Genomic DNA, 45,378 nt, shown 5'->3' with positions numbered 1-45,378 from the left:
ACATCGTCGACGACCCGATCTGCCGCGCGCTCATGGACAAGATGATGAGCGAGCGCCCCGAGTTGTGGGCCGAGGACATCGGGGAAGAAGCATGAGTGCCCCCACCTCGGAGGTCGCCGGCACCGAGCCGGTCGTCGACCCCGACTACCCGGTGACGCCGGTCCCCCGGCACGCCCGCAAGTCGTTCGCCTCCCTGGCGATCGTGCTGCTCGGCTTCACCGTCTTCACCCCGACGATGATCGCCGGCGCCCAGCTCGGCGCGGCCTTCGCCCTCGGCGACCTGCTCCGCGTCATCCTGCTCGGCTCGCTGGTCCTCGGCACGTACGTCGCCCTGCTCGGCTGGATCGGCGCCAACACCGGCCTGACCACCGTCGTCATGGCCCGCTACGTCCTCGGCAACCGCGGCAGCAAGCTCGGCTCGATCCTCCTCGGCGGCACCCAGATCGGCTGGTACGGCGTCGTCATCGGCACCATCGGCGACCTCACCGCCCAGGCCTTCGAGTGGGACTCGAGCGCCGCCAAGGCCGCGGTCATGATCGCGACGAGCGTCCTCATGTGCCTCACCGCCTGCTACGGCTACCGCGGCATGTACTGGGTCTCGGCCATCTCCACCCCACTCATCCTGATCCTCGCCTTCTGGGTGCTCTTCCGCTCCCTCGACGAGGTCGGCGGCTGGTCCGGCCTCGCCGACGTCCAGCCGAACGCCACCATGACGACCGCCGTCGCCATCACCACCGTCGTCGGCACCTTCGTCTCCGCCGGCACCCAGGCCCCCAACTGGACCCGCTTCGCCCGCTCGGGCAACCAGGCCCTGCTCGCCTGCGTGATCGGCTTCCTGGTCGGCAACGGCCTGATGATCTTCTTCGGCGCCACCGGCGCGATGACCTTCGGCCAGGGCGACTTCGTCCTCGTGCTCTACGACCTCGGCCTGGTCACCTGGGGCCTGGTGCTGCTCTTCGGCAACCTGTGGAAGTCGAACGCCGACACGGCGTACGCCTTCGGGGTGGCGGGCGCCGAGCTCTTCGAGAAGCCCAAGAAGACGCCCTTCGTCATCTACGGCTCGATCATCGGCACGGTGCTCGCACTGGTCGGCGTACAGAACCACCTGGTGGACTACCTGGTCCTCCTCGGCGTCTTCATCCCGCCGCTCGGCGGCGTCATCATCGGCGACTACTACGCCCGCTGGCGCCGTGGCGGCATGCCCGAGGGCGAGCGCCTGCCCGCTCTCAACATCCCGAACCTCGCGGTCTACGCGTTCGCCAGCGGCGTCGCCTGGATCGCGAAGGAGGCCGAGTTCGGCGTGCCTCCTGTCATCGGCGTCGTACTGGCCGCACTGGGCTCGTACGCCGTCGGCCGCGCCGGACTCAACCGCCGGCTCTCCTGACGGAGCCGCCGGCACCCACTCGGCCCCGGGCCCGCGCATCCTCCGCGCTGGCTCGGGGCCGAGTCGCGTCCGAGGCCGCCGCGAAGTGCGCCGGTTGCTGGTGCGAAGTGCGGGAATTGCTCGTGCGAGAGCGGATCTCGGTGCAGCAACCGGCGTACTTCGGACCAGCAACCGGCTGACTTCGTGCCAGGGGCAGGGTCAGGCGAAGGTGCGCTCGACGAGCGAGGTGAAGAAGCCGAGCCCGTCGAGCCCACTCCCGGTGAGCTCCTCGACCGCGTGCTCCGGGTGCGGCATCAGACCCACCACGTTGCCCCGCGCGTTGCTCACCCCGGCGATGTCGTTGAGCGAGCCGTTGGGGTTGACCTCGAGGTAGCGGGCGACGACCTGGCCCTCGCCCTCGATCCGCTCCAGGGTGGCGGCGTCGGCGACGAAGCCGCCCTCGCCGTTCTTGAGCACGATCCGGATCTCCTGGCCCTGGGCGTAGGCGGAGGTCCAGGGCGTCGAGCTGTTCTCGATGCGCAGCAGCTGGTCGCGGCAGACGAACTTGCGGTGGTCGTTGCGGATCAGGGCACCGGGCAGGAGGTGCGACTCGCAGAGGATCTGGAAGCCGTTGCAGATGCCCAGGACGGGCATGCCGGCGTTCGCGGCCTCGACGACCTTGTCCATCACCGGGGCGAACCGGGAGATGGCGCCGCAGCGCAGGTAGTCGCCGTACGAGAAGCCGCCGGGGAGGACGATCGCGTCCACGCCCTTGAGGTCGGCGTCGCCGTGCCAGAGGGCGACGGCCTCGTTCCCCCCGATCCGTACGGCGCGCTGGGCGTCGACGTCGTCGAGGGAGCCGGGGAAGGTGACGACTCCGACCTTCACTGCTCCACGCTCACGGTGTAGTTCTCGATCACCGGGTTGGAGAGCAGGGTCTCGGCCATCTTCTCGACCTCGGCGAGCACCGCGTCGGTGACCTCGCCCTCGAGCTCGATCTCGAAGCGCTTGCCCTGACGGACGTCGGTGACCCCGGTGAAGCCCAGCCGGGGCAGTGCGCCCTGGACGGCCTTCCCCTGGGGGTCGAGGATCTCGGGCTTCGGCATGACAGCTACGACGACTCGGGCCACGGCCCGCAGTCTAGTGGGCCGCGGGCACCCCACCGATTCGAGGTGGTCCCTCGATCCCCACCGGGGCAGACTGGACTCATGAGCACCCCCACACCCGGCGGTCCGGCCCGTTCCCTGCTGACGCTCGACTTCCCCCAGTCCCTCGCGGTGTACGACGACTACGCCACCGCGCAGCGCACCGTCGACTTCCTCTCCGACCAGGACTTCCCGGTGCAGAACTGCATGATCGTCGGCACCGACCTCAAGCAGGTCGAGCGGATCACCGGTCGGCTCACCTACGGCCGGGTCGCCGCGGGCGGCGCGATGAGCGGGCTGTGGTTCGGCCTGTTCGTCGGGATCCTGCTCAGCTTCTTCGGTACCGGCAGCACGCTCGCGATCATCCTGTCCACCGGACTCATGGGCGTCGCCTTCGGACTGGTCTTCGCGCTGGCCGGCTACGCGCTCACCCGCGGGCAGCGCGACTTCTCGTCGGTCAGCTCGGTGGTCGCGACCCGGTACGAGGTGCTGGTCGAGCACAAGGTGGCCGGTCAGGCGCGCGAGCTGCTGGCCCAGCTGCCGGGCGCGCTGCCCAACCCGTTCGCCTGAGCCGGACCCGCCTGAGCCCGACGCGCCTCAGCCGAGGTTCACGATGTCGGAGCAGAGCTGGTGCTGCACCATCCAGGCCTCGTTGCCGTGGGCGACGGTCGTCGTACCGTCGCGCCGATCGAGCCCCAGCGCCGGCGGGTACGGCGGCGCGATCACGCCGAGGCAGTAGGTCACCTCGCGCGGCTTCTCCGGGAGCGTGACCGGTCCGTCGCCGAGGTCCGCGCCGAAGGGGTGCGCCCGTACGAAGGGCTCCGGGACGGTCAGGTCGCGGCGCAGCTCCTCGCCGGCGGCGAGCCGGGTCACCTCGACCCGGGGCGCCTGGGCCCAGCCGACGCCCTCGGCGTCCGGCCACGGGAACACCCGCTGGGAGAGCAGGACGCCGTCGCCGCGCCCGGTGACATAGGCCTGCTCGGGGCTGCCGACGACCAGGAGCTCGTCAGAGCCGTCGTTGCGCAGCGTCGCGCGCACCCGCACCCCGCCGCCGTCGGGCACCACTTCGACGTCGACGTCGAAGGTCGTCGGCGGTGCCGGCGCTCCCCCGGCCGGCTCGGGCGGCTCGGGTACGCCGGCGCTCGGCCCCGGCTCGGGATCGTCCTTGCGCCCGCCGTCGTCCCCGCACCCGGCCAGGCCCAGGACCAGCGCCAGCGCCAGGACCAGCCCTAGCCCCAGCCCGGCCGCCGCCGCGACCCCGACCGGCCGGCGGCCCCGGCCCCGACCCGGGGAGGCGTCAGTAGTGGTCACGGTGCGGCGCCCCCATCTCCTCGCGCAGCCCGTTCTCGGTCAGCTCGTAGGGATGGTCCGGGTCGATGATCTCGGGAGTGCCGGGGTCGCCGTCGTGGTCGATCGGCAGGCCGGCGGCCTCGCGCTCGCGGTTCGGCGTCCCCTGGTTGTCCGGGTCGTCACCGTGGTAGTCGCCGGGCGCCAGGGTGTCGTTGGCGTAGTCGTAGACGTGCGCGAACTCGTGGTAGAGCACCGCGATCGGCGGCCCGTCGACACCGCCCCCGCCGGTGCGCAGGTGGTCGAGCGCGACGTTGTAGTTGATGACGTAGTTGCCGTGCCCGTCGTGGCTGGCGGTGCTGTTGTCGGGATCCGCGGGGTTGCGGTACTCGCGGATGGTCAGCGTGTCCTTGTTGAAGCCGAGGAAGCCCGAGTCGTCGATGTTGTGGGCGAGGTTGTCGAGCATCCGCTGCCCGGCCGGGGACGACGCGAGCAGCTCGAGGTCGGCGCGCACGCGTGCCTGGAACTCCGGTGATCCCTCGACCCGGATCTCGCTCGGCACGTCCTTGAGCTCGACGGTGACCCGGTTCTCCCCGCCGCGTACGACGTCGCCCGCCTCGGCGTAGGTCCGGTCGGTGCCGGTGCCGGCGTGGACGGTGTCCGCACCCTTGCCCGTGTAGGTCGTGTCGTCCCCCGCGCCGCCGAAGATCGTGTCGTCGCCGGTGCCGCCCGAGAGCGTGTCACCGCCGGAGCCGCCGTCGAGACGGTCCTCGCCCGCCCCGCCCTCGAGGTAGTCCCAGCCCTCGCCGCCGCTGATCCGGTCGTCGCCGTCGAGCCCGTAGACGGTGTCGTCGCCGGTGCCGCCGGAGAGTCGGTCGTCGCCGGCCTGGCCGTCGACGTAGTCGCGACCGGATCCGCCGGAGATCCGGTCGTCGCCGGCGCCGCCCTCGACGTTGTCGTCGCCGGCGCCGCCGAGCACGGTGTCGCGGCCGCCGCCGGCCTGGATCCGGTCGTCGCCGTCGCTGCCGAGGATCGTGACGTCGACCCGGGTGCCCGGCGGGACGGTCACGGTGTCGTTGCCCTCGCCCACCCGGACGACGACGTGCTGGCCCGCGGGCACCCGGTAGGCCTGTCCGTTGATGGTCACGACCTGCTCACCGGTCGCGGGGTCGACGGTGATGGTGACGGTGTCGTCTCCCGCGCCGGTGTTGAAGATCGTGCGGTCGCCGACGGTGATCGCGCCGACGCCGTCGGCGTCGGGCGGGAGGTCGAACGGGTCGGCGCCGTGGGCGACGCCGTACCAGCGGGCGGAGAGGGCCTCCCACTTCGCGACGGTGTCGGCGATGGCGGCGCGGTCCTCATCGAGCGCGGTGTCGAGGGCGGTACGGATCTCGCCGGCCCGGTCGATCGCGTCGTTGACCGCCTTCTGCTCGGCCTCGTCGCGCGGGAGCCAGGTCATCTCGCCGCCCGGCCCGTAGTGCAGGGGCACCGTGACGATGCTCGCCCACTGCTCGTCGAGCCGGCCCTGCGCCACCCGGACCGAGCCCGCGGCGAGGGTCAGGTGCCGGGCGACGAGACCGGCGAGGTCGCCGCCGGCGTCGAGGTCGGTCACCAGGGCCCGGCGGTGCTCGTCGAACGAGTCGCGCGTCTCGCCCTCCCAGCCGGCGTCCAGCACCGACTGCGCGCCGGAGGTGACGTCGTCGCCGGCACCCCCGAGCGCCGTACCGACGGCGGCCCACTGGGTGGCCGCGCCGTCCAGCTCGTCGACCTGGTCGTGCAGATCGAAGATCCCGGCCGCCATCACGCCACCCGCGCCCGGGTCGACGTCGGCGGCGGGGTCGGCGCCGGCCCGGGCTCGGGCGACGGGGTGCGCTCGGGCGTGGGTACGGGCTTCTTCTCCTCCAGCCCGCGCGCCACCACCTCGTCGGTGGTCGCGAAGTCGAAGGCGCACAGGTAGACCGCGTCGACGTCCGCCTCGAGGACGGCGACCAGCCGGCCGATCCCGGTCGCGGCGGCATTGCTCGCCGCGACGTGGGCGGACAGCACGGAGCCGCCGGCAACGGTGTTGCCGGCGGCTCCGGACGGGACCTGGATCTCGGTCAGCGCGTCGGACCAGGCGTCGGCGACGTCCTGGGACGCGGTCAGGCAGGTGCTCGCCAGCTCGGCGAGACGGGTGGGGACCTCCACGAGCGGCCTCCTAGGGGGATGGGTCGGAGACCGACCCCTACCCGCCCACCTGCCTCACCTAACGCGAGCGCCGCGCGCCCGGGGTGTCCTAGGACAGCTCGCGCTTGAGGATCTTGCCGGTGGCGGTCATCGGCAGGCCCTCGACGATCTCGACGACGCGGGGGTACTTGTAGGCCGCCATCCGCTCCTTGCCCCACGCGACGATCTCGTCGGCGGCGGCCACCGCACCCGGCTTGAGGATGACGAACGCCTTGATCTCCTCGCCGTGGCTCTCGTGCGGGACGCCGATCACAGCGGCGAGCGAGACGGCCGGGTGGGTGAGGAGGACCTCCTCGATCTCGCGCGGGTAGACGTTGTAGCCACCGCGGATGATCATGTCCTTGGACCGGTCGACGATGTAGTACCAGCCGTCGGCGTCCTTCTTGCCGAGGTCACCGGAGCGGAACCAGCCCTCGGCGTCGATCGCCTCGGCCGTGGCGTCGGCCCGCTTGTAGTAGCCCTTCATGATGTTGTGGCCCTTGATGGCGATCTCGCCGATGCCGTCGGGGTCGGTGATCTCGGCCCAGCTGTCGGGGTCGATGAGCTTCATCTCGACGCCGGGGATCGGCGTACCGATGGAGCCGACGCGGACCGGCTCGCCCAGGCGCGAGAAGCTCGCGACCGGCGAGGTCTCGGAGAGGCCGTAGCCCTCGAGGATGGTGACGCCGAAGCGCTCCTCGAACTGGTGGTGCACCTCGACCGGCAGCGCGGCGCCACCGGCCACCGCGACGCGGAGGTTCTCGGCGAGCGTCTTGACGTCGACGGTGTCGTCGAGCGCGCCGAGCAGGCCCCAGTACATCGTGGGGACGCCGGCGAAGAAGGAGACCTTCTCCTTGAGCATCAGGCCCAGCGCGGGCGCCGCCTCGAAGCGCGGCAGCATCACGACGGTGCCACCGAAGGCGAAGGCGCCGTTCTGGATGACGGTCTGGCCGAACGAGTGGAACAGCGGCAGCACGCAGAGGTAGGTGTCCGGGTGGTCCGGGTCGGCGCCGAACAGGTCGGTGCCGGCGAGCGCGTTGTCGCGCATGTTGCGGTGCCGCAGCTCGGCGCCCTTGGGCTGGCCGGTGGTGCCCGAGGTGTAGAGGATGACGGCGGTGTCGTCGTCGTCGACGGCGACCGTGTCGAAGGTCGGCGCCTGGCCGGCCAGGCCCTGGCCGAGCGTCTCGGTGCCCTCGATCGGCGACGGCGCGGTCGGGTCGGCGGTGATCACGAAGAAGTGCTCGCAGCCGTCGGCGGCCTGGAAGCCGTCGTACGCCTCGGCGCCGATGGGCAGGTCCGGCGTGCCCTGGAAGGCGAAGTAGGCCTTCGCGTCGGAGTCACCGAGGTGGTAGGCGACCTCGCGGCCCTTGAGCAGCACGTTGAGCGGGACGACGGTCGCGCCGGCCTTGAGGATGCCGTAGTAGACGATCGTGAAGTACGGCAGGTTGGGGCAGCTCAGCGCCACCTTGTCACCGGGCTTGATCCCCCGCGAGACCAGCAGGTTGGCGACCTGGTTGGCCGCCCCGTTGACCTGGGGGTAGCTCAGGCGCGTGTCCCCGAAGACGATCGCGGTGCGGTCGGGGAACTTCTGGGCGCTGTTCTCGAGGAACTCGGCGAGGTTCGTCATGCGCACAAACTACTGGCCGGTCGTGAGCACGGTCACTGTGCGCAGGACCAGAGCCGCTCGTTCGCCCCTGTGCCCGGGACCAAGGAGTGATGAGTTCCGGCGGCCCCCGCCGTCCTACGTCCGAGAGGACACCCGAACGACGGAGAGGCAGACGTGATGAGCGTGGAGATGCAGGGCAAGGTGCTCCCCATGAGCGAGATCGACGAGGCGGCGTTCACGCGGCTGGCGGAGCGGCACCGGCGCGAGCTGCACGTGCACTGCTACCGGATGCTCGGCTCGTTCCAGGACGCCGAGGACACCGTGCAGGAGACCTTCCTGCGGGCCTGGCGGCGGCGCGAGACCTACGAGGGACGCGCGACCTTCCGGGCCTGGCTCTACCGGATCGCGACCAACGCCTGCCTGGACCTGCTGGCCCAGCGCCGTCCCGAGCCCGCGTCGGGCGGCGAGGTGACCTGGCTGCAGCCCTACCCGGACCGGCTCCTCGACGAGCTCTCCGCGGACGACGCGGACGAGCCCGAGGCCGTCGCGCTCGCCCGCGAGACCGTCGAGCTGGCCTACCTGGCCGCCGTCCAGCACCTCGCGCCGCGGCCCCGGGCGGTGCTGATCCTGCGTGACGTGCTCGGCTGGCCGGCCAAGGACGTCGGCGCGTTCCTCGGCGACTCGGTCAACTCGGTCAACAGCGCCCTGCAGCGCGCCCGGGCCGGGCTGCGCGAGCACCTGCCCGCCGAGCGGCAGGACTGGTCGGGCGGCACGGGCGGGAAGGGCGGGACGGGCGGCACCAGCGCGGACGACGTACGGACGCGTGAGCTGGTCCGCCGCTACACCGACGCCAGCGTCGCCACCGACGTCGACACCCTGGCCGCGATGCTGCGCGACGACGTCCGCTGCTCGATGCCGCCCACCTCGGGCGTGCAGGTCGGCCGCGACGCGGTGGTGGCCGACTGGGTCTCGGGCGGGTTCGTCGGGATGACCGGGCTGCGCGGCATCCCCACGGGGGTGAACCGGCAGCCCGCCGTCGCCTTCTACCTGTGGCAGGAGGACGCGGGCGCCTACCTGCCGCTGACCATCGACGTCCTGCGGATCACGGGCGGGGCGATCACCGAGATCACCACCTTCGACCACGAGCAGTTCCCGCGGCTCGGGCTGCCCGCGCGGCTGGAGGCCGAGCCCGGCGACGCGTCATGAGCGGGCCGGCCGGGACCGGCGCCGTAGCGGTGGTCGCGGTGGTCGCGGCGGCGGCGCTCAGCACGTCGGCGGCCGCGCTCGCCCGCGCGGCCGGCGTCGGCCTCGAGGTCCCCGACGGCGGCGAGACGATCCCACTGGCCGGGATCGCGGCGGTGACGGCCGCCTGCTCGGCCGTCGGCGTCGCGCTCGCCGCGGCCCTGGGCCGGTGGAGCGCTCAGCCCACCCGGTGGTTCGTGCGGGTCACGGTCGCGCTGACCGCGATCTCGCTGGCACCGCCGTTCCTGGTGGACGCGAGCGCCGGCACCAGCCTCACCCTCGCGGGGCTGCACGTCCTCGCGGCGGCGGTGGTGATCCCCGCGCTGGCCCGGAGCCTCCGGCTCAGAAGCGCTCGCCGGTGAGCAGCTCGTAGGCCTCGAGGTAGCGCGAGCGGGTCCGCTCGACGACCTCGGGCGGCAGCGGCGGCGGGGCCTCACCGGACGACTTGACCCAGCCGCTCTCGGGCGAGAGGGCCCAGTTGCGCACGATCTGCTTGTCGTACGACGGCTGCGCGCGCCCGGGCTGCCACTCGTCGGCCGGCCAGTAGCGCGAGGAGTCGGGCGTGAGGACCTCGTCGGCGAGCACGATCGTGCCGTCGCCGCCGGGGGCGACGCCGAACTCGAACTTGGTGTCGGCGAGCAGGATGCCCTTGCTGCGGGCGATCTCCTCGGCGCGGCCGTAGACCCGGAGGGTCAGGTCGCGCAGGGCTGCGGCGGTGTCGGCGCCGACGGTGGCCACGACGGCGTCGTACGAGACGTTCTCGTCGTGGTCGCCGAGGTCGGCCTTGGTGGCGGGGGTGAAGATCGGCGTCTCCAGGCGGCTGCCGTCGTCGAGGCCGGCGGGCAGGGCGATGCCGCAGACCTCGCCGGTGGCGCGGTAGTCGAGCAGGCCGGAGCCGGTGAGGTAGCCGCGGGCGACGCACTCGACGGGGAACATGTCGAGGCGCTCGCAGATGACGGCGCGGCCGCGGACGGCCTCGGGGACGTCGGTGGAGATGACGTGGTTCGGGACGAGGTCGGCGAGCTGGTCGAACCACCACAGCGACATCCGGGTGAGGATCTCGCCCTTGTCGGGGATCGTCGTCTCGAGCACGAAGTCGAAGATCGAGAGCCGGTCGCTGGCGACCATGAGGAGCTTGCCGGTGTGCGGTCCCTCGGTCAGCTCGTAGAGGTCGCGCACCTTGCCGGAGTGCAGGTGGCGGGCGCCGGGCAGCTCAGGTGCGGGCGGGATGTTCGCGAGCGTCACGGACCACAGCCTATTGATCCGTCGCCGCGGGCCCGCCGCCGCGGTCCGGCATCGTTGCGCGCTCTCATGTTGTTTAACTACACTGACTTACCAGACATTGTGAGCGAGGGGGACCTCCATGACCCGAGAGCCGCGGCCGGACTTCCTGCTCGTCGGTGCGCCCAAGGCCGGCACGAGCGCGCTCCACCTCGCGCTCGCCGCGCACCCCGACGTCTTCGTGACCACCCCCAAGGAACCGAAGTTCTGGCTCTGCGAGGACGCCCCGCCGCCGCACTGGCGCGGGCCCGGCGACCGGCACTCGCAGCAGGAGTGGATCTGGCACCCCGACCGGTACGCCGACCTCTTCCGCCCCGCTCCCCCGGACGCGCTCCGGGGCGAGAGCACGCCCTTCTACCTCTGGCACCGCGGGGCCCAGCGCCGGATCGCCGAGGCGCTGCCCGGCGTGCGGATCGTCGCGGTGGTGCGCGACCCGATCGACCGCGCCTACAGCAATTGGATGCACCTGTGGTCCGACGGCCTCGAGCCGGAGGCGGACTTCGAGACCGCGTTCGCCCTCCAGGACGAGCGGGTCGCGGCCGGCCACGCGCCCTTCTGGCACTACCGCGACCTCGGCCTGTACGGCGAGCAGCTGCGCGACCTGCTCAAGCTGGTCGAGCCTGCGCGGGTGCTCGTCGTCCGCTACCGCGACATCGTCGACCACCCGGCCGCCACGATCGACCGGACCTGCCGCTTCCTCGGCATCCGCGAGGGCCAGGTGACGTCGATCCCCCGCGACAACTCGCGCCCGTACGTCGCCCCGGGCTGGCGTCCGCGCCTGCTCGGCCCGGTCGTGCGCGCCGGCGCCGCGGCCGGGCAGTTCGCGCCGCCCGAGGTCTGGCGGCGGGCGAGCGTGCCGCTGGTCGCGCGCCTGCAGGCCCGCGACGCCCACCGGCCCTCGCTGAGCCCGGCCCAGCGGGAGCGGCTGCTGCCCGCGTTCGCCGACGACATCGGGCTGCTCGGCGAGCTGACCGGCGAGGACTTCTCCGACTGGCTCTCGACCCGCGACCGCGGCTCGTTCGCGCAGCGGAGCGGCGCCGCCGGGCCGGGGCTCAGCGCACCAGCGTGACCAGGTCGTGGGCGCCGTCGGGGCGCGCGGCCTCGACGTAGAAGCGGGTCCGGCCGTCCGGCAACGGCACCGCGCTGGCATAGCGCCACGCCCCGTCGCCGTGGGGCGAGGTGATCGGCGGGCCGTCCACCGCGACGAGCCGGCGGCCGTCCCAGGTGGCCACGCCGGTGGTCTCGAACCAGTTGGACGCGGCGTCGGGGCGGCCGTCGTACAGGACGGTGAGGGAGTCACCCTCGGCCCGCGGCAGGACGGCGGTGACCCGGGCGCCGCGGGCGTCCCACTCCCCCGGGCGGCCGGCGAGCACCACGCCGCGGTCGGTCCAGGTCAGGCCGTCGGGGCTGGTGAGCCGGCGGGTGGTCATCCGGTCCTCGTGGCCGGGCTCGTCGAGGGGGTGGCAGCACAGCCACATCTCCCAGCCGTCCGGGCCGTGGGTGACGACGGGGTCCTTGACCGCGACCAGGTCGTCGCCGGGCAGCACCACCTGGCGCCGGCCGTGCGGCAGCTCCTCGGGCGTGGCGGCGGTGAGGCTGTCGACCCACCAGTGCTTCGAGCCGGGCGTCGCGCACGAGAGGTAGAGGCGCCAGCCCCCGCCCGGCACGGGCACGAGCACCGGGCGCTCGAACGACTCGCAGCCGAAGGCGTCGCGGTGCACCTCGGCGACCGGCGCGAACCGCTCGCCGTCGTCGGAGCGGGCGACCACGACCGTGACGCCGCGCCCCTCGCTCAGCGGGCGGCGCACCCGGTAGGTCAGCCAGTAGACGCCGTCGACGAGGACCGCGCTCGCCGCACCGGCCCAGTTGCCGGCCCCCGCGGCGGGAGCGGGGACGACGACCCGCGGGTCGTCGTACGTCGGGACGGTCACGGCACCGAGGCTCATGTCCGCGATCATACTTCACAAGATCGATCGACTTTGATGGGAGAGCGGGGGCGGCGACGAGCGCGCCGAGCACGAGTGGCAGCATGACGCCATGACGGAGCCCGCGCAGCCGCTCACCGACAGCACGTCCTTCGCCCCCGACCAGGTGGTCTGGGAGGACGAGATCTGGGTCCTCGCCCGCCACGACGCCGGCGACCGGCTCGGGCTGACCCTCCACCACCGCGACCCCGAGGCGTTCGGCCAGCTCTCCGACGAGCACGCCTCGCAGCTCGGCCGGATCGGCAACCGCCTGATCCGGATCATCGAGAACCTCCCCGACGCCGGCAAGGTCACCCTCGGCCGGACGACGGGCGAGTACGTCCAGCTCGCGTTCGAGGCCCCGGGCGTCGGCGCCGAGCGGCTCCACGACATCGCGGTCAAGCTCGCCAACTGGGGCGGGGACGCCCGCGCCTGATTCCGCTCCCGAGCGGCGCTCGGGGCACTAGAGTCCCCTCGGAAAGGGGGCGACTCTGATGACGGCGATGGGGCCCGTCCTGCTCACCCGTCCCCGGCTGCACGCCCGCCTGGACCCTGACGAGCCGCGGATCGCCGTCCTGTCGGCGCCGAGCGGCTCGGGCAAGACCAGCCTGGTCCGCTGCTGGGTCGCCTCGCGCGCGCCCGGGACCGTCGTGTGGGCGACCCTCGAGACCGACCACGTCCGCCGCGCGAGCTTCTGGCAGACCGTCCTCACCAACGCCGGTCGGCTCGGGGTCCTGCCCGTCGCCGAGGCCGCCGGCCTGATCGGCGAGGTCGAGCGCACCCACGACCTGCCCGCGGTCGTCGCCGGCGCGCTGTCCGGACGCGGCCCGCTGGTGCTGGTGGTCGACGCCCACGAGCGGCTGCGCGACGACACCGGCGCCGTCGACGCCGACCTGACCCGCCTGGTCCAGCTGTGCCCCGAGCTCAAGGTGGTCGTCACCACCCGGACTACCACCGGATTGGCCGCGCCGGGGCGCACGCTGCGCGGGGACGTCGAGCTGCTCGGCGCCGCCGACCTCGCCTTCACCGAGGCCGAGACCCGCGACCTGCTCACCGCCTTCGGCGAGCCCGGGGTCGCCGCGAGCGCCGCCGAGCTGCACGCGGTCACCGACGGCTTCCCGCTCGCCGTGCGCGCGGGCATGCTCTCGCTGAGCCGCGCCGGCGCCGGACCCGAGGCACCCGACTGGCAGTCGCTGGTCGCCGACGACCTGCGGCTCCAGCTCGGCGCCGGGGCGACCTACGACTTCGTGCTGGCGACCTGCGTGCCGCCGTACTTCGACACCGACCTCGCGCTCGACCTCACCGGGAGCACCGACGTCAAGGAGACGCTCGCCGAGCTCGAGTGGAACGGCTTCGGCCGCTGGATCCCGTTCGCCCCCGGCCGCCAGGTCTTCCAGTACGTCGAGTCGCTGCGGACCGCCATGCTCGCCGACGCCGCCCGCCTCTCTGCCGCCCAGCAGGCGCGGGCTGCCCTGCTCGCCGCGACCTGGCTGCACCGCAACGGCAACTTCGAGACCGCCTTCGAGGTCGCCGTCGCCGCCCGCCAGTACGACTTCGCGGGCCGGGTCTACGCCGCGCTGGTCGCCAGCGATCCCGACACGATCACCACCGGCCGCTTCGACCGGCACCTCGCGTCGGTGCCGCGCAGCGCGCTCACCCAGTACCCCGCACTGGCCCTCGGTCGCGGCCTCGCGTGCCACCGCAACCCCGCCCTGCTGGGGGCCGCGGCGGAGTTCTTCCGCATCCCCGCCGCCTGGACCGGGCCGCGGCTGCCCGAGATGGGCCCCGGCGAGGTGCTCATGGGCCACACCGCCAAGGTCGCGAGCCTGCGGGTGCTCGGCCGCTTCGACGAGTCCGCCCGCGCGGCCCACCAGGCGCTCGCCTACTTCGACACGATCCCCGACGGGGAGCAGCACCACGTCGCCGACCTCGGCGCCACGCTGCTGCGGCACCTGGCGTACTCGCTGTTCCAGGACGGGCAGGTCGACGCGGCCCGCACGTCCGCCCTGCGCGCCATCGCGATGAGCACCCGGCCCGAGTCGCTCAACCACACGGCCGTCTACGTCGTCGGGTTCAACGCGCTCGACGGGCGTTCCGCGGACGCCCGCGCCGCGCGCGGCCACGTCGACCCGGAGGCCTGGCGCCCCGGCCAGACCCGGACCTACAGCAACGCGCTGGGCCGGATCGGGCAGGCGGCGCTGCTGCTCGACGACTTCGAGCTGGAGGCCTCCGTCGCCGAGTACGACGGCTGCGCGTTCGCGACGACCTCCGAGTTCTGGCCCTTCGTGACCTGGACGCTGATGCACGCCCGGCTCGGGCTGGGCCACGCGGCCACCGAGGCGCACCGGGTCGAGGCCGCGCTCGCCCGCACCCCGGCGCCGCCCGGGATGACCGACAGCATGGGCGCGGCCGCCGTACGGGGGGCGCTCGCGGTGCTCTGGCTGGCTGCCGGCAACCGGACCAAGGCCGGGCCGCTGCTCCGGCTCCGCTCCCGCTACAGCGGCCAGGTCGCGCCCGCGGTGACGCTCGCCCGGCTGCTCGCCGGGGAGCCGGCCGAGGCGCTGGCCGCACTGCCCCGGCTCGAGACCCGACCCGGTCACACGACCCGCTCGCTCGCGGCGACGCTCACCATCGGTGCCGCCGCGGCGCTGCGCACCGGCCTGCCCGACACCGCCGCGGCGCTGCTCGACCGGGTGCTCGCCCTGGTCGGCCCGGGCGGCGCGCGGGCCCACCTGATGTACCTGCCCGCGAGCGACCTGGACGCGCTGCGCGCCCTCGCCGCCGAGCGCGGCGACGCGGGGCTGCGCGACTACCTGGCTGGTCCGGTGCCGGACGCCATCACCAGCGAGACCCTCGCCGCCTCGCTGACCCCGCAGGAGCGCGTGGTGATCACGGCACTGGCCCACCACCCGACCCGGGCCGCGGCCGCCGCCGCGCTGCACGTCACCGAGAACACGGTGAAGACCCACCTGCAGCGGATCTACCGCAAGCTCGGCGTCAACTCCCGCGACGCGGTCATCGAGAAGGCGATCGAGCTGGACCTGCTGGCTCCGCGCTGAGCGTCGCGGTCTCGCTGCGGCGTGCCGTCAGCGCGAGGACCAGCGCCGCGAGCAGGCCGGAGACCGCGCAGATCGTCCACACGGCGTAGTAGCCGCCGAGGCTGCCGCCGCTCACCTTGAGCGAGCCCGTGCTCGCCAGGCAGATCGCGAAGACGGACGACGCGATGCCGCCGCCGATCGTCTTGCTGGCGTTGGTGAGCCCGGTCGCCGAGCCGACCCGGCCGGGCGGCGCGACCGCGGCCGCCGCGGCGGGGATCGCCGCGACCAGGCCGCCGGTGCCGAGGCCGATCACCGCCATCACGCCCCACGCCGCGCCGGGGTCGGCGTGCAGGGGCAGCCAGGCGGCGTACCCGGCGGCGTAGACGAGGCAGCCCGCGACCATCGCGCGCCGGGCACCGAGCCAGCGGCTGATCGGCCCCAGCGTCAGCGCGCCGATCGCCAGGCAGGCGACGTAGAACGCGACCCGGGCCGAGCCCTGCGCCGCGGTGAGGCCGAAGCCGTAGCCGTGCACCGCCGGGTCGCTGCGGAAGTACGTCGACAGCGGCACCTGCGCGCCGAGCAGCGACATGCCGACGAGGAACGCCGTCGCCTGGACGCTCCACTGCGCGGGATGGGTGAGCAGCCGGACGTCGACCATCGGGTCGGCATGACCGGCCTCGTAGCGCCACCAGGGCACCAGCAGCGCGAGACCGAGCGCGACCAGCAGCCACGCCGGCACCGAGGTCACGCCGTCGAGGCGGATGAGCACGAGGCCGCCCAGGACGGCCAGGACGGCGAGCGCCATGAGACCGAGCCCGCCCCAGTCGAAGCGGCCGCCGCCGGGCAGGCCCGGGACGTCCTCCAGCAGCAGGAGCAGCGGGAGGCACAGCGTCACCACGACCGCCGGCAGCACCAGCATGGTGGTGAGCGAGACCCGCTCGGCCAGCTGCCCGGCGAGCAGCGCGGCCACGATCACCGACAGCTCCAGCGTGGCCACCAGGATCGCCGCCACCCGGCGGGTGACCCGGCCCTGGTCGGGACGGCCTGCCGTGCGCCGGTGGATCACCGCGACCTCGATCGGCAGCCACACGACGTAGGTGCCCTGGAGGGTCCAGGCGACCAGCATCACCGGGAAGCTCGGCGCGAGCGCGATCCCCCAGGTCGCCACCGCCACGACGGCGGTCGCGCCGACGAGCACCCGCCGGTGCCCGACCAGGTCGCCCAGCCGGGCCAGCGGGGGCACGACCAGCGCCGAGAAGATCAGCTGGGCGGCCTCGAGCCAGTTCAGGTCGGCGTACCGGACGTCGAGGTCGTGGGCGATGTCGACCAGTACCGGGCCGTAGTAGCCCTGGATCACGCCGCTCGCCACCTCGACCGCGGCGAGCAGCGCGATGACGGCGAGGAACGGGTGACGCGGCGGGCGACATCCGCGACGGAGCATTGTCACAGCACTCATGGTGGGGGTTCGCTGAATCCGCCGGTGCATGTCGTCCGGCCCTCGGAACGAAAGATGCTCCCTTGCGCGCTCCCCGCACCCCTTCCCTCGTCCGTCGCGCCCTCGTGACGGCACCGCTCGCCCTCGCCCTCACCCTCACCGGGACGACGGTCGTGGCCACCGCCGGCGCGAGCCCCGCCCGCGCCGCGGCGGCGCCGGGGCCGGTGCAGCCGTGCGGCCCGACGCCGTCGTCCGGGTTCGCGCAGAGCGAGGTCGTCACCGGCCTCGACGAGCCGACCGTCCTCGACGTCGACGGCGCCGGCAACGTCTTCGTCGTCGAGAGCGGCACCGGCCGCCCGCTCAAGCTCGTCCCGCTGGCCTCCGGCTACGCGACCGTCGTGCTTCCCGACAACATCAACCAGGGCCACGGCATCGCCGTGGGGGCCGACGGCGACGTGTGGTTCTCGGCCGGCGGCAACAACGTCGTGTCCCGGCTGATCCCGTCGGGCTCCAGCTATGTCCTTGAGCACGCCGTGGCCTGGGGCATGGCGTACCCGGCCGCCCTGGCGATCGCCGGCCCGGCGCAGGTCTACGTGACGGCGGCCAACGGCGGGAAGGTGCTGGCCCTGACGCCCGGCAACCCCGACTGGGTCCAGACCGAGGTGCGGTCGACCCCGCCGGGCTACCAGCCGTTCGGGCTGGCGCTCGACGACGACGGCGCGCTCTACTCCACCGCCTTCAGCAACGCCACCACGAGCCAGGTCGTCCGGTCCACGCCGTCGGGCGGCGGCTGGACGCACACCGAGATCCCGGTGACCGGCCTGAGCAGCCCCCGCGGCATCGCGGTCGGCCCCGACGGCACGCTCTACGTCGCCGACACCGGCAACGACCGGATCGTGACGCTCACCCCGGCCGGGGCCGGCTGGACCCAGGCGGTGCTGTCGGTCACCGGCCTCGCCGCGCCCCGCGACGTCGCCCTCGACGACGACGGGAACCTGTACGTCACCGACACCGGCAACGACCGCGTCGTCAAGCTGACCCCGCGCACCGTGCAGGCCGTCGCCGACACCGCCACCACCACGGACGGCGCCCCGGTGACCACCGACGTCCGGGCCAACGACAACGGCGGCGGTGCGGCCCTCGCCGTACCGACCGTGGCGGCGCACCCCGCGCACGGCACGGTCGCCGTCACCCCGAACGGCGCGATCACCTACACGCCGGACGCCGGCTTCTCCGGCACCGACACCTACACATACGCCGTCCGCAACGCCGGCGGCACCGTGTGCGACACCGCCCAGGTCACCGTGACCGTGGGCCAGGACAACTCCTGCGGTCCGGTCGGGACCACCGGCGGCACCGGTCGCACCGTCATCCCGTCGGGCATCGAGTACCCCGGCCAGCTGGCGATCGACGGCGACGGCCGCCTCTTCGTCACCGACACCGATCGCGGCGAGGTCGTGCGGCTCACCCCGTCGGGTTCCGGCTTCACGCGCTCGGTGGTCGCGACCGGCGTCGCCGGCGCGGCCGGCATCGCCGTCGACGACGACGGGAACCTGTTCGTCACCTCCTGGAACGCCGGCACCGTCACCCGGCTGGCCCCGTCGGGCGGCGGCTACACCAGCGCGGTGATCGCCTCCGGCCCGCTCCTCGGCCAGCTCCACGGGATCGCGGTCGCCCCGAACGGCGACCTCTACGTCTCCGCCAACACCAACCAGCTCAACCAGGGCCGGGTGCTGCGCCTGATCGCCGCCTCGGGCTACGCCACCGAGGTCGTCGCCTCCGGTCTGACGTTCCCGCACGCCGTCGCCGTCGACCCGGCCGGCACCGCCTACGTCGTCACCGCGTCCACCGTGGTCCGGATCCGGACCACCGTCACCGGATCCACCCAGGACGTCGTGGCGACCGGGCTCCAGGACGCCTACGGTCTCGCGGCCGACGCCGACGGCAACCTCTTCGTCGGCGACACCTACCACCAGCGGATCCTCCGGCTCACCCCGTCGGGCGGCGGCTTCACCTCCTCGGTCGTCCCGGGCTGGGGCGACACCGGCCCGCAGGGCATCGCGGTGCGCGGCGACGGCGTCCTCTTCGTGGCCGACGGCGGGACCAACCAGCTCGTCATGCTCGGTCCCGCACGGCTCGAGGCCGGGGACGACACCACCGCCGTCACGGGCGGCGGCTCGGTGATCACCGACGTCCGGGCGAACGACACGACCAACGCGCCGCTGGCCGCGCCGACCGTCGTCGGCGCTCCGGCGCACGGCACGGCCGCGGTCAACCCCGACGGCACCATCACCTACACGCCCGCGGTGGGCTGGTCCGGCACCGACCACTACACCTACGAGGTCCGCGACACCGCCGCACCCGCCCAGGTCTGCGACGTCGCCACGGTGACGATCGAGGTCGCCGCGGACGACGGCTGCGCGCCCCTCTCCTCGACGGCGTACGCCGGCCGCTTCGTCGCGACCCACGACCTGGTCGAGCCGACCGGCATCGCGGTCGACGCGCGGCGGATCGTCTTCATCTCCGACCCTGGCGGCCAGGCGGTGATCGGCTGGGGCCCCGGCAGCGGTCCCTCGACGATCGACTCCCGGCCGGGCCTGGACCCGCAGGGCATCGCGGTCGACTCCGACGGCAACGTCTTCTACGCCGACGAGGACGACCACGAGATCGTGCGGCTGGACTGGTCCGAGGCCGACCACGACTACGGCACGCGCACGGTGCTCGCCGGCGACCTGCAGCGTCCCTCCGGCGTCGCCGTGGACGCCGACGGCAACGTCTACTTCACCGAGCGGGGCAGCGGCCACGTCGAGAAGCTGACGCCGTCCGGAGCGACGTACACGCGCCGGACCATCGCCGAGGGCCTCGACCGCCCGTACGGCATCGCCGTGGACGCCGACGGCAACCTGTTCGTCGCGGACCGCGGCCACGACCGGGTCGTGCGGCTGACGCCGTCCGGCGCCGACTACACGCCATCGGTGGTGTCGACGAGTGTCGACGGCCCGACCGGCGTCGCGATCACCCCCGAGGGGGACCTGGTCATCGGCGACACCGGCAACAAGCGGGTGCTCCGGCTCGTCCCCACGGGCTCGGGCTACCGCCAGGAGACGATCCAGGCCTGGGGCGACCACGCCCCCACCTGGGTGGCGGCCTTCGACGGCGCGATCATCGTCGTCGACGCCGACGACACCGAGGTCGTCGTCCTCCCGTCGGTGCGCATCGACGCCGAGGACGACACCGCGAGCACCGATGCTCCGGACCCGGTGACCACCGACGTCCGGGCCAACGACACGTCCGCACCCGAGGGCGTCCCGCTCGGCACACCGCGGATCACCACCGCACCGGCCGGCGGTACGGCGACGGTCGACGGCGACGGCTCGGTCACCTACACGCCGGCGGAGGGCTTCTCCGGCGAGGACACCTACGTCTACGCGGTGTCCGAGGACCAGGAGGCGACGGTCGCCTGCTCCGGCGCCACGGTGACCGTGACCGTCCGCAACGTGTTCACGCCGGGCTCCGGGGTGAGCACGCCGCAGAACGTCGCCCACCAGTCGGCGCTCACCGAGCTCGCGACCACCTCGGGCAAGCCCCTGGCGGCGACCGGCGTCACCCAGGTGCGCGCACCCGGGCACGGCGCCATCGAGATCCTCCCGAGCGGCGCCGTCACCTACACCCCGGCCGCGGGCTACAGCGGCCCGGACAGCTACGTGATCGAGGTCTGCGACACCTCCGTGCCCCAGCAGTGCGCGGAGATCACCGTCCCGGTCACCGTCGGGACCAACACCGTGACGGCGACCGACGACGTGGCGAGCACCACCGTGGGCACCGCGGTCGACACCGACGTCACGGACAACGACCTCTCGGAGACCGGGCAGGACCTGGCCGAGCCCACGCTCACGACCGCGGCGGCGTACGGCACGGTGGTCGCGGCGGACGGCGGGTTCCGCTACACCCCGGGCGCCGGCTTCTCGGGCGCCGACTCCTACGAGTACCAGGTCTGCGACACCTCGACCGAGGTGCCGTTCTGCGACACCGCGACGGTGCGGGTGACCGTGGCCAACGTGTTCACGACCGGGGCCGCGGTCTCGACCGCGCAGGACGTCCCCGTGGTCACCGACCTGGCCGACATCGCAAGCACCACGGGCAAGCCGCTGGACCCGGCGGCCGTCACCGTGGTGACCCCGCCGGAGCACGGCTCGGTCGTCGTCGACGAGGCCACCGGCGCGGTGACCTACCGGCCGGCGTCCGGCTTCCACGGCGACGACGGCTACACCGTCCGGGTCTGCGACACCTCCGCGCCGGTCCAGTGCCACGACGCCGAGGTGCGGCTCACCGTGACCGAGGACGACGAGGCTCCCGCCGCGCCGGTGATCACCACGACGACCCGCGCCCGGGTGGCGATCCCGGTCGACCGCTCCGGCGCCCCGCGCGCGGTCCGGCTCACCGACCAGGTCCGGATCTCCGGCTTCCGCCCCGGCGGTACGGCGTCCGGCCGGGCCACGCTGTACGGACCGGTCACACGCCCGTCGGCGTCCATGTGCACCCGCGCCAACGCGGTCGGGACGGTCTTCTTCACGCCGCGCGACGGCACCCTCACCACGCCCTCGATCACCGTGCGCGAGCCCGGCTACTACACGTGGGTCGTCTCGACCACGGCCGACGAGCACAACGCGGCCGCGAGCCACTCCTGCGGCCAGGTCGCGGAGACCACCCTCGTGCACCGGCCCGCGGTCGGGAAGGTGCGCGTCGAGGCGGGCTTCTCGGGAACCCGCTCCCCGGTGGCCGGTCGCCGGCTGCGCCCGGTCCAGGTCTCCGTGCCCGCGCTCGGCATGAGCGCCCGGGTCGACACCGTCGGCGCCCGCCGCGGCACCCTGCAGCTGCCCGGCACCACCCGGCGCGGCGGCTGGCTCGCCGGCTCCGCCGCTCCCGGCGAGGCCGTCGGTGCCACCGTGATCGCCGGCCACGTCTCCGACCGCCGCGACCGGCCGGGGGCCTTCGGCAAGCTGCGCCAGGCCCGCAAGGGCCAGCTCGTCAAGGTCCGCGGGGCCGACGGGGTCGTCCGGACCTACCGGATCGCCTCGGTCACCACCCAGCCGCGCGGCCGCGGCCTGAGCGGCGCCTCGGTCGCGACCACGGGCGAGCACCGGCTCACCCTGGTCACCTGCACCGGCCGGGTGACCTACCGCAACGGACGCTTCCACTACACGAAGAACCTCGTGGTGACGGCGGTGCCGGTGGGCTGAGACCCCGGTGCGGGTGACATGGCGGGCGACATCCCGCCCCCACCCTTGCCCCCGCCCACCCTGGCGGCCTTCGCTTGACCTGCCGACGTACGTCGCCCGCTCCCGGGCAGACGCCGCGGCACCCGGCACCGCGTGTGGGGCGACGGTGCCGGCAGGCCGGTGCGGCCCGGACGGACCAACCCAACCCCCCCCAGGTCTGTCCGGGCCGCACCTCCTCCCGCGGCCCCCGCGGCGTGCGCGATGATGGGCCCTCGAGACGGCGCCCCGGGGCGGCCCGGGACGTCTCGGGTCGACTCGGGTCGACTCAGGCCGAGGAGGGAGCCATGGCCGGCGGAGGTCCCGTGCTGCTCCCGCGCGCCCGGCTGCACCACACGCTCGACCACCCCGAGGCCCGGCTGAGCGTCGTCGCGGCCCCGAGCGGCTACGGCAAGACCAGCCTGGCCCGGGCCTGGGTCGAGACGCTCACCGCGACCGACGTCGTCTGGGTGACGCTCGAGAACGACCTCGAGTCCCGGTCGGCCTTCTGGCAGACCGTGCTCGCCGCCACCGGCCGGGTCGGCATGACGGGCGGGCCGGCCGCGCCGCCCGCCCTGCTCACCGAGATCGAGTCCAGCCCCGATCCCGCCGCGGTGATCGCCCGCGGTCTCGCGAGCAGCACCCGGCCGCTGCTCGTGCTCGACGCCTACGAGAAGGTCCGCGCCGCGGCCGGACAGGTCGACGACGACCTGCTGCGCCTGGTCCGCCTGGTCCCCCGGCTGCAGGTGGTCGTCACCACCCGCACCCCCGGCACGCTGGCCGGCCCCGCCCGGCGCCTGCGCGGCGAGGTGCAGCTGCTGACCGAGGACGACCTCGCCTTCACCCTCGACGAGACCCGCGACCTGCTGGCCGCCTTCGGCAGCCCCGGCGCGAGCGACACCGCGCCGGACCTGCACGCGGCCACCCACGGCTACCCGCTGGCGCTGCGGGCCGCGATGCTCGCCCGCCCCCACGACCGGGCGCGGACCACCCCGGGCCAGCACGACCCCGCCTGGCAGGCGCTGGTGGCCGAGGACCTGCGCGCCCAGCTCGAGCGCGGTGCGGCGTACGCCTTCGTGCTCGCGACCAGCGTGCCGCCGTACTTCGACGCGGAGCTGGCCGTCGGCCTGGCCGCGGGAACGACCGGCGCCGCCGGTCCGGCCGAGGTCGAGGAGATCCTCGACGAGCTGGAGTGGAACGGGTTCGGCCGCCGGATCCCGTTCGCGCCGGGCCACCAGGTCTTCCAGTACGTCGAGTCGCTGCGCGACGCCGTCCTGGCCGAGGCCCGGCAGCGCCCGGTGGCCGACCAGCAGCGGGCGGCCGAGCACAGCGCGGCGTGGCTGCACCGGCACGGCAGCTACGAGGCCGCCCTCGAGATGGCCGTCGGCGCGGGCCTGTTCGGCATCGCCGCCCGGGTCTACGCCGCCGTCGTCGTCACCACCCAGGACGCCCAGTCCACCGGCCTGGTCGACCGTCACCTCGCCTCGGTCCCGAGCCGCGCGCTCACCCAGTTCCCCGCGCTCGCGTTCGGGCGCGGGCTCGCCTGCTTCCGCGACCCGTCGCTGCGCGGCGCCGCCGCCGACTACTTCCGGATCTCCGCCCGCTGGGACGGCCCGCGCTTCCCGAACCCGACCACCGGCGAGTACCTCCTCGGCCACGTCGCGAAGGTCGTCAGCCTGCGCCTGCTCGGGCGGGTCCAGGAGTCCGGCCGGGCCGCCGCCGAGGCCCTCGACTTCCTCGCGCGGATGCCCGCGGGCGAGCGCGAGGGGCTCAGCTTCCTCGGCCCGATGGCGCTGCGCCACCTCGCCTACTCCCAGTTCCTCGCCGGCGACGTCGCCGGCGCCCGGGACTCCACGACCCGCGCGGTCGCGATGGCGACCGACCCGGTGGTGCGCAACCACACCGCGGTGTACGCCGTCGGGCTGGGCGCGTTCGAGGGCCAGACCGTCCCGGCCCGCGCGGCCCGCTCGCTGCTCAGTGCGCCGGCCTGGCGCCCGGGCGAGGACCGCTCCTACGCCAACGCCCTGGGCCGGATCGGGGAGGCTGTCCTCCGGCTCGACGACGCCGACTTCGCCGGCGCCCTCGCCACCTTCGACGACACCACCTTCCGCGACACCACCGAGCACTGGCCGTTGCTGACCTGGACCCTCCTGCACGCCCACATCGGCCTCGGCTCCGCCGCCGCCGAGGCACGCCGGGTCGAGGAGCAGCTGCGCCGGACGCCGGCGCCGCCGGTGATGGGCGACAGCGTCGGCGCGGCCGCGGTCCGTGGTGCCCTCGCCGTCGCCTGGCTCGCGGCCGGCAACCACCCCCGCTCGACGGCGCTGCTGCGCTCCCGGACCGGCTACGGCGGGCAGCTCGCGCCCGCGGCGGCCCTCTCCCGCCTGCTGGCCGGCGACGCCACCGGTCTGCTCACCGCGCTGCCCGCGCTGGAGAGCCGCCCCGGGCACACGATCCGCTCGCTCGCCGCCGTCCTGGTCCTCGGCGCCGCGGCCGCCACCCGTACCGGGCACGACGACGCCGCCGCGGCCCTGCTCGAGCGCGTCCTCGCCCAGGTCGGCCCCGACGGCGCCCGCCTGCACCTGATCTACCTGCCGCCCGACGACGTCGCCGCGCTGCGCCGGATCGCGGCGAGCCGGGGCAGCCTCGCCGTCCAGGAGCACCTGGCCGCGCCGGTCCCGGCCTGCTTCGACGCCGCGCCCACCATCGTCGCGCTGACCCGCCAGGAGCGGACCGTGCTCGCCGCCCTCGCCCAGCACCCCCACCGGGGCGACCTGGCCGCCGCCCTGCACCTGTCGGAGAACACCGTCAAGACCCACCTGCAGCGGATCTACCGCAAGCTCGGCGCCGGCTCGCGCACCGCCGTGCTGGAACGGGCGATCGAGCTCGACCTGCTCTAGCTGGGTGACTTTCGGGGCGACTTGTCCCCCGGAGGCGTTGCCCGGCATCGGGTCAGGGGGTTCGGTAGAGCCGCCGCGGCCTGCTCGGCCCGCGGCATCCCCCGATCGGAGCCTTCCTCATGTCCTCACGTCGCGGCCCGGCCGCCGTCCTCGCCCTCGGCGCGGCCACCCTGGTGCTGCTCGCCGGCATCACGCCGGCGATGGCCGACGACCCGACCCCGGACCCGGCTGCCCCGGCTTCCCCGGCGCCGACCGCCGCGGTCGAGACGCCGACGCCCGAGACGCCGACGCCCGAGCCGACGCCGTCCCCGGAGGCCGATCCGACCCCGACCCCGACGCCGTCCCCGGAGGCCGAGCCGGCCCCGGAGAAGGCGCCCGCGCCCGCCACGGCCCGGCCGGCCGGCATCACCCTCACCCCCGAGACGGCCTCGACCGTCGCTGGTGAGCCGGCGTCCTTCGCCGTGTGGAGCGTCGACGCCGACGGGACGCGGCTGCGCGAGGTCACCGCCGAGGCCGACTACGAGGTCGTCGGCGGCGGGTCCTGCACCGCCGGGTCCTGCACCACGACGCGGGCCGGCGTCGCCGTGGTCAAGGCGCGGTGGGACCGCTTCTCCGCCGTCGCCGGCCTCCAGGTCACCCCGGGACCGACCGCCGGGATCACGCTGAAGCCCAGCGCCGCCAGTATCGGCATCGGCGACGCCCAGGTCTTCAGCGCGCTGCGCGTCGACCGGTACGGGAACCGGACCGAGCTGGCGTACACCGTCGACTACACCGCCAGCGGTGGGCTCGCGTGCCTCGCCAGCGGGCACAGCGCGCGCTGCGAGCCGACCACCCCCGGCACCTACACCGTCACGGTCACCGATCCGAGCGACCCCGCGGTGACCGCGTCGGCCACCTTGACCGTCGGCGGCCACGTGCTCAACGGCCTCTCCGTGACCGGTCCGCCGGGCCCCGTGACCGCCGGTACGCCGTTCGCGGTGACCGCCGCCGGCCGCACCCCCCTCGGGAACACGCTCGACGTCACCGACCGCGCCGCCTTCCGGGTCGCGCCCGTCGACGACCACGGCGTCACCGACCTCGGGGCCTCGGTCCCCTGCCCGGCCGCCACCTGCACCCTCGACCGGGCCGGGCGGTACTCCGTCGTCGCCCTCCTGGACGACCCGACCCTGAGCGCCACGACCGAGGTCGAGGTCGCGCCCGGCGCACCGACCGGTCTCGTCGTGAGCCCGGCTGAGGCCGCCGTCACCGCCGGCGCGAGCCAGGACTTCCGGGCCGCGCTCGTGGACTCCTTCGGCAACCGCACGCCGGCGCCCGGGGCGACGTACACGATCGGTGCGCCGGGCATCTGCACCGACAACGCCTGCACGGCCGCCACCGCGGGGACCTACACCGTCACCGCCACCGAGGGCGGCCGGACCGCGACCGCGACCCTCCGGGTGCACCCGGACGAGCGGCCCACCGCGGGGATCGCCCGGATCGAGGTGGCCCCCACCGCCGCGAGCACGCCCGCGGGCACGCCCGGGACCTTCGTGGTCCGGGCCTACGCCGCGGACGGCCGGCCGCTGGGCACCGTCACCGACGACGCCCGGCTCGAGATCGAGGGCGCGGGCACCCTGCGGACGCCGTTCGGCGAGCGCTCCCTCGGCTGCACCGGCGCCACCTGCACCTCCACCGCCGCGGGCCGGCACACCGTGACCGCCCACCTCGGCGACCTCACCGCGACGACCACCTTCGTGGTCGTGTCCGACGGCAACCGGGTCGCGACCGGCCTGGCTCCCTCCGCGGCCGTGATCCGGGCCGGCGAGACCCAGGCGTTCGCGCCCGGGATCCTCGACACCTACGGCAACCTGGCCGAGGGGTCCACGGGCATCGACGCCCTGGAGCTCCAGGCGAGCGCCGGCGCGAGCTGCACCGGCACGGTCTGCGGGTCGACACGAGCGGGCGTCTACGTCATCCGGATCGGCGGGTTGAACGGCCAGCCGGTCAACGAGGAGTTCCAGTGGCTCTACACGGCCCTCCTCATCGTCGTCCCGGGCCCCACCGACCGCATCGGGCTCGATCCGGCGACGGCGACCGTCCCCGCCGGCGAGGCCGTGGACCTCACCGCGACGGCGTACGACGCCTACGACAACGTGATCGACGACGTCACCGACCGGACCACCTTCGCCCCCGGTCCGGGCGCGACCTGCGTCGCCCAGCGGTGCTCCAGCACGGTCGCCGCGACCTACCCGGTCACCGGCACCCTGGACGGCAAGAGCGCCGAGGCACGCCTGACCGTCGTGGCGGGTCCGGTCGACCGGATCACGCTGAGCCCCGGCCGGGCCACCATCGAGGCCGGTCGCACCCGGGCCTTCACCGCCGCGGGCTTCGACGCCTACGGCAACGAGACCGGTGACCTCACCGGCGCCACCACGTTCACCAGCACCGCGCCCGGCACCTGCTCGGCCAACGCCTGCGGGGCGACCTCGGCTGGCGAGCTCACCGTGACCGGCTCGTACGTCGTCCCGGCGCCGGCCGCACCGGAGCGCCTGGCGTCCGGCCGGTTCGGGGCCCTGCTCGCCGCGCCGGGCGACACGGTGACCGGGACCGCCACGCTCACCGTCACGCCCCGGGACCCCGGCACCCCGGGCACGCCGGGCACCCCCGGGGGACCCGGTGACGGCGCCGGCAACGGCAACGGCGGTCACGGCGGCAACGGCGGTCACGGCGGCGGGGACCCGGCCGACGCCGGCGCCCTGCCCGCCACCGGCTCCGCGGTCGGCTGGAGGCACGGCCTGCTCGCCGTCCTGCTCCTGGCGGCCGGGGCCGTGTGCCTGCGCCGGGCCCGGCGCGCCTAGGGTCGAGACATGTCCGTCGTGAAGATCAACGCCATCCAGGTCCCCGAGGGCGCCGGCCCCGAGCTCGAGAAGCGCTTCGCCGCCCGCGCGGGCGCGGTCGAGGGGTCGCCGGGCTTCCTGGGCTTCCAGCTGCTCCGCCCGACCGCGGGCGAGGACCGCTACTTCGTCGTCACCCAGTGGGCCGACGAGGAGTCGTTCGCCGCCTGGCGCGACGGCCAGGGCCGCGCCGCGCACGCCGAGAAGCCGGGCGAGGCGCCCCGCAAGCCGGTCGCGACCGGCGCCGACCTGCTGGAGTTCGAGGTCGTCCTCGACGTCAAGGGCGGCTGAGCAGCCGCGCCGCACGGCGCAGGTCGGCCGCCACGGCCGCCCTGCTCCCCCACGTCACCAGGCCGCCCACCCGGAGGCCGCGGACCGCGAAGTCCGCGGTCACCCGGCAGCCGGCGGCGTCCTCGTCGAAGCGCAGCTCCAGGCGTGCCCGGAACGGGCCGCACTCGCCCTCCTCGACCCACCGGTACGGCGGCTCGCTGAGCGTCGTGCGCATCCGGGGCCGGATGCCGGGGACCACGGTCACGTCGGTCCACGCGCTGTCGTCGTCCCGCACCCCGGCGACCGCCCGCAGCGAGGACTGCCAGGCCGGCCGGTTGCGCGGGTCGGCGAGGTAGTCGAACGCCCGCTCCCGCGGGACCGGGAAGGCGACGACGATCCGGGTCACCCCACGATCGTGCCAGCCCGCTCCTCAGCCGGGGCGGCCGCAGTGCCGCGGACCCGGCGGCGCGGCGCCGCGGTGTGCACGATCAGCGCGAAGGCGACCAGGATCGGCGTCACCGGCGCGAGCATCTGGCCGGCCAGGAACCCGTCGACCAGCCCGTACGACGGCGTCGCGGCCACCACGACCAGCGCCGTCACCGGCGTGGCCAGCGCGGCCCCCCAGGCCAGCCACCGCCAGCGCTGCTCACCGATCCCCTGACCGGCCCGGCCGGCCCGGACCGCGCCGGCGAGGCAGATCGCGAGCAGCCCCCAGGCGGGGAGCAGGTGCCCGGCCCAGACCATCGCGCCCGGCGCCTCGGCGGGCAGCCGGCCGAAGCGGTCGAGCAGCCACAGCGAGCCGAGCGCCGAGACGACGACCGCGGCGACGTACTGGAGGCGGGCGTTCGGCGCGACGTCCGCGCGCCGGGTCGCCCGCTGGGTCAGCAGGAAGGCGATCGCGCCGCCGCCGGGCGCCACGATCGCGAGCGTGGAGGCGCCGGAGTCGAGGCTCGCCATGAGCTCGAGCCCCTCGTCGATCCGGCCGAGCCCGACCCACAGCACCCGCAGCAGCGGCGCGGTGAGCATGAACGCGATGTTCATCGTCATCCAGGCGCGGTGGGTGACGACGTCGCGCCGCCGGATCGCCCACAGGGCGTAGGCCGCCGAACCCAACGTACCCGTGGCCAGGCCCCAGAGCTGGAGGTCGAACGCCGAGCCGCCGAAGTAGTCGATGGCCGGGCTGCCGAGCAGGAAGGCGTAGGCCGCGAGCATGCTCGTCGCCATGAGCGCGAGGTAGACCCGACCGACGTACCGGTGCACGGCGGGACGCCGGGCGCGCAGCCGCGGCGAGAACTGCAGCATCGCCAGGGCCAGCGCGAGCGCCCCGGTGCTCGTGTGCACGAGCATCACGACCCGGTGCTCGCGGTAGTCCTCGGCCCGCAGCTGGACCACCGACCCGTGCCCGAACGCGAAGTCGTGGCTGACGACCGCACCCTGGAGGTGGTCCTGGAGCCGCGGTGCGTCGGCGGCGAAGAAGTGCCACCCGTAGGTGAAGGCCAGCGGGAAGTAGCCGATCGCCACGACCGCCACCACCCAGAAGGCCACCCGGGGCAGCGTCCACGCCGAGGGTCCCGGCGTCGTGCCCGAGGTCAGAGGATCGCGCCGGGCGTGTAGGCCGCCGCGGCCGGGTGCGCCTCGACGACCGCGGCGACCTGCCGGCAGACCTCCTGGGTCTGGGCGACCGCGGCACCGGTGAAGGTGATCGGCTCGGCGACCAGCGTCGCGAGCTGCTCGGCGGTCAGGCCGAGCCGCTCGTCGGCGGCGAGCTTGGCGAACACGTCGTTCTCGGCCTGGCCCTGGCGCATCGCGAGGGCGGTCCCGACCGCGGCCTCCTTGATCGCCTCGTGCGCGACCTCGCGGCCCACGCCGTTGCGGACCGCGGCCATGAGCACCTTGGTGGTCGCCAGGAACGGCAGGTAGCGGTCGAGCTCGCGCTGGATCACCGCCGGGAAGGCACCGAACTCGTCGAGCACGGTCAGGAACGTCTGGAAGAGGCCGTCGACCGCGAAGAAGGCGTCGGGCAGCGCGACCCGTCGTACGACGGAGCAGGAGACGTCGCCCTCGTTCCACTGGTCGCCGGCGAGCTCGCCGACCATGGAGAGGTAGCCGCGGGTGACCACGGCGAGGCCGTTGACCCGCTCGCAGGAACGGGTGTTCATCTTGTGGGGCATGGCGGAGGAGCCGACCTGGCCCTCCTTGAAGCCCTCGGTGACGATCTCGTTGCCGGCCATCAGGCGGATCGTCGTCGCCAGGTTGGACGGCGCCGCGGTGAGCTGGACCAGCGCGGACAGCACGTCGAAGTCGAGCGAGCGCGGGTAGACCTGGCCGACGCTGGTCAGCACCCGCTCGAAGCCCAGGTGGCGCGCCACCCGCTGCTCCAGGTCGGCCAGCTTGTCGGCGTCCCCGCCGAGCAGGTCGAGCATGTCCTGGGCGGTGCCCATCGGACCCTTGATGCCGCGCAGCGGGTAGCGGGCGAGCAGCTGCTCGATCCGCTCCACCCCGATGAGCAGCTCGTCGGCCACCGTCGCGAACCGCTTGCCGAGCGTCGTGGCCTGCGCGGCCACGTTGTGGCTCCGGCCCGCCATCACGGTGGTCTCGTGCTCAGCCGCCAGCCGCGCCAGCCGGGCCAGCGTCGCGACCGCCCGGTCGCGCAGCAGGTCGAGCGACTGCCGGACCTGGAGCTGCTCGACGTTCTCGGTCAGGTCCCGGCTCGTCATCCCCTTGTGGATGTGCTCGTGACCCGCGAGCGCCGCGAACTCCTCGATGCGCGCCTTCACGTCGTGCCGGGTGATCCGCTCCCGGTCGGCGATGCTCGCCAGGTCGACGTTCTCGACGACCTTCTCGTAGGCCTCGACCACGCCGTCGGGGACGTCGATACCGAGGTCCTTCTGCGCCTTGAGGACGGCGATCCACAGCCGCCGCTCGAGGACGATCTTGTGCTCGGGCGACCAGATCTCAGCGAGGTCGGCGGCGGCGTAGCGGGTGGCGAGGACGTTCGGCACGGTCACGGTGGGCCATTCTCCCACGTGCCGGCGCCCGGGCCGATTCGCCCGCTCAGGCGCGGACGGGCCGGACCAGCACCATCTCGCCGTCCTCGGTGCTGCCCCGCACCTCGGTGAACCCGGCCTTGGCCGCCACCCGCAGGCTCGCCGCGTTGGTCGGCGCGATCGACGCCCGCACCCGTACGCCGGCCCCGTCGGCCCGCTCCAGCAGCGCCCCCAGCGCCTCGCTCGCCAGCCCGTACCCCCGCGCCGGCGCGACCAGCCCGTACCCGACCTCGACCTCGGCCACCCCGTCGGCCGCGTCCTGCGGCGGCCCGAAGAACCCGATCGACCCGATCACCAGCTGCTGCTTGAGCGACACGATCGACCGCGGCCCCCACGGGTCGCCGTCGCGCCACAGGGTCGCCGCGCCCTCGTCGTCCTCGCGCGGGAAGTCGGCGTGCCACTCGGGACGGCGCCGGCCGGCCTTGATGTCGGCGACGGTGTCGGCGTCCCACAGGACCAGGCTGAGCCGGGTGGTGAGGACGCCGGACGCGGTACCCGGGTGCGCGCTTTCGACCATGGCGCCACTGTGCCAGGCCGATGGATCTAGGGTCACGCCATGGCCCTGGACGACGACCTGGTCGCGCGCATCGCCCGCGCCGTGACGACGTACGGCGCCGGCCGGCCGATCCCGCCCGACGAGCTCGCCGCCCGGCTGGCTCCCCTCGGCCTCACCCCGGACCCGGACCTCGCCGACTTCGCGGCACGCTGGGGCGGCTGCTTCGTCGGCGTCGCCGTGCACCTGTGGGACCACTCCTCGCTGCTCGGCCGCGAGACCTGCGTCGAGCTGACCACCTGGGCCCGCGAGGCCCACGGCGCGGTCGTCGACGGCCTCGTCATCGCCGACGACGGCGCCGGCAACCCGATCTGGATCGCGGCCGACGGCGCGGTGCGGATCCTCGACCACGACAGCGGGCGGGTGGACGCGCTGGCGCCGGACTTCCGGACGTTCGTCGCGGACAACGTGCACGCGTGAGGCGGGCTCAGCCATCGAGGAGGTCGGGCAGATCGACCGTGACGACGCCGTGGTCCGCGATCGCGATCTCGGCGCGCGGGCGGTGGTCGTCGAGGAGCACCAGCGTCTCCCAGCCCTCGTCGACCAGGTGGTGCACCTCGAGGGTGCGCCGCTCCGGATCGACGACCCAGAACTGGCTGATGCCCGCGGCGGCGTACTCGGGTGCCTTGCGGACCAGGTCCTCGGTGCGCGTGCTCGGCGAGAGCACCTCGACCACCAGGACGGGCCGCTCGATGAACAGACCCTCGGGCTGCATGGTGGCGTAGGCGTCGGGGATCCGGACCCGGTTGCCGGGCAGCTTGATGTTGCCGGAGCTCGAGCCGTAGAGGTTCTCGACCTGGTCGAACAGGTTGGCCAATCGGCGCGCGATGCGTTGGTGGCGCCAGATCGGGTCGGGGCTCACCACGACCACCCCGTCGACCCACTCGTGGCGGGGATGCTCCGGCGTGGCGAGGTACTCCTCCCACGACATCGGGATGTACTGCACTGCCTCCACCGAGACTCCTGACACCGAGACGGACACACCGGAACTCCTCTCCCATGATGACCCGGCCATCGGGTCGGGGAAAGGCTCACCCTCCGGGGAGGTACGCGAAACGTCGACCACGCGTTGTCCACAGACAGCGCGCTGACCTGCGGTTTCTCGAGCGCTCAGGCCTCTGGGAGCAGCATCTTCTGCCACCACACGATGTCGATCCACCGCCCGTGCTTGCGCCCGACCTCGCGCAGCACCCCCTGCCGCTCGAACCCGCACGCGCGGTGCAGCCCCTCGCTGGCGTCGTTCGGGAGCGCGATGCAGGCCAGCGCGGTACGCATACCCGCGGCGGTCATCCGGGCGAGCAGGTCGTCGTACAGGAGGCGGCCGAGGCCGCGACCGGTCGCGCCGGCGCCGAGGTAGACGGTGACCTCACGGGTGTGGTGGTACGCACCGCGGTCGCGGAAGGCGCCCGAGTAGGCGAAGCCGACGACCGGGCCGCCGGGCTCGGCCTCGGCGACCAGGAAGTGGTCGCCGGGGTGCGTCGAGGCGAGCTTGGCCTCCCACACCGAGCGGGCGGGCGGGTCGACGTCGAAGGTGGCGTGGCCCTCGGCCACCTCGCGGGCGTAGATGCCCGCGACCGCGTCGAGGTCCCCGTCGACGGCAGCCCGTACGACGGCCGCCATCACTCGTCCTTGAGCGAGGCGCCCTCGATCGCACCGAGGGGCTCCGCCGCGATGTCCGTACGCCGCTGCAGCCCGTCGAAGCGGATCAGGTCGGCCGCCGCGTAGGCCCGGGCGCGCGCGTCGGCGATGTCGTACCCGATCGCCCGGACCGCGACCACGCGGCCACCGGCGGTGACGAGCGAGCCGTCGGCGAGCGCCGTACCGGCGTGGATGACGTCGACGTCACTGACCCCGTTGGCCGCGCCGACCCCCGTGATGACGTCGCCCTTGGACGACGACTCCGGGTAGCCCGCCGACGCGAGGACGACGGTCACCGAGGCGGCGTCCCGGAAGACCGGCGCCGGCACCGACGCCAGCTCACCGCGGGCCGCGGCGGCGAGCAGCTGGCCCAGCGGGGACTCCAGCACGGCGAGGACCGGCTGGATGTCGGGGTCGCCGAAGCGGCAGTTGAACTCGATCACCCGCGGGCCGTCGGCGGTGAGCGCCAGGCCGACGTACAGGCAGCCGACGAAGGGGGTCCCGCGCCGGTTCATCTCGTCGAGGGTCGGCTGGACGACCTGCGCCATGACGACGGAGGCGAGGTCGGCGGGCGCCCACGGCAGCGGCGAGTAGGAGCCCATGCCGCCGGTGTTGGGGCCGCGGCCGCCGTCGAAGATCCGCTTGAAGTCCTGCGCCGGCTGCAGCGGGTACGCCGTCGCGCCGTCGCACACCGCGAACAGCGAGACCTCGGGCCCGTCGAGGAACTCCTCGATCACCACGCGCCCGCAGGCCGCCGCGTGCGCCGCGGCCTCGTCACGCGAGCGGGTCACCACGACGCCCTTGCCGGCGGCGAGCGCGTCGTCCTTGACGACGTACGGCGGGCCGAACGCGTCGAGCGCTGCCGCGACCTCGTCCGTGGTGGTGCAGGTGAAGGACCCGGCGGTCGGCACGCCGGCGGCGGCCATGACCTCCTTGGAGAACGCCTTGGACCCCTCGAGCATGGCGGCCGCCCGGGACGGCCCGAAGACCGCGATCCCCGCCGCGCGTACGGCGTCCGCGACGCCCGCGACCAGCGGCGCCTCGGGCCCGACCACCACGAGGTCGGCGCCGAGCTCGACCGCCAGCGCGGCGACGGCGGCACCGTCCATCGGGTCGACCGGGTGCAGCGTGGCGAAGGCGCCGATGCCGGGGTTGCCCGGGGCCGCGTGGACCTCGCTCACCCCGGGGTCGCGGGAGAGCGCGAGGGCGAGCGCGTGCTCGCGGCCGCCGGTGCCGATGACGAGGGTCTTCACGGACGTCGATCCTAGAAGCGGCGCGTCCGGCCCGCGACCGCGCACCCCTTTCGAGCGGGTTCCCGGGATGCAGATCCCCGTGAGCTTCCGGGGCAGCGAACGCGAACGGCCGTGGCGGACACCCGCCACGGCCGTTCGGTTGTTCGTGCGCGGGTCAGCGCAGCGGGTGCCGCACGACCGCCTGCTCGCGCTCGGGACCGACCCCGATCACCGAGATCTTGGCGCCGGAGCGCGCCTCGACGAACTCGACGTAGTCCTGCGCGTTCTTCGGCAGCTCCTCGAACGACCGGCAGCCCGAGATGTCCTCGGTCCAGCCCGGCAGGTTCTCGTAGATCGGTACGGCGTGGTGGAAGTCGGTCTGGTTGACCGGCATCTCGTCGTGGCGGACCCCGTCGACGTCGTACGCGACGCACACGGGCAGCTCGGCCAGCCCGGTCAGGGTGTCGAGCTTGGTCAGCACGAAGTCGGTGACGCCGTTGACGCGCGCGGCGTAGCGGGTGATGACGGTGTCCATCCAGCCGCAGCGACGCGGGCGGCCGGTGGTGGTGCCGTACTCCCAGCCGGCCTTGCGCAGGAACTCGCCGTTCTCGTCGTGCAGCTCGGTCGGGAACGGGCCCTCGCCGACGCGGGTCGTGTAGGCCTTGGCGATCGCGATGACCTGGTCGATCCGGGTCGGCGGGATGCCGGTGCCGGTGCAGGCGCCGGCGGAGATCGCGCTGCTGGACGTGACGAACGGGTAGGTGCCGTGGTCGACGTCGAGGAGGGTGGCCTGGCCGGCCTCCATCAGCACGACCTCGTCGCGGTCGAGGGCCTGGCTGAGCAGCAGCCCCGTGTCGCAGACGTACGGCGCGAGGCGGTCGGCGTGGCCGAGCAGCTCCTCGACGGTCTGCTCCACCGAGGGGGCCCGGCGGTTGTAGATCTTGGTGAGGATCTGGCCCTTGAGCTCGAGCGCGCCCTCGACCTTGGCGGTGAGGATCTTCTCGTCGAACAGGTCCTGGACCCGGATGCCGATCCGGTTCATCTTGTCGGCGTACGTCGGCCCGATGCCGCGGCCCGTCGTACCGATCTTGCGGGAGCCGAGGAAGCGCTCGGTGACCTTGTCGATCGTCCGGTTGTAGTCGGCGATGACGTGCGCATTGGCGCTGAGCTTGAGCCGGCTCGTGTCGACGCCGCGCGCCTCGAGGCCCTCGATCTCCTGGAACAGCACGTCGATGTCGACGACGACGCCGTTGCCGATGACCGGGGTGCAGCCGGGGGTGAGGATGCCGCTGGGCAGCAGGTGGAGGGCGTACTTCTCGTCACCGATGACGACCGTGTGGCCGGCGTTGTTGCCGCCGTTGAACTTCACCACGTAGTCGACCTGGCTGCCCAGGTGGTCGGTGGCCTTGCCCTTGCCCTCGTCGCCCCACTGGGCTCCGACGATCACGATTGCAGGCATCTGGTTGCTCCTTCGCTACAGACGGAGTCCCTCCGTCCGCGCGGACGGCTGCTCAACGCACCAGTTGTGTTGCTTCTTGCTCTCGGACATGCAAGAAGCCCCGGCAAGGACCGGGGCTCGTGCAGTCGGTCGCTTCGCTCCCCTGCTGCTGAAGCATTGCGGCGTCACGTTACCAAAACGCGACCTTCCCGCTAGATTCGGGGACAACGAGAACACGTTCTACTTTCCGACGACCAGGAGCGACCCATGGGCGCCAGCCGCGAGACCATCCTCGAGACCATCCAGAAGTACGTCGACCTCGTCGCCGGCGGCAGCTCCGCCGACGTCGTCGCGCTGTACGCCGACGGCGCCACCCTCGAGGACCCGGTCGGCTCCGAGGTGCGCACCACCCACGAGCAGATCGCGGAGTTCTACGGCACGCTCGACGGCCTGGAGCAGGAGGGCCGGCTGCTCTTCGCCCGGGTCGCGGGCAACGAGGCGGCGTTCGCCTTCGAGCTGGCGACCAAGGCCGGCGACCAGACCTACACGCTCGCGCCCATCGACGTGATGACCTTCGACGACGACGGCCGGATCACCAGCATGCGGGCGTTCTGGGCCGGCGAGGACATGGTCGTCAGCTGAGTCGCGCGGCCACCTCGGCGGTGACCGCACGGGCCAGCGTCTCGGCGGTGTCCTCCGCGCGCTCCGGGACGACGCCGTGGACGTCGCCCGCGGCGAGGAGGTCGAGCGCGCCGACCTTCTGCTGGGCCGCCATCTCGGCGGCCCGCGAGGGCTCGCCGTGCACGATCACGCTCGCGCCCTCGGGCGGCAGCGGCGAGAGCCAGCCGCGCTCGGTGGCCAGCACGGTCCGCGCCGGCAGCAGCGCCAGCGCGCCCCCGCCGCAGCCCTGACCGAGGATCACCGACACGGTCGGCACGGTCATCGTGACCAGGGTGGCGATGCAGCGCGCGATCTCGCCCGCGATCGCCCCCTCCTCGGCCTCCGGCGACAGCTCGGCGCCCGGAGTGTCGACGACGGTGACGAGCGGGAGACCGAGCTCCTGGGCGAGCTTCATCCCGCGTCGCGCCTCGCGCAGCGCGCCCGGTCCCATGGGCGTCGACGGGCTCTGCCGCGAGCGGTCCTGCCCGACCAGCACGCACGGCTGCCCGTCGAGCCGGGTCAGCGCGATGAGGACCGAGTCGTCACGCTCGCCCTCGTCGGTCCCCTTGAGCCGCAGGGTGCCCGCGGCGCCGTACCGGAGGAGGTCGCGGACGCCGACCCGACCGGGCGCCCGGGTGACCTCGATGTCCTCCCAGACCGGGTGGTCGAGCAGCGTGCCCGCGACGACCGGCGTACGCCGCTCCAGCACCGGCGCGGTCGCCGGGGCGACCAGCACGCCGAGCGCGTGGTCGACCAGCGCGGGCAGCTCCTCGGCCGGGATGACCGCGTCGATGACCCCCTTGGCGGCGAGGTTCTCCGCCAGCTGCACGCCCTCGGGGAACGGGCGGCCGTTGAGCGCCTCGAACACCTTCGGCCCGAGGAAGCCCACCAGCGCCCCCGGCTCGGCGACGGTGATGTGCCCCAGCGAGCCCCACGAGGCGAACACCCCGCCGGTCGTGGGGTGGCGCAGGTGCACGAGGTAGGGCAGCCCGGCCGCGCGGTGCTCCATCAGCGCCCGGGAGATCTCGATCATCTGCACGAACGCGCGGGTGCCCTCCTGCATCCGGGTCCCGCCCGAGGACGTGCTCGCCAGGACGGGCAGGCCCTCCGCGGTCGCCCGTCGCACGGCGGCGGCGATGCGGGTCGCCGCCGCGACTCCGATCGACCCCGCCAGGAACCGGAACTCGTTGACCACGAACGCCACCGGCCGCCCCCGCACCGTGCCCCGCCCGGTCAGCACGGACTCGTCGGTCCCGGCCTTCTCGGCGGCCGCCCGGAGCTCGGCCTGGTAGGCCTCGGCGTGGCCGGAGATGTCGACCGGGGTGTCCCACGACTCGTAGGAACCGTCGTCGAGGACGAGGTCGATCAGCTCACGGGCGGTCCAGCGGCGAGAGGCGCTCATGCCCGGCACCCCATCACATCCCGGAGCGGTCGGCGTGGGCAACAACTGCCGAAATGCCCAGCGCACCGCGACTCACTGCTGCCCGAGGACGCCGGCGAGCCCGGCAAGAAGTCCGAGCGCGAGAGCACGGAGCACGGTGCGTGCCGTACTGGGACGGCGTCCGGCGAAGCAGCCGCAGGGCGCGTCGGGTGCCGTGCGGAGCTGTCGAGCGACGTACCCGGCCAGCGCCAGGTAGACGGTCGCCACCGCTGCAGCCGTCACCGTGTACGCCGGCCCCCAGCGATCGGCACCCGCCGCGACCGCCAGTACTGAGCTCAGCACACCGAGGACGAGCTCCACGACGGGGAACAGCGCGGCAACCGTGCCCGTGAGCCGGTACGGCAGCACCTGGTGCGCCACCAGGACAGCATGAAATCGAGGGCGCCCCGCAAGATGCAGGACGGCCGACCACCCAGGAGCGCACTCGGCACGAGGAGCGCCAGCACGACGACGCAGGTCACCGGCGCACTCCCGCCGGCCGTCGCCCGATCGACGATTTGCGCATTGCTTCCCCTTCGGAGACGGATTCTGGCAATTCGCCTGGCACGGTAGTCACCCCCAGCACAGGCAGGTGAATCCATGGCCACGACCGAGTTCACGACCGCGGACGGCAGGCGCCTTCGGATGGCGAGCCTGACGGCGGAGTTCCCCCATCCCTGGGACGAGATCGTCAAGGTGAGCAACCGCGTTCTCGACGGCACCGTCCCCGACGAGCTGCAGATCCGCGATGTCTTCATCGCGCCGCGCGGCAATGCCGACGGGATCCTGGAACACGTCCTCGATGCCGAGGTCACCCAGGTCCTCCAGGCAGGCGGCGGAACCATCCACGTCGCGGAGAGCCGGCGTCCCGACCTGCAGGGCATCGCGTTCTGGCGGGGCGACCACCACGAGGCGCTGGTGTGGCTGCCTGCGGAGGACGAGGGCGGCTACGTCGATCCGCTCCGCGGGCTCAGCGGCCTCGTGTTCGTCGACCATCCCACCGGCCCCGAGGTCCGCGCCGCGGCCGGGGAGGACTGGCTGATCAGGCCGGGGCACCTCGGGATCCACGTCCCGGGGGTGGGCTCGCTCTCTCTGCGCCCCGCCGAGGACGCGCTGGCCCAGATCCCTGCCTGGTCGGGCCGGGTCGTCGACGTCGGCGAGCTGTGGAAGGTCAACTACGACGACGAGGAGTCGATCGCGGACTCGACCTACTTCACGCTCGCCACGCCGACCCTCGTCGCCAGCCTGTTCCCGGAACACCCCGATCCGACCGGCCGCTTCACCGCTGCCCTGAGCTTCCTCGCCGGTCTCGGCGAGCTGTCGCTGAACTAGGAGGTCCGTCATGACGATCGACATCGACACCGTCCCCTCGGCGACCGAGGCGCCCGCCCGCACCGACCGGTCGCAGGTCCGTGCGGACGTCGTCGCCCGGCACTTCGGCCGACGGTCCCTGCTCAAGTCCGTCTTCGCCCTCGGCGTGGCGGTCGGTCTCGTGTCGCTCGAGGGCGTCGCACGTCTGTCGCGGTCCTACGCCGCGCCGTCGAACTGGGGCGATTGCCCCAACTGGAAGGACCGCCCCGGAGCCGCTGATGACTGGAAGAAGTGCAACCCCGATGGGGCCGCCAGTGGATACATCAGCGGCGACTACTGCGACAGCACCGGCTACCACCGGTCGGGCCAGGACGGCGACGCGCCCTACAACTTCACCCAGTACTCGCGAGAGCCGCGCTGCCTCAGCCGCAACGCCTGGGTCTGGCGCACCGACGGCCACCGACCGGAACCACGCGATCGACGCTGCTCCGACGGGCGGGTCCGGCGGTTCAACAACGGCCGCCAGGTCTTCACCCATGCATCCACCTGTCAGCGGCTGCTGCCTTGGCGCTTCCCGCCGAGCTGACCGATAGCTGTCACGATGGAACGACTAGCTCCACGGGTCTCGTCGATCGTCGCTGTCGCGACGCTGGCGCTGACCTCCTGCACCGGACCGACGGCACCCGAAGGTGATCGGGACCGGCGACCGACCTCGACGCCGCCGGCGACCACAGCCACGGCGGTCGACAAGATCCGCGTCCCCGACCGCCTGGTCACGGAGCTCCGCGACACCGGGCCGGTGCCCGGCATCGATCGGGATCTCCTGCGGCTCGACCTCCGCGACGCCCGGAACGCGCCCGCGCTGGTAGACGCTCCCGTGCCACACGGCCTGCTCACCGCCACCCAGGAGTCCTGGACCGAGAAGGACCATGAGCCGCTGGGCGTCGACCCGGTCCACCAGGTCTTCATCGTCACCCCGGACGCGCAGTGGCGCCGCATCCCCTTGGACGACTACGGCACGTTCCACAGCGAGCCGGTGCCCACACTGAGCCCGGACGGCCGACAGGTCGCGATCTCCGAGGGCGGCAACCGGGCGATGGTGGTCATCGACCTGGCCACCGGCGAGCACCGGCGCTACCCGACCCCGACCAGGGACCCGGTCTTCGTGCAGTGGTCTCCCGAGGGCGACGCGTTGAAGTTCGTGTCGCGCAACAAGGCCCTGTCGCTCGGGTACGAGCTGGACCTGCGCACGGGCAAGGTGAGCGAGACGGCGTACGGCGTCGTGGGGGCCACCTACGTCAGGAACCGGCGCACGGTTCTCGAGGTGGGCGCGGACCCGGCCGGCGACGGCCAGATCCGGCGCTATCGCGACGGGGTGCGGGTGGGTGCCCAGCCGCTGGAGTACCCCCGGCTCCTGGGCCCCTCACCTCGGGCCCGTCGCTACCTCGCGTTCGGGCACGACGCGACCAAGCGCACCCGGGCACAGGGCGACCGCGACGGTGTGGTGGTGGTCGATCCGCGCGACGGCCGCCTCGTCGGGCTGCTGACGGCGGACGGCTTCCGGCGCACCTGGACCTCCCCGGAGACCTGGATCACTCCCGCGGTGCTGGCCGTCGTCAGCTCGCGTCCCGGGATCGTGCGGGTGTGGAACGTCGAGACCGGCACGACGGAGCGGCTCGCCCAGTTCCGCAACCGGGGGATGCACGTGTCCCTGGCCTCCGAGCAGGTCGCGGCGCTTCTCCGCAAGGGCCGCCGATGACGCCGTTGGTCGCCGTGGTGGTGCTCCAGGGCGTCGCCCTGGTGCTGGTGGTCCTCGCACTCGTCGGGCTGCAGCAGAACCTGCGCCGCCTGGAGCGACGGGTCGGACGTGCGGGCGCGCGCCGTCGCGGTGCGACCGAGCTGACCGCGCTGCGGCCGCTGGACGGCGCGAACCTGTCGTGCGTTCTGCTGGTGTCGGACCACTGCCCGATCTGCGCCTCCGTGCTGCCGGCGTTCATCGAGCCCGGGGGCGCCGACCGATCCGTCGAGCGGCTGGTGCTCTCCCGCGTCGACCTGACCCAGCACGACGTGGGGCCGCTCCGCACCGTCGTCGACCGCGATCTGTACGACGCACTCGATCCCGGCTGGCAGCCCGCCCTGGCGGTGGTGGACGCCGGTGGCGAGGTCCTGGCGATCCGCCCGGCGGGCTCGGTCGATGCGGTCCGGGCCGTCCTCGGCACGGCCGCAGAACGGGCCGGCCGATGACGCCCGACCGGGCCCGGTCCGCGATCCACCATCCGGCGACCCCGGCGGTGGGGCTCGCGGTGGCCGCGCTCGTGGTCGCGCAGACCGATCTGGCCGCGCCGAGCGGGACCACGCCCCTCGGTACCTGGCTGGTGCTGGCGCTCGCCGCGGGCTATGCCATCTCCGGCAGCGTTTGAAGCCACAACTCAGCGATGCTGGCCTCGTCGGTCTGGCGGGGTACTTCCCAGGGATGGTTCATCGGCGGGCTCGTCGTCGGCGGCACCGCGACGGCGACATTGATCGCAGCGCTCGGCTCCCTGCCACGCGCCGTGCTCCCGGACGCGGTCGTCGCCGGTGCCGTGGTGGTGCTGCTCGGCCTGGTGCTGCTCCACGAGCTCGGGGCGCTGCACCTACGGCTCCCCCAGAATGCCCGCCAGGTGCCGGAGCGGATCGTCGAGGCAGGGCCTCGGTTCGGCGCTCTCCAGTTCGGACTGGAGATGGGCACCGAGATGCGGACCTACCTCACCAGCGCGGCGCCGTACGCCCTGCTCGCCCTCGTGGCGCTGGTCGCCGGCCCCGTGGAATTCCTGGTTGCGGGAGCCGGGTTCGGGGGCGGCCGGGCGTTGATGACACTGGCGCGCAACGGTCACCCGCAGCCACCCGAGTGGGACCGTCTCCTCGCCGAGCACGACGTCGTCCTCCGCCGCTGCCTCGTCCTCCTGGTCGTCGCTCTCGCGGCCGTCCTCGTCTGGATCCGACTCATCCGCTGAGCCCAGCGCCCTCAGCCCCGCAGGTACGTCAGCACCGCCGACACCCGCCGGTCACTCTCCGGATCCAGGTCCAGCTTGGCGAAGATCCCGCCCACGTGCTTGCGCACCGCCGCCTCGCTCACCACCAGCTGCTCGGCGATCGACCCGTTCGTGCGCCCCTCCGCCATCAGCGAGAGCACCTCGCGCTCGCGCTCGGTGAGGGCCGACAGCGGTCCGTCGTCGCGGCGGCGGGCGAGGAGCTGGCGGACGACCTCGGGGTCGACGACGAGGCCGCCGGCGGCGACCCGGTCGATGCTGTCGAGGAACTCGCGGACGTGGCCGACGCGGTCCTTGAGGAGGTAGCCCATGCCGCCGGGGCCGGGGGCGTCGAGGAGGCCGTCGAGGTAGGCGTCGGCGACGTACTGGGAGAGCACGAGGATGCCGATCGAGGGGTGGGAGGCGCGGATGGCGGCGGCGGCGCGCAGGCCCTCGTCGGAGTGGCCGGGGGGCATGCGGACGTCGGTGACGACGAGGTCGGGCGGGTCGTGGCGGACGTACGCCAGGAGGGCGTCGGCGGTCTCGACGGCGGCGAGGACCTCGTGGCCGGCGCGCTCGACGATGCCGACCAGGCCCTCGCGCAGGAGGGCGAGGTCCTCGGCGATCACGACACGCATCGCGGGCACTCCATCCTGACCTCGGTCGGCCCGCCGTCGGGGCTGCGTACGGTCAGGGTGCCACCGAGGGCGTCGAGGCGGGTCACCAGGCCGGCCAGGCCGCTGCCGGCGCCGATCCGGGCGCCGCCGGTGCCGTCGTCGGAGACGGTGACGACGAGGTGCTCGTCGTGCAGCCAGCCGCTGACCTGGGCCGTGCGGGCGCCGGAGTGGCGGGCGACGTTGGTCAGCGCCTCGCTCACCACGAAGTACGCCGCGCCCTCGACCGGCTCCGGCAGCCTCGGGGCCTCGATGCGCACGGTGACGGGGATGGGCATCCGGTCCGCCACCTCCCGTACGGCGGCCGCGAGGCCGAGGTCGACGAGCACCCGCGGGTGGATACCCCGGACCGCCTCGCGCAGGTCCGCCAGGGCCGCCTCCACCTCACCGTGCGCCTGCCGGACCAGGTCCAGCCCCGGCCCCTCCGGTACGTCGAGCTCGGCCCGGCCGAGCGTCATGCTGAGCGCGACCAGCCGCTGCTGGACGCCGTCGTGGAGGTGCCGCTCGATCCGCTTGCGCTCGGTCTCGAAGGCGTCGACCAGGTCGAGCCGGGAGCGGCGGAGCTGGCCGATCCGCTGCTCCAGCTCGCGCTCCCCCGGCGCCAGCAGCAGCCGGGCCAGCGCCGACTGCCCGGCGGCGAGCAAGGTCAGCGCGTAGGCGCTGAGGACGTAGGCGATCGGCGCCCCGATCAGCGCCATCGGCAGCGCCTCGCCGAACGACTCGACGGTCCAGGCGAAGACGACGACCTGGTCGGCGGCGGCGAGCAGCGGCGCGAGCAGGAAGGCGCCGGTGAGCAGGACCGCGTTGAACACCACGATCGCGTCGACCAGCCAGAACAGCGTGACCAGCAGGACGACGTACCCGGCCTCGCGACCCGACGGCGGCTCGCCGCGGCGCTGGCGCACCCAGGCCCGCACCCCGCGGCCCGCCACCGGCGGACGGGGGACGCCGAGCGGCGGCGCGTCCGGCTGGACGACGCGCAGCCGGCGCCGCTCCAGGGCGAGAACGGCGACGCACAGCACCGGGATCGCGCCGATGATGACGAAGCCGACCACGAGGACCGCGGTCAGGGCGCCGGCCATCAGCAGCCCGAGCAGGACGAGGAGGAGCGCGAGGCCGACGACCGCCGTACCGGCGAGGTAGGCGAGCGAGCGCCACGGCCACGACGACAGCAGGAACCGGACCGGGTTGCCGCGCAGGGCACTCCAGGCGGTCTCCGGTCGGGGCATGCGGCCAGCCTAGGGAGCCGGTGCCCCCATCAGGGGTAGCGCACGCGCTACCCCTGATCTCGCGTGCAGGCCAGCGCGCGCGGGCCTCGCGGCGACGACGCTCGATGCATGACCACAGCGACCCTCGCCCCGCCCGCGATCGTCCTCGACGGCGTCGCGCGCAGCTACGGCTCCCGCGCCGGCCGCGTCGACGCGCTCCGGGGCGTCACGCACGCCTTCGCCCCCGGGAGCTTCACCGCGATCATGGGTCCGTCCGGCTCCGGCAAGTCGACGCTCCTGCAGTGCGCCGCCGGGCTCGACCGGCCGACGTCGGGACGGGTCCTCGTCGCCGGTCACGACCTCGGGCGGCTCTCGGAGGCCGCGCTGACCCGGCTGCGGCGGGACGCGATGGGCTTCGTGTTCCAGGCCTACAACCTGCTGCCCGCGCTCACCGCGCACGACAACGTCGCGCTCCCGGCCCGGCTTGCCGGCCGGCGTCCGGCGCGCGGGGAGGTCGCGGCGGCGCTGACCCGGGTCGGGCTGGAGACCCAGCAGCGCCGGCGTCCCGCCGAGCTCTCCGGCGGCCAGCAGCAGCGGGTCGCGATCGCGCGGGCGCTGGTGACCCGCCCCCAGGTCGTGTACGCCGACGAGCCGACCGGCGCGCTCGACCGGACCACCGGCCGCCAAGTGCTCGAGCTGCTCCGCTCGACCGTCGACACCGAGGGCCTGACCGTGGTGATGGTGACCCACGACCCCGTCGCGGCGTCGTACGCCGACAGCGTGCTGTTCCTCGAGGACGGCCTCGTCGTCGGGCACCTCGCCCGCGGCACCGCCGCCCAGATCGCCGCCGCCATGAGCGAGCTGGAGCGCTGATGCTGGCCACGATCCGCCTCGGTCTCGCCTCCGTGCGCGAGCACCGGGCGCTCTACGCCGGCTCGTTCGTCGCGGTCGCGCTCGGCGTCGCGCTGATCGCCGGGGTCGTCGTGCTGACGATCTCGATCGGCGACCAGGGACCGGAGGTCCAGGACACGCTCTCGCTGCTCGGCGTGGTGGCCGGCTTCGCCGGGTTCATGGCGATCTTCGTCGTGTCGAGCACCTTCGGGTTCACCGTCACCGCGCGGCGCCGCGAGCTCGGCCTGCTGCGCCTCGTCGGCGCCACCCCCCGCCAGGTACGCCGCCAGGTCCGCGTCGAGGCCCTCGTCGTCGCCGTGCTGGCCGCGGTCGCGGGCGCGGCGCTGGGCCAGCTCGTCGCGCTGGCGCTCGCCGTCCTCCTCGCCGCCCAGGACGTGACGCCCGAGCGGGTGCCGCTCACCTGGAACCTGCTC

42 protein-coding genes (1 of these 42 running past the window's edge) are annotated in these 45,378 nt (G+C 74.0%); 21 read left to right on the top strand and 21 right to left on the bottom strand.

All coding sequences use genetic code 11. The annotated features are described in order from the left end of the window. Nucleotides 1–91: 91 nt before the first annotated feature. Nucleotides 92–1,384 carry a cytosine permease gene (codB, locus tag CCO04_RS04455; protein WP_215812862.1) on the top strand — a complete coding sequence of 431 codons (1,293 nt, stop codon included), beginning with the start codon at nt 92–94 and terminating at the stop codon, nt 1,382–1,384. A gap of 198 nt (nt 1,385–1,582) precedes the next feature. Here the strand turns inward: codB and purQ are convergent, their stop codons facing one another. Beyond that, complete coding sequence (purQ, locus tag CCO04_RS04450; RefSeq protein WP_215812861.1) at nt 1,583–2,251, bottom strand: phosphoribosylformylglycinamidine synthase subunit PurQ; 669 nt, start codon at nt 2,249–2,251, stop codon at nt 1,583–1,585. Further along, nucleotides 2,248–2,493, bottom strand: a complete 246-nt coding sequence (gene purS, locus CCO04_RS04445) for a phosphoribosylformylglycinamidine synthase subunit PurS (protein ID WP_215812860.1) — start codon at nt 2,491–2,493, stop codon at nt 2,248–2,250. Before purS ends, purQ begins: the two co-directional genes overlap by 4 nt. 78 nt (nt 2,494–2,571) lie before the next feature. On the opposite strand from purS, the gene CCO04_RS04440 reads away from it, so the two are divergent. Continuing rightward, on the top strand, nt 2,572–3,078 hold the full coding sequence (locus CCO04_RS04440) for a general stress protein (protein WP_215812859.1): 507 nt from the start codon (nt 2,572–2,574) through the stop codon (nt 3,076–3,078). Between the two features lie 27 nt (nt 3,079–3,105). On the opposite strand, the gene CCO04_RS04435 is transcribed toward CCO04_RS04440, so the two are convergent. The 4 genes from CCO04_RS04435 to CCO04_RS04420 all read right to left on the bottom strand — a co-directional run bounded on the left by CCO04_RS04435 (nt 3,106) and on the right by CCO04_RS04420 (nt 7,627). Then, the gene (locus CCO04_RS04435) at nt 3,106–3,819 is read right to left on the bottom strand and encodes a hypothetical protein (RefSeq protein WP_215812858.1); all 714 of its coding nucleotides are present in this window, start codon (nt 3,817–3,819) and stop codon (nt 3,106–3,108) included. Then, nucleotides 3,806–5,596, bottom strand: a complete 1,791-nt coding sequence (locus CCO04_RS04430) for a M91 family zinc metallopeptidase (RefSeq protein WP_215812857.1) — start codon at nt 5,594–5,596, stop codon at nt 3,806–3,808. Before CCO04_RS04430 ends, CCO04_RS04435 begins: the two co-directional genes overlap by 14 nt. Next, nucleotides 5,596–5,982 carry a hypothetical protein gene (locus tag CCO04_RS04425; RefSeq protein WP_215812856.1) on the bottom strand — a complete coding sequence of 129 codons (387 nt, stop codon included), beginning with the start codon at nt 5,980–5,982 and terminating at the stop codon, nt 5,596–5,598. Before CCO04_RS04425 ends, CCO04_RS04430 begins: the two co-directional genes overlap by 1 nt. Before the next feature lie 88 nt (nt 5,983–6,070). Continuing rightward, on the bottom strand, nt 6,071–7,627 hold the full coding sequence (locus CCO04_RS04420; protein ID WP_215812855.1) for a long-chain fatty acid--CoA ligase: 1,557 nt from the start codon (nt 7,625–7,627) through the stop codon (nt 6,071–6,073). A gap of 156 nt (nt 7,628–7,783) precedes the next feature. Between CCO04_RS04420 and CCO04_RS04415 the strand changes: the two genes are divergently transcribed. After that, nucleotides 7,784–8,812, top strand: a complete 1,029-nt coding sequence (locus CCO04_RS04415; protein WP_252372608.1) for an RNA polymerase subunit sigma-70 — start codon at nt 7,784–7,786, stop codon at nt 8,810–8,812. Continuing rightward, on the top strand, nt 8,809–9,210 hold the full coding sequence (locus tag CCO04_RS04410) for a DUF6069 family protein (protein ID WP_215812854.1): 402 nt from the start codon (nt 8,809–8,811) through the stop codon (nt 9,208–9,210). The genes CCO04_RS04415 and CCO04_RS04410 overlap by 4 nt, the downstream gene beginning before the upstream one ends. Here the strand turns inward: CCO04_RS04410 and CCO04_RS04405 are convergent. Continuing rightward, nucleotides 9,191–10,093: a phosphoribosylaminoimidazolesuccinocarboxamide synthase gene (locus CCO04_RS04405; protein ID WP_215812853.1), complete on the bottom strand. Its 903-nt coding sequence runs from the start codon at nt 10,091–10,093 to the stop codon at nt 9,191–9,193. The genes CCO04_RS04410 and CCO04_RS04405 overlap by 20 nt on opposite strands. A gap of 118 nt (nt 10,094–10,211) precedes the next feature. On the opposite strand from CCO04_RS04405, the gene CCO04_RS04400 reads away from it, so the two are divergent. After that, on the top strand, nt 10,212–11,198 hold the full coding sequence (locus tag CCO04_RS04400; protein ID WP_215812852.1) for a sulfotransferase: 987 nt from the start codon (nt 10,212–10,214) through the stop codon (nt 11,196–11,198). Here the strand turns inward: CCO04_RS04400 and CCO04_RS04395 are convergent. Continuing rightward, on the bottom strand, nt 11,182–12,075 hold the full coding sequence (locus tag CCO04_RS04395; protein WP_215812851.1) for a hypothetical protein: 894 nt from the start codon (nt 12,073–12,075) through the stop codon (nt 11,182–11,184). The genes CCO04_RS04400 and CCO04_RS04395 overlap by 17 nt on opposite strands. Nucleotides 12,076–12,166: 91 nt before the next feature. Here CCO04_RS04395 and CCO04_RS04390 point away from each other — a divergent pair, with 91 nt between their 5' ends. After that, a complete protein-coding gene (locus CCO04_RS04390) occupies nt 12,167–12,529 on the top strand; it encodes a hypothetical protein (RefSeq protein ID WP_215812850.1) in 363 nt (120 codons plus the stop codon). Nucleotides 12,530–12,587: 58 nt separating this feature from the next. Then, nucleotides 12,588–15,152 (top strand): LuxR C-terminal-related transcriptional regulator, encoded by a 2,565-nt coding sequence (locus CCO04_RS04385; protein ID WP_215812849.1) that lies wholly within the window; start codon nt 12,588–12,590, stop codon nt 15,150–15,152. Here the strand turns inward: CCO04_RS04385 and CCO04_RS04380 are convergent. After that, complete coding sequence (locus CCO04_RS04380; protein ID WP_215812918.1) at nt 15,109–16,572, bottom strand: MFS transporter; 1,464 nt, start codon at nt 16,570–16,572, stop codon at nt 15,109–15,111. The genes CCO04_RS04385 and CCO04_RS04380 overlap by 44 nt on opposite strands. A gap of 119 nt (nt 16,573–16,691) precedes the next feature. On the opposite strand from CCO04_RS04380, the gene CCO04_RS04375 reads away from it, so the two are divergent. The 4 genes from CCO04_RS04375 to CCO04_RS04360 all read left to right on the top strand — a co-directional run bounded on the left by CCO04_RS04375 (nt 16,692) and on the right by CCO04_RS04360 (nt 27,885). Continuing rightward, on the top strand, nt 16,692–21,806 hold the full coding sequence (locus tag CCO04_RS04375; protein ID WP_215812848.1) for an Ig-like domain-containing protein: 5,115 nt from the start codon (nt 16,692–16,694) through the stop codon (nt 21,804–21,806). A 323-nt stretch (nt 21,807–22,129) separates the two neighbouring features. Next, on the top strand, nt 22,130–24,721 hold the full coding sequence (locus tag CCO04_RS29475; protein WP_305799857.1) for a LuxR C-terminal-related transcriptional regulator: 2,592 nt from the start codon (nt 22,130–22,132) through the stop codon (nt 24,719–24,721). Nucleotides 24,722–24,840: 119 nt separating this feature from the next. Next, nucleotides 24,841–27,558 (top strand): hypothetical protein, encoded by a 2,718-nt coding sequence (locus tag CCO04_RS04365; protein WP_215812847.1) that lies wholly within the window; start codon nt 24,841–24,843, stop codon nt 27,556–27,558. Nucleotides 27,559–27,567: 9 nt separating this feature from the next. After that, nucleotides 27,568–27,885: an antibiotic biosynthesis monooxygenase gene (locus tag CCO04_RS04360; RefSeq protein WP_215812846.1), complete on the top strand. Its 318-nt coding sequence runs from the start codon at nt 27,568–27,570 to the stop codon at nt 27,883–27,885. Here the strand turns inward: CCO04_RS04360 and CCO04_RS04355 are convergent. Genes CCO04_RS04355 through CCO04_RS04340 form a run of 4 tightly spaced genes read right to left on the bottom strand, consistent with a single transcriptional unit; the run spans nt 27,872 to nt 31,428 of the window. Next, on the bottom strand, nt 27,872–28,270 hold the full coding sequence (locus CCO04_RS04355) for an SRPBCC family protein (protein WP_215812845.1): 399 nt from the start codon (nt 28,268–28,270) through the stop codon (nt 27,872–27,874). The genes CCO04_RS04360 and CCO04_RS04355 overlap by 14 nt on opposite strands. After that, a complete protein-coding gene (locus tag CCO04_RS04350) occupies nt 28,267–29,409 on the bottom strand; it encodes a DUF2306 domain-containing protein (protein WP_215812844.1) in 1,143 nt (380 codons plus the stop codon). Before CCO04_RS04350 ends, CCO04_RS04355 begins: the two co-directional genes overlap by 4 nt. Nucleotides 29,410–29,453: 44 nt before the next feature. Then, a complete protein-coding gene (gene purB / locus CCO04_RS04345) occupies nt 29,454–30,872 on the bottom strand; it encodes an adenylosuccinate lyase (protein WP_215812843.1) in 1,419 nt (472 codons plus the stop codon). A 46-nt stretch (nt 30,873–30,918) separates the two neighbouring features. Continuing rightward, nucleotides 30,919–31,428, bottom strand: coding sequence for a GNAT family N-acetyltransferase (locus CCO04_RS04340; RefSeq protein WP_215812842.1), 510 nt, complete (start codon nt 31,426–31,428; stop codon nt 30,919–30,921). A gap of 39 nt (nt 31,429–31,467) precedes the next feature. Between CCO04_RS04340 and CCO04_RS04335 the strand changes: the two genes are divergently transcribed. Further along, on the top strand, nt 31,468–31,884 hold the full coding sequence (locus CCO04_RS04335) for an SMI1/KNR4 family protein (protein ID WP_215812841.1): 417 nt from the start codon (nt 31,468–31,470) through the stop codon (nt 31,882–31,884). Between the two features lie 7 nt (nt 31,885–31,891). Here the strand turns inward: CCO04_RS04335 and CCO04_RS04330 are convergent, their stop codons facing one another. From CCO04_RS04330 to CCO04_RS04315, 4 genes are all read right to left on the bottom strand, one after another. Beyond that, nucleotides 31,892–32,419, bottom strand: coding sequence for a Uma2 family endonuclease (locus CCO04_RS04330; protein WP_215812840.1), 528 nt, complete (start codon nt 32,417–32,419; stop codon nt 31,892–31,894). 155 nt (nt 32,420–32,574) lie between these two features. Next, entirely contained in the window at nt 32,575–33,084 is a 510-nt protein-coding gene (locus CCO04_RS04325) for a GNAT family N-acetyltransferase (RefSeq protein WP_215812839.1), read from the bottom strand. Continuing rightward, nucleotides 33,084–34,355 (bottom strand): phosphoribosylamine--glycine ligase, encoded by a 1,272-nt coding sequence (purD, locus tag CCO04_RS04320; RefSeq protein ID WP_215812838.1) that lies wholly within the window; start codon nt 34,353–34,355, stop codon nt 33,084–33,086. Before purD ends, CCO04_RS04325 begins: the two co-directional genes overlap by 1 nt. Nucleotides 34,356–34,509: 154 nt before the next feature. After that, on the bottom strand, nt 34,510–35,793 hold the full coding sequence (locus tag CCO04_RS04315) for an adenylosuccinate synthase (RefSeq protein ID WP_215812837.1): 1,284 nt from the start codon (nt 35,791–35,793) through the stop codon (nt 34,510–34,512). 246 nt (nt 35,794–36,039) lie between these two features. Here CCO04_RS04315 and CCO04_RS04310 point away from each other — a divergent pair, with 246 nt between their 5' ends. After that, a complete protein-coding gene (locus CCO04_RS04310; RefSeq protein WP_215812836.1) occupies nt 36,040–36,414 on the top strand; it encodes a nuclear transport factor 2 family protein in 375 nt (124 codons plus the stop codon). Here the strand turns inward: CCO04_RS04310 and CCO04_RS04305 are convergent. Continuing rightward, nucleotides 36,407–37,834, bottom strand: coding sequence for a carboxyl transferase domain-containing protein (locus tag CCO04_RS04305; protein ID WP_215812835.1), 1,428 nt, complete (start codon nt 37,832–37,834; stop codon nt 36,407–36,409). The genes CCO04_RS04310 and CCO04_RS04305 overlap by 8 nt on opposite strands. A 72-nt stretch (nt 37,835–37,906) precedes the next feature. Next, nucleotides 37,907–38,272 carry a MauE/DoxX family redox-associated membrane protein gene (locus CCO04_RS04300; protein ID WP_256448402.1) on the bottom strand — a complete coding sequence of 122 codons (366 nt, stop codon included), beginning with the start codon at nt 38,270–38,272 and terminating at the stop codon, nt 37,907–37,909. A 225-nt stretch (nt 38,273–38,497) separates the two neighbouring features. On the opposite strand from CCO04_RS04300, the gene CCO04_RS04295 reads away from it, so the two are divergent. Genes CCO04_RS04295 through CCO04_RS04270 form a run of 6 tightly spaced genes read left to right on the top strand, consistent with a single transcriptional unit; the run spans nt 38,498 to nt 42,156 of the window. Beyond that, the gene (locus CCO04_RS04295) at nt 38,498–39,184 is read left to right on the top strand and encodes a hypothetical protein (protein WP_215812833.1); all 687 of its coding nucleotides are present in this window, start codon (nt 38,498–38,500) and stop codon (nt 39,182–39,184) included. Nucleotides 39,185–39,194: 10 nt separating this feature from the next. Then, nucleotides 39,195–39,749 carry a hypothetical protein gene (locus tag CCO04_RS04290; RefSeq protein ID WP_215812832.1) on the top strand — a complete coding sequence of 185 codons (555 nt, stop codon included), beginning with the start codon at nt 39,195–39,197 and terminating at the stop codon, nt 39,747–39,749. 15 nt (nt 39,750–39,764) lie between these two features. Continuing rightward, on the top strand, nt 39,765–40,922 hold the full coding sequence (locus tag CCO04_RS04285) for a hypothetical protein (protein WP_215812831.1): 1,158 nt from the start codon (nt 39,765–39,767) through the stop codon (nt 40,920–40,922). Continuing rightward, entirely contained in the window at nt 40,919–41,407 is a 489-nt protein-coding gene (locus CCO04_RS04280) for a hypothetical protein (RefSeq protein ID WP_215812830.1), read from the top strand. Before CCO04_RS04285 ends, CCO04_RS04280 begins: the two co-directional genes overlap by 4 nt. Next, nucleotides 41,404–41,583: a hypothetical protein gene (locus CCO04_RS04275; RefSeq protein ID WP_215812829.1), complete on the top strand. Its 180-nt coding sequence runs from the start codon at nt 41,404–41,406 to the stop codon at nt 41,581–41,583. The genes CCO04_RS04280 and CCO04_RS04275 overlap by 4 nt, the downstream gene beginning before the upstream one ends. 15 nt (nt 41,584–41,598) lie before the next feature. Beyond that, the gene (locus CCO04_RS04270) at nt 41,599–42,156 is read left to right on the top strand and encodes a hypothetical protein (protein WP_215812828.1); all 558 of its coding nucleotides are present in this window, start codon (nt 41,599–41,601) and stop codon (nt 42,154–42,156) included. Nucleotides 42,157–42,167: 11 nt separating this feature from the next. Here CCO04_RS04270 and CCO04_RS04265 read toward each other — a convergent pair whose 3' ends face one another. Then, nucleotides 42,168–42,809, bottom strand: coding sequence for a response regulator transcription factor (locus CCO04_RS04265; RefSeq protein ID WP_215812827.1), 642 nt, complete (start codon nt 42,807–42,809; stop codon nt 42,168–42,170). Next, nucleotides 42,797–44,074, bottom strand: a complete 1,278-nt coding sequence (locus CCO04_RS04260; RefSeq protein ID WP_215812826.1) for a sensor histidine kinase — start codon at nt 44,072–44,074, stop codon at nt 42,797–42,799. The genes CCO04_RS04265 and CCO04_RS04260 overlap by 13 nt, the downstream gene beginning before the upstream one ends. 108 nt (nt 44,075–44,182) lie before the next feature. Here CCO04_RS04260 and CCO04_RS04255 point away from each other — a divergent pair, with 108 nt between their 5' ends. Both CCO04_RS04255 and CCO04_RS04250 read left to right on the top strand, forming a co-directional pair. Further along, the gene (locus CCO04_RS04255; protein ID WP_215812825.1) at nt 44,183–44,926 is read left to right on the top strand and encodes an ABC transporter ATP-binding protein; all 744 of its coding nucleotides are present in this window, start codon (nt 44,183–44,185) and stop codon (nt 44,924–44,926) included. Continuing rightward, a protein-coding gene (locus CCO04_RS04250; RefSeq protein ID WP_215812824.1) for an FtsX-like permease family protein crosses the window boundary here: on the top strand, nt 44,926–45,378 show its 5' portion. The gene runs 1,416 nt beyond the window's last position; only the first 453 of its 1,869 coding nucleotides appear in the window; the start codon lies at nt 44,926–44,928; its stop codon lies off the right edge, out of view. The genes CCO04_RS04255 and CCO04_RS04250 overlap by 1 nt, the downstream gene beginning before the upstream one ends.

The organism is Pimelobacter sp. 30-1, from assembly GCF_018831735.1.
GTDB lineage: Bacteria > Actinomycetota > Actinomycetes > Propionibacteriales > Nocardioidaceae > Nocardioides.
The sequence above is the reverse complement of the archived record's forward strand: the minus strand, read 5'-3'. Positions and strand labels throughout refer to the sequence as shown.

What these genes read in the sequence shown, in the direction of transcription:
- CCO04_RS04420 (WP_215812855.1), bottom strand. Translation starts at nt 7,627, where the DNA reads ATGACGAACCTCGCCGAGTTCCTCGAGAACAGCGCCCAGAAGTTCCCC.
- CCO04_RS04295 (WP_215812833.1), top strand. Translation starts at nt 38,498, where the DNA reads ATGGCGAGCCTGACGGCGGAGTTCCCCCATCCCTGGGACGAGATCGTC.
- CCO04_RS04440 (WP_215812859.1), top strand. Translation starts at nt 2,572, where the DNA reads ATGAGCACCCCCACACCCGGCGGTCCGGCCCGTTCCCTGCTGACGCTC.
- CCO04_RS04360 (WP_215812846.1), top strand. Translation starts at nt 27,568, where the DNA reads ATGTCCGTCGTGAAGATCAACGCCATCCAGGTCCCCGAGGGCGCCGGC.
- CCO04_RS04390 (WP_215812850.1), top strand. Translation starts at nt 12,167, where the DNA reads ATGACGGAGCCCGCGCAGCCGCTCACCGACAGCACGTCCTTCGCCCCC.
- CCO04_RS04380 (WP_215812918.1), bottom strand. Translation starts at nt 16,572, where the DNA reads ATGCTCCGTCGCGGATGTCGCCCGCCGCGTCACCCGTTCCTCGCCGTC.
- CCO04_RS04265 (WP_215812827.1), bottom strand. Translation starts at nt 42,809, where the DNA reads ATGCGTGTCGTGATCGCCGAGGACCTCGCCCTCCTGCGCGAGGGCCTG.
- CCO04_RS04395 (WP_215812851.1), bottom strand. Translation starts at nt 12,075, where the DNA reads ATGAGCCTCGGTGCCGTGACCGTCCCGACGTACGACGACCCGCGGGTC.
- CCO04_RS04385 (WP_215812849.1), top strand. Translation starts at nt 12,588, where the DNA reads ATGACGGCGATGGGGCCCGTCCTGCTCACCCGTCCCCGGCTGCACGCC.
- CCO04_RS04290 (WP_215812832.1), top strand. Translation starts at nt 39,195, where the DNA reads ATGACGATCGACATCGACACCGTCCCCTCGGCGACCGAGGCGCCCGCC.
- CCO04_RS04315 (WP_215812837.1), bottom strand. Translation starts at nt 35,793, where the DNA reads ATGCCTGCAATCGTGATCGTCGGAGCCCAGTGGGGCGACGAGGGCAAG.
- CCO04_RS04400 (WP_215812852.1), top strand. Translation starts at nt 10,212, where the DNA reads ATGACCCGAGAGCCGCGGCCGGACTTCCTGCTCGTCGGTGCGCCCAAG.
- CCO04_RS04430 (WP_215812857.1), bottom strand. Translation starts at nt 5,596, where the DNA reads ATGGCGGCCGGGATCTTCGATCTGCACGACCAGGTCGACGAGCTGGAC.
- CCO04_RS04270 (WP_215812828.1), top strand. Translation starts at nt 41,599, where the DNA reads ATGCTGGCCTCGTCGGTCTGGCGGGGTACTTCCCAGGGATGGTTCATC.
- codB (WP_215812862.1), top strand. Translation starts at nt 92, where the DNA reads ATGAGTGCCCCCACCTCGGAGGTCGCCGGCACCGAGCCGGTCGTCGAC.
- CCO04_RS04410 (WP_215812854.1), top strand. Translation starts at nt 8,809, where the DNA reads ATGAGCGGGCCGGCCGGGACCGGCGCCGTAGCGGTGGTCGCGGTGGTC.
- CCO04_RS04310 (WP_215812836.1), top strand. Translation starts at nt 36,040, where the DNA reads ATGGGCGCCAGCCGCGAGACCATCCTCGAGACCATCCAGAAGTACGTC.
- CCO04_RS29475 (WP_305799857.1), top strand. Translation starts at nt 22,130, where the DNA reads ATGGCCGGCGGAGGTCCCGTGCTGCTCCCGCGCGCCCGGCTGCACCAC.
- CCO04_RS04365 (WP_215812847.1), top strand. Translation starts at nt 24,841, where the DNA reads ATGTCCTCACGTCGCGGCCCGGCCGCCGTCCTCGCCCTCGGCGCGGCC.
- CCO04_RS04335 (WP_215812841.1), top strand. Translation starts at nt 31,468, where the DNA reads ATGGCCCTGGACGACGACCTGGTCGCGCGCATCGCCCGCGCCGTGACG.
- CCO04_RS04260 (WP_215812826.1), bottom strand. Translation starts at nt 44,074, where the DNA reads ATGCCCCGACCGGAGACCGCCTGGAGTGCCCTGCGCGGCAACCCGGTC.
- CCO04_RS04255 (WP_215812825.1), top strand. Translation starts at nt 44,183, where the DNA reads ATGACCACAGCGACCCTCGCCCCGCCCGCGATCGTCCTCGACGGCGTC.
- CCO04_RS04340 (WP_215812842.1), bottom strand. Translation starts at nt 31,428, where the DNA reads ATGGTCGAAAGCGCGCACCCGGGTACCGCGTCCGGCGTCCTCACCACC.
- CCO04_RS04305 (WP_215812835.1), bottom strand. Translation starts at nt 37,834, where the DNA reads ATGAGCGCCTCTCGCCGCTGGACCGCCCGTGAGCTGATCGACCTCGTC.
- CCO04_RS04325 (WP_215812839.1), bottom strand. Translation starts at nt 33,084, where the DNA reads ATGGCGGCCGTCGTACGGGCTGCCGTCGACGGGGACCTCGACGCGGTC.
- CCO04_RS04275 (WP_215812829.1), top strand. Translation starts at nt 41,404, where the DNA reads ATGACGCCCGACCGGGCCCGGTCCGCGATCCACCATCCGGCGACCCCG.
- CCO04_RS04285 (WP_215812831.1), top strand. Translation starts at nt 39,765, where the DNA reads ATGGAACGACTAGCTCCACGGGTCTCGTCGATCGTCGCTGTCGCGACG.
- CCO04_RS04280 (WP_215812830.1), top strand. Translation starts at nt 40,919, where the DNA reads ATGACGCCGTTGGTCGCCGTGGTGGTGCTCCAGGGCGTCGCCCTGGTG.
- CCO04_RS04415 (WP_252372608.1), top strand. Translation starts at nt 7,784, where the DNA reads ATGAGCGTGGAGATGCAGGGCAAGGTGCTCCCCATGAGCGAGATCGAC.